The organism is Curtobacterium luteum, from assembly GCF_014646995.1.
Taxonomy (GTDB): Bacteria; Actinomycetota; Actinomycetes; order Actinomycetales; family Microbacteriaceae; genus Curtobacterium; species Curtobacterium luteum.
In genome coordinates, this window is sequence record NZ_BMOI01000008.1 from 1 (window position 1) to 57,671 (window position 57,671).

Sequence of the window (57,671 nt, forward strand, 5' to 3'; positions counted from 1 at the left end):
ACCAACCCCCGCACCGTGTGCGCAACCTCGCACCATGCGCACGCGCCGCCGAGCCACGCGCACGCGCGCCGCGGCCTACGGGTGCAGCAGCGCCGCGATCGCGACGAGCACCGGCACGGACCCGACGGTCGTGAGGAGCACGACGTCCCGCGCCACCGGCACGGCCGCCCCGTACCGCTGCGCGTAGTTGAACACGTTCTGCGCGGCCGGCAGCGCCCCGAGCGTCGTCAGCACGAACACGTCCTGGTCGCCGAGCCCGAACACCGACCGGGCGAGGACGAACGCCACCGTCGGCATCACCACGAGCTTGATCGCCGAGGCGACGAGGACGTCCGTCCGGATCGACGGGTCCCGCAGCGGCGTCGCACCGTGCAGGCTCATGCCGAAGGACAGCAGGATGACCGGCACCGCGGCAGCTCCCACGAGCGAGAACGGCTCGAGCACGGGAGCGGGCAGCTCGACGTGCAGCGCCGAGCACGCCAGGCCGACGAGCGACGCGATGATGATCGGGTTCCGGAACGGCCCGGCGATCCGACGCGCGAGGCTCCCCGCGCCCGCGGTGGCCGTGTCGAGGACGGTCAGGGCGATCGGTGCGAGCACGATGAGCTGGAGCAGGATCACCGGCACGACCGCGGTGGCCTGTCCGAGTACGTACACCGCCACGGGCAGGCCGATGTTGTTCGCGTTCACGTAGCTCGACGCCAGTGCGCCCACCGTGGTCGTCGCCACCGGACGGCGGAGCACCAGCCGGAAGACGAGCGCCGCCCCCAGCGCCACGACGAGCGCGCTGACGAGCGACACCCAGAGCATCGGGGACAGCAGCGCGGCGATGTCGGCCGTCGCGATCGTGTGGAACAGCAGGCACGGCATGAGCACGAAGAACGCCAGGCGCCCCATCACGAACTGCGCGTGCTGCCCGAGCAGCCCGGTGCGCCCGACGACGTACCCGGCGCCGATGATCGCGCCGATGATCGCGAACCCGGTCAACACGCCACCCATCCCGACCATCCTGGCACCCCGGCTTCATGTGACGTCGTTCAGCCCGGAAATGCGTCCGCGCCGGATACCGTTGCACGCACCATGACCTCGCAGACGCTCACCCGCTCGACCGACTCCAGCCAGCCCCTCGTGCCGCTCCTCGAGGAACGGTGGAGCCCGCGCTCCTACGACGAGACCGCCACGATCGACGACGCACCGTTCGATGCCCTGCTCGAGGCTGCTCGCTGGGCACCGTCCGCGATGAACCACCAGCCCCGCCGCTTCATCGCGGGACGCCGCGGCACCGAGACCTTCCGGAAGATCAACGAGAACCTCCTCGGCTTCAACGCCGCGTGGGCCTTCCGTGCGAGCGCCCTCGTGGTCGGGGTGCTCGAGACCGTGACCGAGGACGGCGACGAGCGTCCGTTCGCGCAGTACGACCTCGGCCAGTCCCTCGCGGCGCTGACGGTCCAGGCGCACGCCGAGGGACTGCACGTCCACCAGATGGCGGGCATCGACGCGGCCGGTCTCCGCGCGGCGTTCGACCTGCCGGAGCGCTTCCTCCCGTACACGGTGTCGGCGATCGGTACGGTGACCGACCCGTCGCAGCTCGACGACAAGGCTGCGGAGCGCGAGGTCGCCCCGCGCACGCGGCTGCCGCTCGACGAGGTCGTGCTCGTCAAGGAGTGAGCCCCGCGTCCACCGTGCGCGGCCGCACCCCGGGTCCAGGGGTGCGGCCGCGTGGCATGTACGGACACGGGTACACGGACATCACGGACGCCCGCGACCGGGTGCCGGCGTCGCACCGGCCCTGAGCCGACACCCGTCGCACCCGGCGTCTCGTCGGCGCGGCTCTGGCAGGATCGTGCACATGACCACGCCCCGCCTCGTCGCCTTCGACCTGGACGACACCCTCGCCCCGTCGAAGTCGCCGCTCGACCCCCGCATGCTCGAGACCTTCGCGTCCCTGCTCGAGGTCGTGCCGGTCGCCGTGATCTCCGGCGGCAACTTCCACCAGTTCGAGCAGCAGCTCGTGACCCCGCTCCGTGACCGCGAGGGCCTCACGCTCGACGACCTCCACCTCCTGCCGACCTGCGGGACGCGCTACTACCGGTGGCAGGACGACGACTGGGCGCTGCAGTACGCCGAGGACCTCACCGACGAGCAGAAGATCCGCGCCCTCGCCGCGATCGAGGAGCAGGCGAAGCAGGCGGGCTACTGGGAGGAGCGGACCTGGGGCGACATCCTCGAGGACCGCGGCTCGCAGATCACGTTCTCGGCGCTCGGCCAGGCCGCCCCGGTCGACGTCAAGAAGCAGTGGGACCCGACCGGCGAGAAGAAGGACCACCTCCGTCGTCTGGTCCAGGAGCAGCTCCCCGACCTCGAGGTCCGCTCCGGCGGCTCGACGAGCATCGACATCACCCGGAAGGGGATCGACAAGGCGTACGGCATGCGCCGGCTCGCCGAGATCACGGGCATCGCGCTCGACGACATGCTGTTCGTCGGCGACCGGCTCGACCCCGAGGGCAACGACTACCCGGTGAAGGCGCTCGGCGTCCCCTGCCACGCGGTCGAGGGTTGGGAGGACACCGACGCGTTCCTGACGGAGCTCGTCCCGACGCTGCGCTGACGCGCACCGAGACGGACGGGAGGCGCGGTGCCGGCTGGTGCCGCGCCTCCCGTCCGTCGTCGGGTCGCGCCCAGTACACGAGCCCGCGACTCGGCGTGAGGCCCGTCGTCAGGGGATGCTGCGGACCGCCTCGACGAAGGCGCGGATCTTCGCCTCGTCCTTCACCCCGCGCTCGGACTCGACGCCGCTCGACACGTCGACACCGTCCGGATCGAGCGCCCCGACCGCGGCGACCACGTTCGCGGGCGTGAGTCCGCCCGCGAGGATCCAGGCCTCGTCGACCCCGCCCGCGATCGTCGAGGGGTCCACCAGCCGACCGCTCCCCGGCACCGCGGCGTCGAGCAGCAGCAGGTCGTGGTCGTACGCGGCGCGCTGCTCGGGGGTCTCGCGGAGGTAGTCCTCGGCGCTGACGGCCCGGATGGTGAAGAACCCGGCGTCGCGCGCCCGGGCGAAGTCGGAGGCCGCTTCGCCGCCGTGGAGCTGCAGCGTGGTGAGTCCGACCGCGGAGGCGATGCCGACGATCTCGTCGATCTGCTGGTCACGGAAGACCCCGACGGCGTCGACGCCCTCGGGCACGCGCTCGACCAGCTCCTTGGCGAGGTCAGCCGTCACCGTGCGGGGGCTGCCCGCCGCGAAGACGAACCCGACCGCGTCGGCACCGGCGTCCACGGCGGCGTCCACCGTCTCGGGGGTGGAGAGGCCGCAGATCTTGATCCAGCGCTGATCGGTCATGCCGTCCATCCTGCCAGGGAGCACCGGCCCGTTCCGCCGGGTCGGTGCAGCACGGCGCGGGCGGCGGCCGTCGGTACGGCGCCGGTGGGGGCCGCCCCGATCAGTGCGACGCGCCGACCACGTACGACGCGGCGCACGCTGCGATGACGGCGACCGTCGTGCACGACGCGATGAGGACGTTCCGCCGACGCCAGCGCTTCGTCGCCGAGAACGTGCCTCGCTTGGCGTGCCGGTGCGCCGCGCGGTGCAGCTTGTGCGCGTGCTTGTGGCGCTCGCGGTCCGGGCCGAGCGGCAACGGGCCGGTGATCTGCGTCGAGCCGCCGCGCAGGGCGTTCGCCACGGCCACCGCGGTCGGGCGGCGGGCGGGATCGCGGTGGGTCATCCGCTCGAGCAGGTCCCGCCACTCCGACGCGACGCCGTCCGGGACCTCGGGGTCACGACGCAGTCGCGCGAGCGCCGCCTCGATGAGGGTGCCGGAGTACTCCTGCTTGCCGGTCAGCGCCTCGAGCAGGACGAGTCCGAGCGAGTAGACGTCGGTCGCGAAGCCGATCGGCTCGCCGGCGACCTGCTCGGGGCTGAGGTACGCCGCCGTACCGATGATCGTGCCGTCGTTGGTCAGTCGGGAGCCGTCGACGAAGTGCGCGACGCCGAAGTCGGTGAGCTTGACCGTGCGTGCGAAGCCGGACGAGCCCTCGTCGCTGATGAGGATGTTCGCCGGCTTGACGTCACGGTGGACGATGCCCCGGGAGTGCACGTACGCGAGCGCGTCGGCGAGCTGGGCGCCGAGGTCGGCCACCTCGTAGTTGTGCAGCGGCCCCTCGGCGAGTCGGCGCAACAGGGTCGTGTCGGCGATGAGCTCCATCACGATGAACCGGTGCGGGCCGTCCTCGAACTCGTGGGTCCCGGCGTCGTAGAGCGGGATGAGCCCGGGGTGCGAGAGCATGCTCAGCAGCCGGATCTCGCGCTCCTGCCGGACGCGGTCGGCGGTCGTCATGTTGTCGGGCGTCGCGAACAGCTTGACCGCCACGAGCCGGTACGTGTGCTCGTCCCGGGCCTCGTACACGGTGCCCATGCCGCCGGTGCCGATGAGCCGGACCAGCCGGTACCGTCCGGCGAGGACGGTCTCCGCCCGGGGGCTGTCCAGCAGGGTCATGTGCACGTCGTTCTGTCGGGAGCCGGGGACGCGGCAGTTGCCGACATCGTGACTCACCGAGTACGGTACGCGCCCGCGAGACGGACCGCGGCCCCGTTACGACATCGTGACACCCCGTACTTCCCTGTGATCACGCCGATGCGCCGGGTGTAGGCAGTGCTGCAACGGATGAGCGTTCACGCGCAAGGAGGACACGATGGCGCTGTCGAAGGGCGACGAGGTGCACTGGAACACCTCGCAGGGCAAGACGACCGGCAAGCTGGTCGAGAAGAAGACCAAGGACTTCACGTTCGACGGTCAGGACTTCAAGCCGGAGGACGACGACCCCTACTGGATCGTCGAGTCGGAGAAGTCGGGCAGCAAGGCCGCCCACAAGGAGTCGTCGCTCACCAAGGCGTGACGGCTCAGTCGCCGGCCGGGGTGGCGCGGCGGCGTCCACGCCCACCCTGCCCGGCGCCCTCGACCCGCCCGGCACGCTCGACCCGCCCGGCACGCTCGACCCGCCCGTCGCCGTCGGGCTGCGCCGCGCGACCGGCCCGCTCGGCCCGGACCCGTCGGACCCGTCGGACCACGAACGTCACGACGACGACGGCGATCGCGACGTAGAGCACGCGGTCGATCCACTCGGTGTACTGCTCGACCCGCTCGTACTGCGTCCCGAACGCGGCGCCGAGCAGCACCAGCGCGCCGTTCCAGATCCCGCTCGCGATGATCGTGAAGACCGAGAACGTGCCGAGGTGCATCCGGTCCGCTCCGGCGGGCAGTGAGATGAGGCTACGCACGATCGGCACGAACCGGCCGAAGAACACCGCACTCCTGCCGTGCCGGTGGAACCAGTCGGCCGCCTTCCGGAAGTCGTCCTCGTCGACCAGCGACAGCTTGCCGAGCAGGTGGACGGTCCGCTCGAACCCGATCACCGCGCCGAGCCAGTAGAGCACGAGCGCGCCGAGGTAGGAGCCCAACGTCGCGGCGACGAGCACGAGGACGAGGTTCATCTGCCCCGCGCCGGCGAGGAACCCGGCGAGCGGCAGGATCACCTCCGACGGGATCGGCGGGAACACCGTCTCGACGAAGAGCATCAGTGCGACGCCCCACTCCCCGAGCGCGTCGATGAGCTGCAGGACGAGCCCGGAGAGCCCGCCCATCTCGGGGTCGGCGGCCGCCACGGGGCGGGTCAGGGCAGTCGTCATGCCCTGATCATCCCTGAGCGCCCTGTCAGAGTCCGGCGCGCGACCTGGATGTCAACCGAGTCCCATGTGGGACGTCCGGACGTGCGTGAGCGACCGGGGCGAGGGCGCCGCGGGCGACGGCGTCACGGCCGACGGTGGACGGTGTCACCGCGACGGGGTGCCGAAGCCGGGGCGACACGAGGTCCTGGAGCGCCGCGGCGAAGACCTCGGCGGCGGGCAGGACCTCGCCACCGACGACGACGACCTCCGGGTCGAGCGTCGTCACGAGCTGCACGACCCCGGGCACCACGTCCTCCGCGAACGCGCGTACGACCGCGACCGCCTCGGCGTCCCCGCGCCCGGCCGCCGCGAAGACCGACTCGAGGTCCGTGTCGGCGGCGATCCGTGCCTCCAGTCGGGCCGGAGCGGTCGGCCACCCCGTCGATGCCAGGCCGCCCATCTCGCCCGCCGCACCGCGGGCACCCCGCGCGAGCGAGCCGTCGACGAGGTAGGACGCACCGATCTGCCGCCCCATCACGAGGTAGAGCGCGTCGTCGACGCCGCGGAAGCGACCCCACATGGCCTCGGCCGTCGCGGCGAGCTTGGCGTCGTTGTCGAAGAAGGTGGCGGCACCCGGGAAGAGGTCCTGGATGCGCCCGGGCACCCGCGACTCCACCCACTGCGGCACGGCGACGGTGTAGTCGATCGCCCCGGACCGGTCGACGACCGCGGGCACGCCGAACGTCGCCGCGAGGACCCGGTCGGGATCGACACCGTCGGTCAGTCGCTGCACGACGTCCTGCACGCTCGCCCACGCCTGGTCCGCGGAGGTGAGGTCCGCGTAGTGCTCCTCGACCCGAGCCGTCGTGGCACCGCGGAGGTCGGCCCGGAGCCCGACGATGCCGTGCAGCCCGAGGTCGACGCCGAGGACGGCACCGGCCGAGGCGTCCGCCGCGAACCGCTTGGCGCGCCGCCCGGCCTTGTTCGGGGTCGCGATGGCCTCGGCCTCGGCGACCCAGCCCTCGTCGACGAGGTCCGCGAGCGCCGCCTCCACCGTCGGACGTGACAACCCGACCGCACGGCTCAGCTCCGTCACGGTGCGGGAGGCGTCCTCGCGGAAGAGCTCGTCGAGGATGGCGCGCGAGTTGATGAGCCGGAGCACGCCGGGCGTCGTTCCCACCACGGTGCTCGGGAGCGTTGACACGGTCTCTTCCACGGCCATAGCCTCCATGTTACGAAAGACCGTTGAGGAATGGTGGACTCCGACATGCTCATCCCCCGACCGCGCCGTTCCGAAGCGGGACCCGGCGCCTTCGAGTTCACCCCGGCGACGCGCATCGCGGCCGACGCCGGGACGGAGTCGGTGCGACTGTACCTCCAGCAGACCCTCCGGGGCTCCACCGGTCTGCCGGTGCGCGACACCGAGCGTCACCCCGGGCCGGACGTCGTCTCTCTCCGCGTCGCCTCCCCGGCCGAGGTCGCGGGCCTGCCGACCGGCCCCGTGACCGCCCCGGACGACCGGAGCGAAGCCTTCCGCCTCACCGTGACACCCGACCGGGTCGAGGTGCTCGGCGGCTCGGCGGCGGGCGTGTTCTACGGCGTGCAGGCCCTGCTGCAGTCGCTGCCCGCCGACGTGTACCGACGCGGACGGGTCGGGACCGCACCCTGGACCGTCCCCGCCGTCGTGGTCGAGGACGCCCCGGCCTTCGCGTGGCGCGGCGTGATGCTCGACGTCTGCCGACACTTCCGCACGAAGCACGAGGTCATGCGCGTGGTCGACCAGCTCGCGGCGCACCGGATCAACCGGCTGCACTTCCACCTCACCGAGGACCAGGGGTGGCGCATCGAGATCCTGCGCTACCCGCGCCTGACCGAGGTCGGCTCGTGGCGCCGCGAGTCTCAGGTCGGTGCCCACGTGCCGGACGCCGACGGTGTGCTCCGCCCCGCGGAGTTCGACGGACGACCACACGGCGGCTACTACACGCAGGACGACATCCGCGAGATCGTCGCCTACGCGGCCGACCGGTTCGTCACGGTCGTCCCGGAGATCGAGACGCCCGGGCACGTCCGAGCTGCCCTCGCCGCGTACCCGGAGCTCGGCGTGCACCCCGACCGCCCCGTGGAGGTCTGGACGGAGTGGGGCATCGCGGACGACGTCCTCAACGCGGAGGAGTCCACCATCGCGTTCTTCCAGGACGTCCTCGACGAGGTCGTCGCGCTCTTCCCGAGCCCGTACATCGGCATCGGCGGCGACGAGTGCCCGAAGGTGCAGTGGGAGCAGGACCCCCGGACCCAGGAGCGCATCCGGGAGCTCGGCCTCGCGGACGAGGAACAGCTCCAGGCGTGGATCATCGGCCGGCTCGCGGCACACGTCGAGTCGCACGGTCGGCGGGCCTTCGGGTGGGACGAGATCCTCGAGGGCGGCACGCTCTCGCAGTCGGCGACGGTGCTGTCCTGGCGTGGCCTGACCGGAGCGCGGACGGCGGCCAAGCGCGGTCACGACGTCATCTCCTCCCCCGACGACCAGGCCTACCTCGACTACCGGCAGAGCGACCTGCCCACCGAGCCGATCCCGGTGTCGATCGTGCTGGGCGTCGACGACGTGTTCGCGTTCGACCCCGTGCCGTCGGGGCTGACCGACGCCGAGCGCGCGCACGTCATCGGCGGCCAGGGCAACATGTGGACCGAGCACGTCGACACCGCGCGGAAGCTCGACTACCAGCTCTTCCCCCGGGTCGCGGCGCTGGCCGAGGCACTCTGGTCAGCGGACACGACCGGGCCGCGCGACGTGGCAGAGTTCCGCGGACGCCTGGCCGAGCACACGGCGCGACTCGAGGCGATGGGGATCGAGTACCGGCACGAGGCGGGTCCGTTCCCGTGGGAGCAGCGGCCGGGCGTGCCGGGGCGGCCGCACTCGCGCGAAGAGCGCGCGGCCTACATCGACGCGGTGACTTCGAACATCGTGGAGTGAGCGCGGGCGGCCTGCCGCGCAGGGCCTCGCCGGTCGCACGACCCGCCGACCGGTTCACCGCCCGGGCGACACGTCCTGCGACCGACACGCTCGCGCGTCGCGCGCGCACCGCACCCGACGACGGACGGGAGGCACGGTGCCAGCCGGCACCGTGCCTCCCGTCCGTCAGGTGGGGACGCGACGCGGGGTCGTCACGTCCGGACGACTATGCCGCGACCGGCGCGCGCTGCCCGACCGTCTCGGCCGCGACCGTTGCCTCGCTGGCGGCCGCCGCCTCGTCCACGGGACGACGCCGCACCCACTTCTTCAGCCCGACGAGCACGAGCGCCGAGACGATCGTGCCGGCGAGCAGCGCGACGACGAACATCCCGATGTTCCCGATGGCGAAGAAGACGAAGATCCCACCGTGCGGGGCTCGCGAGGTCACACCGGCGGCCATCGAGATCGCACCCGTGACCGCGGCGCCGACCATCGACGCCGGGATGACCCGCAGCGGGTCAGCGGCGGCGAACGGGATCGCTCCCTCCGAGATGAACGACGCACCGAGGAGCCACGCGGCCTTGCCGTTCTCGCGCTCCGGCTTCGTGAAGCCCTTGCGGTAGAGCACGGTCGAGGCGAGCGCCAGGGCCAGCGGCGGGACCATGCCCGCGGCCATCACGGCGGCCATGATCTCGAACGGGACGACGTTGGTGGCCGAACCCGCACCGAGGCCTGCGACGGCGAACGCGTACGCCACCTTGTTCACCGGGCCACCGAGGTCGAACGCCATCATCAGGCCGAGGATGATGCCGAGGAGGATCGCCGAGGCACCGGACAGCGAGTTCAGCCACGCGGTGAGCTGCGTCATGACCCAGGCGATCGGACCACCGAGCACGAGGAGCATGAGGCCGGACGCGATGATCGACGCGAACAGCGGGATGATCACGACGGGCATGAGGCCGCGCAGCCAGCGCCAGGTCGGGATGCGCCCGATCCAGTAGGCCGCACCGCCGGCGATGAGGCCGCCGACGAGACCACCGAGGAAGCCGGCGTTCATGAAGACGGCGATCGACCCGGCGACGAAGCCCGGCGCGATGCCCGGACGGTCGGCGATGGCGTACGCGATGTACCCGGCGAGTGCTGCGACGAGGAAGCCGAGCGAGACGCCACCGATCTGGAACGCGGCCGCTCCGAGGTAGTACCCGAGGCCCTCCGGCGGGAGGTTGAGCAGCGTGTAGTTCGTGAGCGTGTAGACGGCGTTGTTCTGGCCCGAGTCGCCGTGCGGCAGCGCGATCGCGTAGCCCGACAGCAGGAACCCGAGCGCGATGAGGAGACCGCCGCCCGCGACGAACGGGATCATGTAGCTGACGCCGGTGAGGAGCCAGCGCTTGAGGGCCTGCCCGAAGTGCTCGTCCGACTTCGTGGACTCGGAGGTGGTCACGCCGCCCTGGACGCGTGCGGCGTTCGGGTCGTCCGCGGCGCGGAGTGCCTCGGCGATCATCTTGTCGGGCTCGTCGACGCCGCGCTTGACCGGTCCGGAGACGAGCGGCTTGCCCGCGAAGCGCCCGCGATCGCGGACGTCGACGTCCACCGCGAACACGACGGCGTCGGCCCGGGCGATGAGCGCCGGGTCGAGCGGTTCGACCTGCGAGGAGCCCTGGGTCTCGACGTGCATCTCGGCGCCGGCCCGCTGGGCCGCGGCGACGAGGGCGTCCGCGGCCATGTAGGTGTGCGCGATCCCGGTCGGGCAGGCGGTGACACCCACGATGACCTTGCGAGCACCCGCTGTGGCGGACTTCGTGGTCGCGTCACCGGACGCGGCCTGCGTCGACGGGGCTGCGGCCGGCCTGGAGGCATTGCTCGCGGAGCCGACGCCGGCTGCGGCGACCTCGCCGCCCACTTCGCGCTGCACGAGGTCGACGACGTCCTCGGGCGTTGCCGCGGCACGGAGCGCCGCGGTGAAGTCCTCGCGGATGAGCGCCCGGGCGAGCGTCGACAGCACCGTCAGGTGGTCCTTGTCGGCGCCCTCGGGCACGGCGATCATGAAGACGACGTCGGCGTCGCCGTCCGGGGCGCCGAACGGCACCTTCCGGGCGAGGCGGGAGAACGCGAGGGTCGGGCTCGACACCGAGGCCGACCGGGCGTGCGGGATCGCGATGCCGCCGGGGACGCCGGTGCCGACACTGGCCTCGCGCTTGATGGCGTCCTCGGCGAGGGCGGCTCCGTCGGCCGCGCGGCCGGTGGCGGCGACGCGGTCGGCGAGGACGCGGATGACGTCGCTCGACGTGGCGCCGAGGTCCTCGTCGAGGCCGACGAGCTCAGCGCTGATGAGGCGCTGCGTCGTGTCTGCGGACATGGGTTGCTCCTTTGCAGTGGCGCCGGGGGCGCGGGCCGTGCTGGTTCTCTGGTGAGTGGGGGTGGTGTTCGGGTCGGGGTTCGTGCGTGGGGGTCAGACCGGTTCCGGCGTCGGTTCCGGTGCCGTTCCCGGGGTCGCGGCGGACATCGTCGCGGGCCGGAGGATGCGGACCTCGACGGCCGAGGGGTCGGTGTGGTCGAGGGCGGGGACGTCACTGCCCGGGAGGGCTGCGGCTGCCGCTCCGGTCGCGACGGCCTGGGCGAGACGCTCCTCCGGGCGAGCTCCGGCAACCTCGGCGAGCAGGTAACCGGCGAGGGAGGAGTCTCCCGCGCCGACGGTCGAGCGGGCGACGATGCGCGGGGCTGCGGCCGCGAAGGACCCCTCCGGGCCGACGAGGACGGCGCCGGCGCTGCCGAGGGTGAGCAGGACCGAGTCCACACCCCGCGACCGGAGTCGATCGGCTGCCGCGGCGGCTGCATCGAGGTCGCGCTCGTACTCGTCGGGATCGCCGCCGACGACCTCGGCGAGTTCCTCGGCGTTCGGCTTCACGAGGTCGATCCGCTCGCCGGACTGCAGGAGCGCGGTGAACGGGACGCCCGACGAGTCGACCGCGATCCGGACGTCGTCGCCGTGTCGTGCGCGGACGGCCCGGACGAGCACGGCGAGGGCGTCGTCGGGCAGGCCGGGCGGCAACGAGCCGGCGAGGACGACCCAGCGGGCACCGGGTCCGGTCGGGGTCGGTCCGGCCGAGTCGGCCACGAGGGCGGCGAACTCGTCGAGCCGGCCGGCGAGCGAGGGGCCGGGCTCGTTGAGCTTCGTCGTGGTGCCGGTCGGTTCGGTGACCGTGACGTTGGAGCGCAGCGGCGCACCGATGGCCATGGCGGCGGTCGGGATGCCACGTGTGGCGAGGCCGAGCAGGACGGGGTCGAGCTCGTCCCCGGGCAGCACGGCGATCGTGTCACCACCGCTCGCGACGACGACGCGGGAGACGTTGACGCCCTTGCCGCCCGGCTCGGCGGTGCTCCGGGTCGCTCGCTGGACGGCGCCGCGCTGCAGCTCGCCCGCGAGCTCGATGGTGCGGTCCAGGCTCGGGTTCGGCGTGACCGTGACGATGCGCGTGCTCGGGCGCCCGCTGGTGCTGGTGTTCCGGTCGGTGCTCATGCGACGACCACCTCGACGTCGGCTTCGGCGAGCGCTCCGGCGAGGTCCGCCGGAGGCTCCTGGTCGGTGACGACGGTGTCCACCTCGTCGAGTCGGGCGAAGCGCATGAGCGCCTCGACCCCGTGCTTCGCGGCGTCCGCCAGCACGACGCTCCGCCGCGCTGCGAGGACGTACGCCGCCTTCACCGCGGCCTCGTACTCGTCCGGCGTGCTCAGGCCGAAGCCGGCGGACAGTCCGTTGGTCCCCACGAAGGCGATGTCGGGGCGGAGGGCACCGATCTGCTCGACCGTGGCCGTTCCGACCGCGGCACTCGTCACGCCGCGGACACGTCCACCGAGCAGGTGGAGCTCCACGTGCTCGCTGTGCTGCAGCGCGGACGCGATGGGCACGGAGTTCGTGATGACCGTCAGCGTGGTGCCGGCGGTCGCGGGCTCCCAGCGGGCGAGCTCGGCGGCGACGGCTGCGCAGGTGGTGCCGGCGTCGAGGGCGATCGAGCCGGTGAAGGTCGGCGGGACGAGGCGCATGGCCGCCCGGGCGATCGCGCTCTTGGCGGTCCCGTGCTGGCCCTCCCGCTCGGCGACGCTCAGCTCGACGACGCTCGACCGGCCGACGGGGACCGCTCCCCCGTGCACGCGGCGCAGGACGCCGGCGGACTCGAGGGCGTCCAGGTCACGTCGCACGGTCTCGGTGGTGACGTCGAAGTGCTCGGCCAGCTCGGCGACGGACACCCGGCCTGCCGACTGCAGCGAGGCGGCGATGGCGTCGTGCCGCTCGGTTGCGTACATGCCCGAACTCCTTCGTTCCCGTGGGTTTCGAGCACTGTACGCCGCAAAGCCACACGTTCGCAACCGTTTCGTGCCGAAACCAACACGGAAGCAGGAGCCGGACTCGCCGCTTCGGGTCACGACGCCCTGCTCAAGGGTGTCGAGCGGTCACGAGGTGTCGCTCGCGTGGACGCAGAGCGACGATTCGTGACCGGCCGGACGGCGGGTGCGGGGAGCCGCGACCACCGGCAGCAGCAGGCGCGGCGGTGCCGTCCCCGCGGCCGCGCCGGTCGCACGACGTGCCGTCCGACGATCGCGCTGGTCGCACGACATGCCGTCCCGCCATCGCGCTGGTCGCACGACGTGCCGTCCCGCCATCGCGTTGGTCGCACGACATGCCGTCCCGCGCGGCCCAGGCCGACACGTCCTGCGAACGACCAGGGTCGTCGCCGGTGGCCGCGCACGTCGCCCGAGGCCGGTCTCCGCCGAGCTCCGCACGTGCGAACGCCTCGCAGAGCTCCACACACGCGAACGCCCAGCCCTGCGACCAGCAGGACGGGGCGTTCGACCGCGCAGCCGCTACCCCTTCACGGCCCCCGCGGTCATCCCGCTGACGAGCCGCCGCTGCACGATGAGGAAGAACACGACGACCGGGATCGAGAACAGCACCGACGCAGCCATGAGCCCGCCGAAGTCCGTCCCCTTGTTCGTCGAGAACCCGGCGAGCCACACCGGCAGCGTGTACATCCCCTGGTCCTTGAGCATCACGTACGCGGTCAGGTAGTCGTTCCACGCCGCGATGAAGGCGAACACGCTCGTCGCGATGACCCCCGGCATCACGAGCGGGAACAGCACGCTCCACAGGATCCGGAGCGTCCCCGCTCCGTCGACCTTCGCCGCCTCCTCGATCTCGACCGGCACCGCGACGAAGAACCCGCGCATGACCCAGATCGAGAAGGGCAGGACGCTCGCCACGTACGCGAGGATCAGCCCGAGGTAGCTGTTCAGCAGCCCGAGCGACTGGAACGACAGGAAGAGCGGGATCAGCAGCGCACCCGAGGGGATCATCTGCACGAACAGGATCGCGACGAGGATCGCCCGACGCCCGCGGAAGCGGAACCGCGACAGGGCAGCCGACGCGAGGAACCCGACGACGATCGACAGCAGCACCGCGGCCACGACGACGATCGCCGAGTTCCGCAGGTACACCAGGAACCCGTCCTGCGTCAGCGCCCGCGTGAAGTTCTCGAGCGTCGGGCGCAGCGGCAGCCAGATCGGCGTCAGTGTGGTCACCTCGTCCGCGGGCTTGAACGCGGTGTTCACCATCCAGTAGATCGGGAACACCCACACCAGGCAGAACACCACGGCGATGGTGTTCGCCACCACGCGCGGCTTGCGGCGGCGCGGACGGCCGGCAGTGGTCGGACCGGTGGACCGAGGCGCACCGGGTAGCCCTGCCACGTCGGGATGTGCGGCGGGGCTGGTCGCACCGGTCGCCGCGGTCGGCGCGCCCGTCCCGGGGGTCGATGTCGTCGTCACAGGTCGTCCTCCCCACTGCGGACGAGCCGCCGGATGTAGTAGCTCGTGAGCACACCGAGGATCAGCGTCGAGATGACGGCGATCGCGGCGCCCTGCCCGTACGCGTTCGACACGAAGGACTTCACGAAGGTCCAGATGCCGAGCGTGAGGGTCGTGTCCTCCGGTCCACCCTTCGTGAGGAGCCAGATCTGGTTGAAGACGTTGAAGTCCCAGATCACCGAGAGGATTGTCACGAGCAGCAGCGTCGGCACGAGGGCCGGCAGCGTGATCGCCCGGTACATCGCCCACGCCGATGCCCCGTCGAGCGCGCCGGCCTCGTAGTACTCCGGCGCGATCTGCGACTGCGCGGCGTAGAGCGTCAGGGCGACGAACGGCACCGCCTGCCAGATCACGAGCGAGAGCACGATGGCGAGCGACTGCCCTGGTGTCGAGGCCCAGTTGTCCTGCGTGTGGTCCCCGAACACCCCCAACTGCGTGATCATCCAGTTGAGCACGCCGTAGAACGGCTGGAAGAGCCACTGCCACACCAGGCTCGACGCCACGTTCGGCATCGCCCAGGCCAGCACGAGCACGACGCTGACGACGGTCCGCATGACGACACCGAGCCGCGTGAGCAGCTGCGACACCGCCATGCCGATGCCGATGGTGCCGACGACCATCGCCCCGGTGACGAGCACGGTCCGGAGGATGACCGGCCAGAAGCTCGCGTCGGTGAGGACGTTCGTGTAGTTCGCGAGCCCTGCGAAGCCCGCCTGTCCCGTGAAGATCGCACGGAGCCCGTAGTCCTGGAAGGAGATCACGAGCAGCCGCACGAGCGGGTACACGACCAGGGCGAGCAGCAGGATCGCCGCCGGCGCCAGCAGGAAGAGTGGCGCTCGCGACGCCGTCAGCGATCGCCGACCGCCACCGGTGCCACCCGCCGAACCGGCACCCGACGGGCCGGCCCCGACCGGACGGCCACGATCCCGGTCCCGACCCCGTCCCCGACCCCGACCCCGACCGTCACGCCGGGTGTCCGGCCCGGCCGCAGCCGGACCGGACACCCGCTCTGCAGTGGACGTCATCGACTACTGCTGCGCGTTCAGCGCCGACGTGAGGTGCTCAGAGAAGCCCTCGGCGGCGTCCTGTGGGGACTTCCGGCCGGTCGCGACGTCCGCGAACATCGTCTGGAAGCTCGAGTCGCCCTCGATCGTCGCCCATCCCGGGGTCGCCGGGGTCGGGCGGCTCGTCGAGGCCGCCTCGAAGTACGGCTTGTGGAGCTCGTCCACGTCGCCGGCCACCGCGTCGAGCAGCTGCGTCGAGTTGGGCTCCCACCCGTCGACGCCGAACACCTGGTCCTGCTGGAACTCCTTCGAGGTGAGGATCTTCGTGTAGTACAGCGCGAGTTCCTGGTTCTGCGACTTCGACGGGATGCCGAGGTCCGAGCCGCCGAGGAACACCGGTTGGGTCTTCCCCTCCGTCGCCGACGGCATGGGGAACGTGCCGATCTGGTCCTTCAGCTCGGGCTTGGCCGTGGTGATCGACCCGATCTCCCACGCCGACCCGAGGATCGCCGACGCGTTGCCCTGCGCGAAGACGTCGGACTCGGCGGGCTTGTCGGTGTTGATGTCCTGCGTCGACTTCGCCGAGTACGAGTTCTGGAAGTCCTTCCACGCGGTGAGGCCCTTGACGGCGTCGGCGGAGTCGATCGCTCCGGTCCACTTGCCGCCCTTCTCGGTGGCGATCTGCCCACCGGCGTCCCACACCCACTGCAGGCCGCCGTACCAGTACTGCCCGGGCATGTAGAAGGCCGAGAAGTCGGCCTGCGGGTTCTTCGCCTTCACCTTGTCCAGGTCGGCGGTGAGCTGGTCGTACGACGTCGGCACGTCGGTGACGCCGGCGTCCGCCCAGGTCTTCTTGTTGTAGATGACCGCGCGGTTGCCGGCGAAGAGCGGAGCGCCGTAGAGCTTGCCGTCGACCGTCGCCGGGCCCTCGAGCCCGGACAGCCAGGTCTGCCCGCCCTGCAGCTCCTTCTTGTACGGCGACAGGTCCATGAGGCCGCCGGTCGCCGCGTACACGGGGACCTGCGTGTTGCCGAGGTCGACGACGTCCGGCGCGTCCTGCTGCGCGAGCGCGGTCGTGAGCTTCGTCGTGATGCCGTCCCACTGCTGCAGCTGGAGCTTCACCTTGGCCCCGATGGCCTTCGTGAACTGCTGCGCAGCGACGTCGAGGATCTTCGGGCTGAGGTCGCCGTTCATGATCCAGACGGTGATGGTCTTGCCCTTGCCGTCGGGTGTGCCGATGGACTTCGTGCCTCCGTCGGAAGCGGCGTTGCTCCCGGCGGAGCACCCGGTGAGGGCGAGCGCGCCTGCGAGGGCGAGCGCACCGAGTGCGGCGAAACGCGTGCGTGTCACGTTGACTCCCTTGGTCCGACCTTTATGAAAGGACGTTGCGTAATGGCTAGTGAAGACCCATCACGCGGGGATGTCAACCACGAATCGCGACCCTGTGGACAGCCGCGATCCGCATGTTTCCGGGGGATCACGGATGTCGAACAGATGCGGCCGCGTCCTTGACGAACTGGTCATGACCAGGCATCATCCGCATCCGCACGGCGAGACGGACGGGAGGCCCGTGGCGGAGTCGCCACGGGCCTCCCGTCCGTCTCGGACGACGCGGGTCGACGGCTTCGTCACCGGACGAGCACGCCCGTCGACCAGGCTCAGTCGTCGAAGGGGACGTGCTCGCTCGTGCCCACGCCGGCCCGCTGCCGGTACGCCAGGTGCCCACCGAGGTAGCCGCCGACCCCGACGACCGTCAGCCCGGCGAACCCGAGCAGCTTCCCCGCGCCGTGGTTCCCGTGCTTCCGCTGCACCCACGACAGCCCGTACAGCGTGATCCCGACCCAGTTCACCGCCTGGTGGACCCACCCCGTCCGGAGCTGCTCGCGATCGAGCTCGGCCCAGTCGACGTACCCGGCCGTCGTCGCCCCGCCCGCGGACACCAGGCCGACACCCACGAGGGTCTTCGCGGCTTTCGCGTTCCCCCTCCCACCGATCAGGTCGAGGACGGCCGCGGAGATCCACGCGCCGAGCGGCACCTGCACCATCAGGGGGTGCAGCGGGTGTCCGAACGGCACGCCGTGCAGGAGCTGGCGGACCGCCTTCGGCCGCGCGAGCGCGCGGACGACGGAACGGTCGATGTCGACGGCCTTGTCGAGCACGTCGGCGTGCTCGACGGCGTCGGTGAGGCGACGGATGGCGCGGATCTCAGGCATGCCCCGGAATCTAGGCCTGGCGAGACCGGGACGTTCACAGCGCGCCAGCGCTGTCCCGGTCTCGCCGAGCGGGCCTGGAGGCGCGGTGCCGGCCCCACGGACCGGCACCGCGCCTCCAGGCGGTCACCCCGCGCGCCTGCGCCCGGACGCCCCCTCGCGCGTCGAGCTACTCCTCGACGATCTCGGCGTCGTCGATGATCTCCGCGAGCTCGAACGGCTCGACCGTCAGCTCGTCACCCGACTCCGCGACGTCCACGCGGACGGTGTCGCCGTCACGGACGTCGCCCGCGAGGATCGCGCGCGCCAGCCGGTCGTCGATCTGCCGCTGCATGAGCCGCCGCAGCGGTCGCGCACCGTACACCGGGTCGTACCCACGCTCGGCGAGCCAGGTCCGCGCGGAGGGCGTCACGGCCAGCTCGAGTCGGCGGTCCGACAGTCGCCGGGCCAGCCGGTCGACGTACAGCGACACGATCTGGCCGAGGTCCTCCGAGGTCAGCGCCTGGAACACCACGATGTCGTCGAGTCGGTTCACGAACTCGGGCAGGAACGCCTGCGTCACCATCTCGCGGACGCCCTCCTCGCGCTGTTCGGCGGTGAGGGAGGTGTCGGTGAGGAACTGCGACCCGAGGTTCGAGGTGAGGATCAGGATCGTGTTCCGGAAGTCCACGGTCCGACCCTGGCCGTCCGTCAGTCGCCCGTCGTCGAGCACCTGGAGCAGCACGTCGAACACCTCCGGGTGCGCCTTCTCGACCTCGTCGAGCAGCACGACCGAGTAGGGCCGCCGTCGCACCGCCTCGGTGAGCTGCCCACCGGCCTCGTACCCGACGTACCCGGGCGGGGCACCGATCAGGCGCGCGACCGTGTGCTTCTCGCCGTACTCGCTCATGTCGATGCGGACGAGGGCCTTCTCGTCGTCGAACAGGAACTCCGCGAGCGCCTTGGCGAGCTCGGTCTTGCCGACGCCGGTGGGGCCGAGGAACAGGAACGACCCCGTCGGGCGGTCCGGGTCGGAGATGCCCGCGCGGGTGCGACGGACGGCTTCGGACACGGTCTTCACGGCGGAACGCTGCCCGATGATCCGACGGCCGAGTTCGCTCTCGAGGTGCAGGAGCTTCTCGGTCTCGCCCTGCAGCAGCCGTCCCACCGGGATGCCCGTCCACTGCGCGATCACGGCGGCGATGTCCTCGTCGGTGACGCTGTCGTTCACCATCCGCTCGGCGCTCTCGGTCTGCTCGGCTGCGGCCAGCTCAGCCTCGATGCGGGGCTTCTCGCCGTACTCGAGGCGGCTCACGGTCTCGTAGTCGGCCTCCCGCTGCGCACGCTGGGACCGCATGTTGAGGTCGTCGAGCTGCTGCTTGAGCTCGCCGATCCGGTTGAGCGAGGCGCGCTCAGCCTGCCACCACTGCTCGAGTTCGGCGAGCAGGGTCTCCCGGCTCGCGAGCTCTGCGCGCAGGGTCTCGAGCCGCGCCTTCGAGGCGTCGTCCTTCTCCTGCTTGAGCGCGAACTCCTCGACGCGCAGCCGGTCGACGGTGCGCTTCAGCTCGTCGATCTCGACCGGGGAGGAATCGATCTCCATGCGGAGTCGCGACGCCGCTTCGTCGATGAGGTCGATCGCCTTGTCGGGCAGCTGGCGCCCGGAGATGTACCGGTTCGACAGGCTCGCCGCGGCGACGAGCGCGGAGTCGTTGATGGTCACCTTGTGGTGCGCCTCGTACCGCTCCTTGAGGCCGCGGAGGATCGCCACCGCGTCCTCGACGCTCGGCTCCCCCACGTAGACCTGCTGGAAGCGCCGTTCGAGAGCCGCATCCTTCTCGATGTACTCGCGGTACTCGTCGAGCGTGGTCGCCCCGATCAGCCGGAGCTCGCCGCGGGCCAGCATCGGCTTGAGCATGTTCGACGCCGCGACCGACCCCTCGCCGCCGCCGGCGCCCATGAGCGTGTGCAGCTCGTCGATGAAGGTGATGACCTGCCCGTCGGAGTCGTTGATCTCCTTGAGCACGGCCTTGAGCCGCTCCTCGAACTCGCCGCGGTACTTCGCGCCGGCGATGAGGGCGGAGATGTCGAGCGACACGAGTCGCTTGTCCTTGAGCGAGTCGGCGACGTCACCGGCGACGATGCGCTGTGCGAGCCCCTCGACCACGGCGGTCTTGCCGACGCCGGGCTCGCCGATGAGCACGGGGTTGTTCTTGGTCCGGCGCGTCAGCACCTGGGACACGCGCCGGATCTCGGCGTCCCGCCCGATCACCGGGTCGAGCTTGCCGCTCCGGGCGATCGCAGTGAGGTCGACGCCGTACTGCTCGAGGGCGGTCTTCTGTCGCTCTTGCGAGTCAGGAGCGCCCTGGAGGTTCGCCATGCGTTCCGTCCTTTCGTTGCGGTGGTCGTGTACTTGAGTCTACTGCACTCAACTTCTGTCCGGTCGGGATTCTTCCCGGTCCGGGTTCCTGATGCCGACCGCGCTCACCACGGACCCGGCGAGCAGCAGGAGCCCCATGACCACGACCGCGCGGTGGAACCCGACCGTACTCATCGCGCCCCCGAGCACGACACCAGCAAGCGCCACCACCACGAGGCTCGCGATCCTCGCGACCGCGTTGTTGACGGCGGAACCGATGCCCGCCTCGCGCTCCGGCACCGATCCCAGTACCGCGCTCGTCAGCGGCGTCACCATGAGCGAGATCCCCAGGCCGATGAGCACCAGGCCGGGCAGCACGGTCCACCAGTACGCCGCCGGGTCGTCCCCGACGAACAGCATGAGGAACGACCCGCCGGCCGCGACCGCGGGCCCCGCAGCCATGAACCACCGCGGCCCGTACCGCCCGGCGAAGGAACCGACCGTCGTCGAGAGCAGGAGGAGCAGGACCGTCGGCGGGAGGGTCGCGACCCCGGCGACCCATGCCGGGAAGGCCCAGACCTCCTGCAGGAACAGCGTGACGACGAAGCCGACCATCCCGATCGCCCCGTAGATCGAGAGCGTGGCGAGGTTTCCGACGGCGAAGTTCCGCGCTCGGAACAGCCGCAGGTCCACGAGCGGCTGTTCGACCCGGCGCTCCCACGGCACGAACGCCGCGAGCGCCAGCCCTCCCACCACGAGCGCTGCGACCACGACCGGCGACGACCAGCCGAGCCGCTCCTGCTCGATCAGCCCGAGGACGACCCCACCGATGCCGACGACCGCGAGCACGGCTCCGACGACGTCGACCCGCGGCCTCCCGAGAGGCCGGAGGTCCCCGGAGATCCGCGCGACGAGCGGGATCGTGACGGCGATCGGCACCGCGGTGAGGACGAAGATCCACCGCCAGCCGATCCCGTCGACGATCAGCCCACCGATCACCGGCCCGACGATCACGGCCGCGCTCGACCACGCCGTCCACGAACCGATCGCCCTGCCCTGCGCGGCACCGCGGAACGCCGCGATGATGAGCGCGAGGGCGCTCGGCGTGACCAGCGCACCGCCGACGCCCTGGAGCGCTCGGGACACGATGAGGACCTCGCCCGTGGGTGCCGCAGCGCAGACGATCGAGGCGACACCGAACACGATCAGCCCGAGCGTGATGATCCGCACCCGGCCGAACAGGTCGGACAGCGAACCGGCGACGAGGATGAGCGAGCCGAGCGTCACCAAGTACGCGTCGACGACCCACTGCTGCACGACGAGCCCGCCGCCGAGTTCGTGCCGGATCGCCGGGAGCGCCACGTTCACGACGCTGGCGTCCAGCCCGACGACGAACGAGGCCAGGATCGCCACGACGAGGACGAGTCGGCGATCGTCGCGGAGCGGGGCCTCGGGCGTCGGCATGCGTTCATCCTCCCCGTTCCCCGCTCGGTGCGCGCACGACGAGGCCCCCGCGACCGATGTGGTCGCGGGGGCTGCCGACAGGACGGGGCTGGGTGTCCTAGCGGTTGGAGTCGGTGTTCGGCTGGACCGACGGACCCGGGTTGAGGACCGGACCGGCGGGCTGCGCGGCGGTGTTCTGCGCAGTGGTGTTCGGCACGGTGGCGTCGGTCGCGGCCGTGTTCTGCACGCCCTGATCGCCGGACTTCTTGTCGCCTTCGCCCATCTCCTTCTTGAAGATGTTGATCGACTGCCCGAGGCCCTTCGCCAGCGCCGGGAGCTTGGTCGCCCCGAACAGCAGGATGACGATCCCGAGGATGATCAGCAGATGGATGCCGGTGAGGCCTGCGAACATCATGACTCCTTCGATGGTGAACTGGTCGCCGTGCTCGGGTCTTCTTCGACACACGCGGCGGAAGCTCGTGGTGCAGACATCGTAACTCGGTCGGTCGGGTAATCCCAGGCGAGGAGCCCAACGGACACCGTTCGCCCAGGATCGCCGGCCGGTGTCAGTAGGCCCCGCGGGACCGCAGCACCGAAGGGATCGTCCGCGCGAGGATGACGAGATCGTGCAGGAACGACCAGTTCTCGACGTAGTGGAGGTCGAGCCGCACCCCCTCGGCCCAGTCGAGGTCCGACCGACCGCTGACCTGCCAGAGTCCGGTGATGCCCGGCGTCACGAGGAGGCGTCGGTCCGCGAAGTCCTCGTACACGGCAACCTCCTTCGGGAGCGCCGGACGCGGACCCACCAGGCTCATCGAGCCGACGAGCACGTTCCAGAGCTGGGGGAGCTCGTCGAGTGAACTCCGACGCAGGAAGGCACCGACGCGGGTGACCCGCGGATCGTGCTGCATCTTGAAGAGCGGCCCGGCGCCCTCGTTCGCGGCTTCGAGTGCCGCCACGCGGGCTTCGGCGTCGACGCACATGGTCCGGAACTTGAGGATCGAGAAGTCGCGTCCGCCGCGGCCGACCCGCGTCTGACGGAAGAACACCGGTCCGCCGTCATCGAGCCGGATCACGAGCGCGATCACCGCGAAGAGCGGCGCGAGCAGGAGGAGCCCGAGCCCGGCCCCCACGACGTCGAGCAGTCGCTTCCCGGTCCGGCGCCGGTAGTCCGGGATCTCGACGTGCATGAGCGGGAGACCGTCCACGGGGCGCTCGTGCACCCGACCCGTGGCGATGTCGGCGAGGGGCGAGGACACCACGAGCTCCACCCCGCGCTCCTCGAGCTGCCAGCCGAGGCGTCGCAGCCGCTCGTGCCCGCCCCGGACGGCGCCGGCGACGACCACCGCCGAGACGCCCGTGGCCGAGGCTCGGTCGAGCACGTCGTCGATCCCGCCGAGGACCGCGACCCGTGCGCTTCCCAGTTCGACGGTCTCCCCGACGCTGAGACAGTCGGTCACGACCCCGGTGACCCGGTACCCGGCGACGGGTGTGGTCGCGATGCGGCGCCCGACGTAGCGCACGTCCTCGGCGTCACCGACGAGCAGGACGTCCTGCAGTCGTTCGCCACGGCCACGACGACGTGCGAGCACGGTCCGCACCGCTTTCCGTTCGACAGCGAGCAGCGCCATCCCGAGCGGGAAGGCGATCGCGACGTACCCGCGTGCGATGTCGAGCTGCACCGCGTACGCGACGATGGCGACGATCGCGCCGGCAACGAGACTCGCGGTCACGAGCCGGCGGTACTCCTCGTTCCCGACCCCGGCGATCCGGGCGTTGCGCGTCCCGAACGACGACAGCAGGGTCATCCAGACGACGACGATCGCGGGCGCGACGACGAACTCGACCCAGCCGGCAGTGACGGAACCGTCCGGCACCTCCACCGGGAAGCGGACGAGGTGCGCCGTCACGAAGGCGACGAGCAGCACGGCGAGGTCGAGCGCGGCCACGACCAGGGCGAACCCGGGCCGGGCACCGGCTGGCGCTCCGACGAAGACAGGACGGGACACCGCCGCGACGGCCGTGGTCGAGGCACGTGCGGGACGGACGACGAGTGACATCGCGGGACCTCCGGTCGGGTGCCGGCACGACTGGGCATCGACCGGGCTCCGCACCGTCAACGCGCGACGGAGCAGTGCCCTACAAAAATATCACTTTCGTGTGCGGTATATCAAGCACTCAGGGCGTCCGCCAGCGACCACAACACCGGCGCCTCGAGCAGCGCACCGGCCGCGGACGCGTCGACCCCGCGGACCCGGAACACCGCGCGTTCCCCGGGGAGCAGCGTCACGAAGCCCCGGTCCACGACACCGTCGGGCGACACCCGGTCGGGCTGGAGGAGCAGGTCGCGCACCACGGTCGCGGCCTCGACCACCACGCGGACGGTCGCGCCGTCCACCTCGGTCGTGGCGGTGAACCGGGCCGGCTCCCACCGCATGTCCTGGTCCGGAGCGGGCGTCCAGACCGCACGGCGGTCGTCCATGTCGGCCACGATGAGTTCGTTCCGCGGGTCGTCCACCACGCCGACGGACTCGGGCAGGGCGACCACGGCGACCCCGGCCGACAGGTGCACGGGGAGCGTCACCTCGGCCAGCACGGCGCCCGCGAGCGTCACACGTCGGACGCGCACCACGCCGTCGTTCCCGGACCGGGTCGACCGGACCGCGACCTCGACGGGCGACGAACCGAACGCACCGGGCGACACCCCGAGCGAGACGCCCCCGGACCCGAGCGACAGCGTGTCCGCGAGTTCGCCCAGCTCGGCCGCCTCGCCGACGGGAGCCGACGACGCCGGGTGATCCGCGCCTCCAGGCCGGTCCGCTGCGACGGGCGCGGCCGCTGCGACGGGCGCAGCCGCTGCGACGGGCGCAGCCGCTGCGACGGGCGCGGCCGCTGCGTCGGGCGCAGCCGTGGCGGCGCGCGCCGCGGGCGCAGTGACCGACGAGACGGGGCGGATCGTCAGCAGCACGTCGTCGTAGAGTCGCCGCAGTTCGTGCGCGAGCGGCTTCAACCGGCCCGCCGAGTCCACCGCGGACCACGACGACACCGCCCACAGGTCGTTCAACTGCCACAGCACGACGCCGGTGTTGCGCGGCCAGTGCGTCCGCCAGTGCTCGACGCCGGTCGCGATCGCGCGTGTCTGCTGCAGCTGCGTCAGGTAGTGCCACTGGTCGAACGACGACGGCGCGACGGCGCCGAAGCGCGGCGCGATCCCGCGCGCCAGCTTCGCCATCCCATCGTCCGCCTTCTGGTGGTGGACCACGCCCGGTGAGTCCACCTGCATCGGGGAGTCCGACACGGCGTCCCGCAGCGTCCGCCACGCGGGCGGCGCCTGCCACCCGAACTCGGAGACGAACCGGGGCACGGAGGCCCGGTAGGCGGTGTCGGGGAGACGGTTCCAGGCGTCCCACGAGTGGTGCGTCTCGTGGTCGACGTCGTTCGCGGGCAGCGCCTCGTCGCCCGACCACGGCGACGCCACCGTGTAGAAGCGCGACGGGTCGACCGCGTCGACGATCGTCGGCAGGAGGTCGAGGTAGTAGTCGAGGCCCCAGCCACGGTCGCCGAGCGCCTCGGCCCAGCCGTCGGCGTCGTGCAGCCAGATGTTCTCGTTGTTGCCGTTCCACACCACGAGCGACGGGTGCCGCGAGAGCCGGGCGACGTTGTCCCGCGCCTCGGCGACGACCTCGCTCCGGATCGGCTCGGTCTCGGGGTAGGCCGAGCACGCGAACGCGAAGTCCTGCCACACGAGCAGCCCGAGCTCGTCGCACAGTTCGTAGAAGTCGCGCGATTCGTACACGCCACCGCCCCAGACGCGCACGAGGTTCACACGCAGCGCGGCCGTCGTCCGCAGACGGTCCTCGTACCGCTCGCGCGTCACGCGAGAGACGATGACGTCGTCGGGGATCCAGTTCACGCCGCGGACGTCGATGAGCGTGCCGTTGACGTGGACCCCGAACGGCTTCCCGATCGTGTCCTGGGCGGTGTCGATCCGCGTCGACCGGAACCCCGTCCGGAAGGTGTCGCGGTCGAGGACCTCGCCGTCGACGGTCTGCAGTTCCACGGCGACGTCGTAGAGGGGCTGCTCGCCGTAGCCGCGCGGCCACCAGCGCTGCGCGTCCGGCACCCGGACGGTGACGACCGTGTCCTCGTCGCGGGGCGTGAGCTGCGCCCGCGACCGCTGCCGGGTGGTGGTCCCGTCCGGTCCGGGACCGCTCACCGTCACGACGAGCACGAGGTCGTCGTCCTCCCCGTCGTGGTCGAGGTCGGCGGTGCTCACCCCGCTCGTCGAGGGTCCTGACCGCTCGACGGTGACGTGCGTGTCGAGCACGCCCTCGCCCGCCTCGACGTCCACCAGCGGGCGCACCTCGCGCAGTCGCGCGGTGGACCAGCGCTCGACGGCGACCGGTCGCCAGGGGCCGCTCGTGACCGCCGTGAGCCCCCAGTCCCACCCGAAGTTCGAGGCCGTCTTCCGGATGTACGGGAACGGCTCGTCGTACGGTCCGGGCATGCTGCCCGCGCGCGCTGCGACCCGACCCGCCTCGCGGTAGGGCGACTCGAAGAGGATCTCGAGGTCCCGCTCGGTGCGCGCGTTCGACCCGCCCGTCGCGTCCCGCAGGTCGAACCGGTAGCGCCGGTGCATGTTCCGGGTCGTGCCGATCGTGACGCCGTCGAGCGTCAGCGTGCTGACCGTGTCGAGGCCGTCGCACACGAGGTCGATCCGCTCGTGCCCGCGCGGGTCGACGTCGAGCGTTCGGCGGTACGCCCAGTCGGAGCGTCCGACCCACTTGCCGTCCGCCTCGTTGCGGTCGAACGTCGGGTCGGCCAGCAGCCCCTCGCGCTCGAGGTCGGTGTGCACCTGGCCCGGCACCGTCGCCGGGATCGTGCGCCCGGCCACCCCGTCGGGGGCTCCGGTACCGCCGGCCAGTGCCACGGTCCAGCCGTCGCGGAGTTCCTCGCGGTCGAGGGTCATGCGGGTCCTTCTCTGGGCGGACGGGGATGGTGGTCCGCCTGGTCGGGACGCCGGCCGTCGGTCCGCCGGTCGGCCGGTGACGGCCTGGAGGCGCGACACCAGTTGGCCGGGCGTCGTCACGTCGCGCGCGCGAGCGCCTGGGCGATCGCGCGAGGGGGTGTCCGGCGATGCTAGTACGCGGAGCTTGCACGGCGCCCCGTGGCAGGCTGTGCACCGTGATCACAGTTGCTCTCGCCGCGGCCCTGCGCGACGCCGGCCTGCGCTGGCACCCCGAGACCGGGGACCGCTTCGTCATCGACAAGCCGGGGGTCGACGACGACGTCTACACGGTGTCCGAGATGACCGTCGAACGGCACGACTACCCGAGCGGCACCGTCCTGGGCTTCAACGGCACGACCGAGTGGGCGCTCGACTCGGTCGAAGCACGTGAGTCGCTCTGGCTGCCCCGCGAGGACCAGCTCCGCGCACTGCTCGGGAACGCGTTCGAGTCGCTCGTGCGGTCCGGCGACGACCTCACCGTGTCCGCGACGATCGACGGCGTCAGGCAGACGTTCGACGCCCCGGACGCAGCGGACGCGTACGGAGCCGCGTTGCTCGCGTACATCCGTTCTGCGCTGGACTGAACGCCCTCGAACCGGGTGACGCGCCCGGCTGGGAGTTGTCGGAATGCACGCTGGGCAGCCTTTGGTTGCATGGCGACATGACCGTTCCGAACATCACCCTGAACGACGGCAAGACCATCCCGCAGCTCGGCTTCGGCGTCTTCCAGATCGACCCCGCCGACACGAAGGACGCCACGCTCGCGGCGCTCGAGGTCGGCTACCGCCACATCGACACCGCTGAGATGTACGGCAACGAGAAGGAGGTGGGCGAGGCGATCGCGGAGTCCGGCATCGACCGCTCGGAGATCTTCGTCACGTCCAAGCTCAACAACGGCTTCCACGACCCCGAGGCAGCGCTCGAGAACGGCAAGAAGTCGGCCGACCTGCTCGGCGGCTACACGGACCTCTTCCTCATCCACTGGCCGCTCCCGACCGTCTCGGACTTCGTCCCGACGTGGAAGGCGATGGAGGAGCTGTACCGCGCCGGCACCGCCCGCTCGATCGGTGTGAGCAACTTCCAGGCCCACCACCTCAACCGTCTCGCCGCCGAGACGACCATCACCCCGGCCGTGAACCAGATCGAGGTGCACCCGTACCTGACGCAGGAGGAGCTCCGCACGTACGACCGCGAGCACGGCATCGCCACCGAGGCCTGGTCCCCCATCGCGCAGGGCCTCGTGCTCGACGACGAGACCATCACGCGCATCGCCGGCAACACCGGCAAGACGCCCGCGCAGGTCGTGCTCCGCTGGCACATCCAGCGCGGCGACATCGTCTTCCCGAAGTCGGTCACCCGTTCGCGCGTCGAGGAGAACTTCGCGATCTTCGACTTCGAGCTCTCCGACGAGGACATGACCGCGATCACGTCGCTCGACAAGGGCCACCGCACCGGTCCGGACCCGGACACGTTCGACTACGTCCCCGCCTGATCCCGGCGATGACGAAGGCCCCCGCAACCGCGGGGGCCTTCGTCATGTGCGGTCAGTTGCCCTGCTTCTGGATGACGTTCTGCGCACCGCGGTCGTCGACCTTCGACGGCGCGGTGCCGGAGTAGAGGACGTCGTTCGCGTTGCCCGAGATCGTGACCTTCTTGGCGGTCCCGAGGGTGATACGGGTGATGGCGCTCTCGACGATCAGCTCGTCGACGTCACCGAGGTGGACGATCGAGTCGTTGCCCGACACGGTCACCTTCCCGCAGGAGCCGTCGAGGGTGACCTCGGCGCCGGACTGGTCGATGATGGCGGCGCCGTCGATGCACTTGCCCTCGGCCTTCTCGTCGGGGACGCGCACGTCGGCGTCCGCCATCGCCTTGCTCTTGGTGGCCGAGGCGGAAGCGGAGGCCGTCGCGCTGGGGGCGGACTGTCCGCCGTCCGTGGCGGTGCAGCCAGCCAGGACGGCGACGAGTGCTGCCGCGGCGAGGGCGGGGGCGAGGATCCGGGTGGTGCGCATGGCGGTGCCTTTCGTTCGGGGTGGGGCGTGCCGGGAGTCGTGGGGAGGGCCCGGCCCGGAGCGAGCCGGGCCCTCGTGTGCAGCAGGCTGCTGCGGAGTGGGTGTTACTGGGCGTTGCGGTCGACCGTGAAGGAGGACGACACGGTCGAGGTCTTGCCCGACTTGAGCGTCTGCTTCACCTCGAGGCCGGCGTAGGTGCCGCCGCGCGCCAGGTCGAAGTCCGCCGTAGCGCTCCAGGTGCCGTCAGCGCCGACCGTGGCGGTGGCGACCGTGGTCCGCGAGGAACCGACGCGGATCTGCGCGCCCGGGGTCGCCGTGCCGACGAAGGTCGGTCGCAGCACCGTGACGTTGGCGTTCTGCGCCGGAGCCGACAGGGTCAGCTCGCGGAACGCCTCGTTCGACACGGTGAACTTCACACGGACCGTACCGGTGACCGTGCCGCGCACGGTCTGGTCGACGTAGAGGTTGTACTCACCCGGCGCGAGCGGTGAGGCAGCGCTCGTCGTCGCGACCCACTGGCCGTTGCGGACGGTACCGGTCGCCACGACGCGGCTCGAGCCACGCACGGTGATCGTCGCGCCCTCGTGGCCGGTGCCACGGAACTCCGGCGTCAGGGTGTCCAGGACCTGGTCGGCACTCGGGCTCGTCACGGTGTGCTGCGTCACGACCGGTGCCGTCTCACCGATGGTGAAGGCGTGCTGGATGGTTCGCTTGAGACCGCCCTTGCTCGTCTGGTCGAAGTACAGGTTGTACGAGCCCTTGTCGAGCTGCACGGTCGAGTTGCCCGCCCATGCGCCCTGCGCGTTCACCGTCGCGGTCGCGACCTGGCGGACCGAACCGCGGACGACGATCTTGCTGTCGGCCTGGCCCGTGCCGGCGAACCGGACGGTGCCCGGCTCGACGGTGCCGTTCTGCGCCGGGGTGGTCACGACCACCGGTGCGGCCGGCATGCCGTAGTCGAGCGTGAAGGTCTTCGCGTTGCCCGCGTCGCCCTGCACGATCGCGCTGAACGTGTTGACGCCCGAGGTGGCCTTCGTCGGGTCGATGGTGATCTGGTACGTATCATCGGCGCCCGCGACCGCGCGGCCGATCTCCGTGCCGACCGAGTTGCGCAGGATCACGGTCGAGCCCGCCGGGGCCGAACCGTGCGCGACGGCCGGCTTGGTCACGTCCTGCGCGTCGAACCGACCAGCGGCAGTGAAGTCCACGGTCGCCTCACCCGGGTTCACCGTCACCGAAGCGGAGGTGGTGTTCGCACCCTTCGACATCTGCTTCGCCTCGAGCGTGTGCTCGCCGGCGGTCAGCGTCGCGGTACCCGACCACGTGCCGTTGCTGCGGACCTTGGTCGAGATGACCGGGGTGCGGCCGGAGTTGTCGAAGACCTGCACGTCGGAGCCGGCCTCACCGGAACCGGTGATCGCGGTGGACCCGGCGGGCACCTCCTCCTGGTCCTCGGGGCCGGTGATCGCCACGGCCTTGCCGTAGTCGAGGCTGACGTCCTTCGAGCCGCCGTCCTTGCCGTCGATCGTCTGCGTGACGGTGAGGGCGAGGGCGCCGCCCTTGTTCGGGGCGTCCACGTCGAACGAGTAGGTGCCGTCGGCCGCCGCGGTCGTGGTGCCGAGCGTCGTCGTGCCGCTCTTCAGCGTGATCGTGGCGTCCGGCTCGGCGGTGCCCGACACGGTCGCCTTCTTCGCGATGTCCGTGTCGAACGAGCCGGACGCTTCGAGCTGCATGTACGCAGCCCCGAGGTTGTCGGGCAACCCGATCCAACTCGAGTCGGGCGCATCTGCGGTCGCGAACGTCTTGATGTCGCGGTTCCAATTGAAGGTGCGACCGGTCAGGTACGGCTTGCCGGTAGAACCTGTCTCGGTGAATCTCAGCGCCCCACTTTGCTCCTGCTTCAGCGAGGTTCCCGGCGTGGGCTTTCCAGTGTCGTCGGCGCACGTCAGGAAGTACGAGAAGTAGTCGTAGTTCCGGGATCCCGAGACTAGACAGAGCTCCCGGTTCTTGGTCAGGTCAAGCGGTGCCAGTAGCTGGAATCGCCCGTCGCCGGTCGGACGCACGGTCAGGTGGATGCCGTATCGCTGCGCGATCGCAGCGGTTGAGTAGGTCGCGACATCCTGAACCTGCACGTTCTCGTTGGCGTTGAAGGCTTCCGCTGTGAGCGTGTTGAAGGTCGAAGGACCCTGCTGGGAGATGAGCTGCACGGTCCGAAGCGATCCGGCTGGTGCGGGAGCCGCGGAAGCGGAAGCCGCTCCGAAGGACAGGCCGGACGCGATCGTCGCGACGGCGAGAGCGGAAGCCCCCAGGCCCTTCGCGATGCGCTTGGTCTTCTTGGACATGGTTGGTGATCCCTTTCGAGGGGGGTCGGGCCGCGTGCTCTCGCTCGGACGATCGGGCCGTCGGCGGCTCGCGGTGGGATGTTCGCGGGAGACCCCGCTGCCGTACCAGAATATCAAACCGAACACTGAAATACAACATCCGCGATCCGCAACCACTTGAGCCGACTCATGGCAAGTTCCGAGGCGCTCACCTTGACGTCCAGGTGCAGGTGAGTAGGGTTGAGTCCATCGGACGCAAGTCCAACGACTTCAGCACCACGAGTACCAACAGAAGGAGCACCAACACATGGGACGTGCAGTAGGCATCGACCTCGGAACCACCAACTCGGTCGTCAGCGTGCTCGAGGGCGGTGAGCCCACGGTCATCGCCAACGCCGAGGGCATGCGCACCACGCCGTCGATCGTCGCCTTCACGAAGGACGGCGAGGTGCTGGTCGGCGAGACCGCCAAGCGCCAGGCCGTCACGAACGTCGACCGCACCATCGCCTCCGTCAAGCGCCACATCGGCACCGACTGGAAGGTCGACATCGACGGCAAGCAGTACACGCCGCAGGAGATCTCGGCGCGTACCCTCGGCAAGCTCAAGCGCGACGCCGAGCAGTACCTCGGTGAAGACGTCACCGACGCGGTCATCACCGTCCCGGCCTACTTCAACGACGCCGAGCGCCAGGCCACGAAGGACGCCGGTGAGATCGCCGGCCTCAACGTCCTCCGCATCATCAACGAGCCGACCGCCGCCGCGCTGGCGTACGGCCTCGACAAGGGCAAGGAAGACGCGCTCATCCTGGTCTTCGACCTCGGTGGTGGCACCTTCGACGTCTCGCTGCTCGAGGTGGGCAAGGACGACGACTTCTCCACGATCCAGGTCCGCGCGACGGCCGGTGACAACCGCCTCGGCGGCGACGACTGGGACCAGCGCATCGTCGACTACCTCGTCAAGAAGTTCAAGGACGAGCACGGCGTCGACCTCTCGACCGACAAGATCGCCAAGCGGCGCCTCAAGGAAGCAGCCGAGCAGGCGAAGAAGGAGCTCTCGTCGCAGATGTCGGCGAGCATCCAGCTCCCGTACCTGACGCTCACGGCCGACGGTCCGCTCAACCTCGACGAGACCATCTCGCGCGCCCAGTTCGAGCAGATGACCTCCGACCTGCTCGACCGCACGAAGAAGCCCTTCAACGACGTCATCAAGGAAGCCGGTGTCTCGGTGGGCGACATCGCGCACGTGGTGCTCGTCGGCGGCTCGACCCGCATGCCCGCCGTGGCCGAGGTCGTCAAGAGCCTCACGGGTGGCAAGCAGCCGAACCAGGGCGTCAACCCCGACGAGGTCGTGGCCGTCGGTGCCGCGCTGCAGGCCGGCGTCCTGAAGGGCGAGCGCAAGGACGTCCTCCTCATCGACGTCACGCCGCTGTCGCTCGGCATCGAGACCAAGGGCGGCCTGATGACGAAGCTCATCGACCGCAACACCGCGATCCCGACCAAGCGCAGCGAGACCTTCACGACGGCCGACGACAACCAGCCGTCGGTCGCGATCCAGGTCTTCCAGGGCGAGCGCGAGTTCACCCGCGACAACAAGCCGCTCGGCACCTTCGAGCTGACCGGCATCGCCCCGGCCCCCCGTGGCGTCCCGCAGGTCGAGGTCACCTTCGACATCGACGCCAACGGCATCGTGCACGTGTCCGCGAAGGACAAGGGCACCGGCAAGGAGCAGTCGATGGTCATCTCCGGCGGCTCGTCGCTGCCGAAGGAGGACATCGAGCGCATGGTCCGCGAAGCCGAGGAGCACGCGGCCGAGGACAAGGCCCGCCGTGAGGCCAACGAGCGTCGCAACCAGGCCGAGCAGCTCGTCTACTCGATCGAGAAGCTCATCAAGGAGAACGACGACAAGCTCCCCGCGGACGTCAAGTCCGAGGTGCAGGCCGACGTCGACGCCCTGAAGTCGGCACTCGCGGGCGAGGACGACGACGCCGTCAAGACCGCCTTCGACAAGCTCAACGAGTCGCAGGGCAAGCTCGGCCAGGCGATCTACTCGGAGAGCGCAGCCTCGCAGCAGGACGCCTCCGCCACAGGCGGTGCAGGGGCCGGCGCCGAAGGCGCCACCGCTGACGACGAGGACATCGTCGACGCCGAGGTCGTGGACGACGAGGACGACAAGGACAAGAAGTAGATGACGGACCCCAAGGACAACGTGCCGAACGAGGACGAACCCCAGGTCGAGGGCGACGCCACCAACGCGCAGGAGCCCGAGGACCTCATCGAGGCGGAGGGACCGGACGTGGAACTCCCCACGGACGGCCCCGCCGCCGGCGGCCCCCAGAGCGATCTGAGCCCCGAGGACGAAGCGCTGCTGGCTGACGCTGCCAGGGGCATCGCCGAGGACAAGCTCAGCAGCGAGGACCGCGACCTGGTGGCCGAGATGCGCGCCGACATGCTCCGCGCGCAGGCCGAGCTGGTGAACTTCCGGAAGCGCGTCGAACGCGACCGCGAGGCCAACCGTGAGGTCGCCATCGCCGAGGTCGTGCGGGCACTCCTGCCCGCGCTCGACGACCTCACCCGCGCCGAGGCCCACGGTGACCTCGCCGAGGGGCCGATGCAGGTCATCGGTCAGAAGATCCGCGGCGGCTTCGAGAAGTTCAAGCTCGTGCAGATCGGCGAGAAGGGTGAGGCCTTCGACCCGAACATCCACGAGGCGATCGTGCAGCTCCCCACGCCGGGGGCGACCGCGCAGACCGTGGCGGACGTCGTCGAGCCGGGCTACAAGCTCGGCGAGCGCGTCCTCCGTGCGGCCAAGGTCGCGGTCGCGGTCCCGGCCTGACCGCGGGAAGGAGGTAGGGATTCATGGCCAGTCAGGACTGGTTCGACAAGGACTTCTACAAGGTCCTCGGTGTCGACAAGACGGCGAGCGACGCTGAGCTGAAGAAGACCTACCGGAAGCTCGCGCGGCAGTACCACCCGGACTCCAACCCGGGTGACGCCGCCGCCGAGGCCCGCTTCAAGGAGATCAGCGAGGCGTACTCGGTGCTGTCCGACAAGGAGCAGCGCCAGGAGTACGACCAGGTCCGTGCCATGGGCTCGGGCGCCCGCTTCACCGCGGGCGGCCCGGGCGCCCAGGGCGTCTTCGGCGGCATGTTCGGCGGCGGGGGCGGTCAGCGCGTCCGCTTCGGGCAGCCCGGCAACGGGCGCGGCGGCGCGAGCGGCTTCGAGGACATCCTCGGCGGCATGTTCGGCGGTGGCGGCGGCTTCGGCCAGTCCAACGGCGGCTACCGCGGGTTCGGCGGCCCCACGAAGGGTGCTAACGTCACCGCCTCCACGACGCTCGACTTCGCGACCGCGATCGCCGGCGACACCGTCAAGCTCGCACAGGGCAACGGTCGCACGGTCAACGTGCGCATCCCGGCCGGGGTCGCGGACGGGCAGAAGATCCGCCTCCGCGGACGCGGGCAGCCCTCCCCCGACGGCGGCGAGGCCGGCGACCTCGTGGTCACGGTCTCGGTCCGCAAGCACCCGGTGTTCGAGCGTGACGGGCTCAACCTCCGCGTCGACGTCCCCGTGACGTTCGCCGAGGCGGCGCTCGGTGCGACGATCCAGGTGCCGACGCTCGGCGGCGAGCCCGTCAAGCTGCGGGTCGCCCTCGGCACCCCGTCGGGCCGTGTCCTCCGTGTCAAGGGCCGCGGGGTCACGACGAAGAAGGGCACCGGCGACCTGCTCGCCACCGTGCAGGTCGCGGTGCCATCGCACCTCACGGACAAGCAGCGCGAGGCCGTCGAGGCCCTCGCGGCCGCCCTGCCCGACGAGGACCCCCGCGAGGACCTCCTCGCCAAGGCGCGCGGCTAGCGTCATGAACGACCGGTCTGGAGGCTCGGTGCGGCTCCGACACGGAGCCCCACCGAGCCTCTTCCCACCGGCACGGCCGACACGCCGCTGGCGCGTCGCGTCGGAACCGGCGGCGTGGGCCCAGGCTGTTGTGCACCACGCGCTGAACGGAAGGGGCGGTCGATGACCGACATGGACGAGAACTCGCCCGTCTTCGCCATCGCCATGGCAGCCGAGCTGGCCGAGATGCACCCGCAGACGCTGCGGCAGTACGACCGGCTCGGTCTCGTCGTGCCCGGCCGGACCCGCGGCGGCTCGCGGCGCTACTCGATGCGCGACATCGCCCAGCTGCGGGAGATCGCGCGCCTCGGGTCCGAGGGCGTCTCGCTCGAGGGCGTCCGGCGGGTGCTCGAACTCGAGAACGAGAACCGGGCGCTGCGCTCGCGGGTGTCCGAGCTCGAGACGGCCCTGGCCGACCAGCTCATCAACCGTCCGGGCGCACGCGTGTTCGCCGCCTCGGCCACCGGTGCGGCCGTCCCGCTGCGCGCCGGGGTGCGGCCGCAGCGGAACACGCAGATCGTCCTGTGGCGCCCGCCGCACTAGGCGTCACTGGGTAGGGTGGCGCCGTGCCACCGGACCTCGCCGACCTGTTCCGCCGTCGCGACGACGACGCGCCGGACCTGATCACGATCGACGGCACCGACCGCTTCATCCTCGACGAGGCACCGCACGTCCACGGCGACGCACTCCGGCAGCCCGGGGAGGTCGCGGTCGTCGACGACCGCAACGGCGTGCTGACGCTCGGCGTGATCACCGTGCACGGCGCATCCGACGTCCGGGTCGTCCAGGACTCCCTCGTCGGTGTGCGTGCGCTCGAGGCCAACGCCGGCGCGTTCGGGCGCCGGGGCTTCCACCACCCGGACTCGCTCGAACGGGCATTCACCGACGCGCGGCTCGTCCTGCTCCGCCTGTCGAAGTCGAACGACCGACTCGACGAGGTCGCCCGCGCGGTCGCCCGCTACGCCGCCCCCGACGTGGTGCTGCTCTGCGGTGGCGTGTCGAAGCACATGAACCTCGGGCAGAACGACGTGCTCCGCCGGTACTTCGGCGAGGTGACCGCGTCCCGAGGCCGCGGGAAGTCCCGACTGCTCGTCGCGCAGGACCCCTTGCGCGCCTCGGCCGTCCGGGCGGACACGTCGAACCCGTGGCCGCGTTCGGTGCACAACGACGAGCTCGGGATGACCCTCGTCGCGCACGGCGGCGTGTTCGCCGGGACGTCGCTCGACCTCGGGACGCGCGTGCTCCTCCAGGTCATGGACGACGCGGTCCCGACCGCACGTACCGCCGTCGACCTCGGCTGCGGGAACGGTGTCATCGCGGTGTCGCTGGCGCGCCGCCGGCCGTCGATCAAGGTCGTCGCCACCGACGTCTCCCAGATCGCCGTCGCATCGACCCGTGCGACCGCCGAGGCGAACGGCGTCGCGGACCGCGTGCAGGCCGTGCGGACGGACGCCGGCGACGAGCTCCAGGACCGCTCGGCCCAGTTGGTCCTGTGCAACCCGCCCTTCCACGCGGACACCACGGTGACCACCGACGCGGCGGAGGCGATGTTCCGGAACGCGGCCACGATCCTCCAGGGCGGTGGTGAACTGTGGTGCGTCTGGAACTCGCACCTGCGGTACCGGCCGGTGCTCGAGCGAGTGGTCGGGACGACGCGTCAGGTCGTCCGGACCGACAAGTTCACGGTGACCGCGTCGCGCGTCTCCTGACGCGGCTCAGCGCGCGTCCTCGACCGCTGCGCCGATCTGCCGCCACAGCGAGCGCGCCCACGGCTCGGTGAGGTGCCCGTGATCGCGGTACAGCAACGTGTTCCCGGACACCACGCCGCAGCGGGTCGGTGAGCAGAACCAGTCGGTGAGGTCGACGTAGCGGTGGCCGGCGGCCTCGGTCACCCGCCGCTCCGACGCGACCCGTGCCGCGTCCACGCCGACGTGCCGGTCGACGCCGCAGGCGTCGGTGTCGTCGAGGTTCGCGGAGAGGCACCGCGGGACCGACTCCGCGAACTCCGGGGTGTCGGCGAGGACGCTCACCCGCGAGCGCTCGGGCAGCACGGCCAGCGTCCGCCGGAGGCCGTCCCGCGAGAGGGTGGTGCGGGCCGCACGGTCCGACTCGTCGGGAGCGGCCGCGAGCGGCAGGTGCGCCGAACCCGCGACGAGCACGACGTCGGGGGCCTCGGCCGCGAGTCGCTGCAGCACTCCGGCGCGCCACGTGTCGCACTCCCGATAGGGGCGCCCGGAGGTGAGGACCTCGACGTCGACCATCGTGCACGCGTTCTTCGTGTACCCGAGCACCCGGACCCCGCCGTGCCGGTCGGCCCAGGCCTCGAGTGCGGGCATCCAGTGCGCGGCGTGCGAGTCCCCCACGAGCGCGACCGTCAGGGTGCCGTCGGGATCGCCGAGCACGCAGGAGTTGATCGTCGTGTCGGAGGCCGACTCCACGTGGCAGCCTCGTCGTCGGTAGTCCGACGTCGAGTCGGTTGCGCGGTCGAGCTGCGGGTCGAGACCGACGGGGACGAAGGGGGTGAAGGTCGGCGGCTCGGTGGGCGTCACGTCCGCGGTCGTGCGGTCGGACGTCAGGGTGCGCGGGGCCGCGGCCATGCCGGCTCCGAGGACGACGGCGACCGCGACCGCGCTCGCCGAGAGCCCGAGGAGCACAGTCCGGACGTCCGGTAGTCGCGCGCCCCTGAGCGGCTGTTCGACGTACCGCGTCGTCAGGTGGGCGAGGCCGACGGCGGCGGCGAGCGCGGTGAGGCGCACCCAGAGCGGGAGGGGTGTGGCGAGTCCGACGGCAGCCTGCGGCAGGACGAGCAGCGGCCAGTGCCAGAGGTACAGCGCGTACGAGATCCCGCCGAGGTACTGCAGCGGTCGGATGCCGAGCAGGGCGACCGGACCGAACGGGTGTCCAGCGGCTCCGCTCCACACGAGCACCACCGCCGCGGCGACCGGGAGGAGGACCGCCGTCCCGGGGTAGGCGGTGGTCTCGCTGTACGTGGTCGCCGCGAGCAGGATGCCCGCGAGGCCGGCCCACCCGAGCACCACGGCGGTGTGTCCACGCACGAGCGCACCCCGGTGCACCGCGATCGCCGCCAGGCCCCCGGCGGCGAGCTCCCAGGCGCGGGACGGCAGGGAGAAGAAGGCCCACGGCTGGGACCGGTCGGTCAGCCCCACGGCGAGGGCCAGGGACAGCGCGACGAGCACGACGACAGCGCCGACGAGCAGCATCGTCCGTCGACGGGCCGACGACCGGCGTCCGAGTCGCCAGGCGAGCAGGAGGAACAGCGGCCACAGCAGGTAGAACTGCTCCTCGACCCCGAGCGACCAGTAGTGCTGGAACGGCGACGGAGCGGTCCCGGCGAGGTAGTCGGTGCCCTCCGACGCGAAGTAGAGGTTCGGCACCGACAGGAGCGACGCGACCGCCGCCTCGACGAGTTCGCCGCGAGCCAACGGCGGGACGAGCAGGAGCCCGACCCCCGCCGTGACGAGGGCGACGAGGAGTGCCGAGGGCAGGATGCGCCGGACCCGTCGTGCCCAGAACCCCGCGAGGTCGACCCGGCCCCGCCGCTCGAGCTCGCGCACCACGTGACCGGTGATGAGGAACCCGGAGATGACGAAGAAGACATCGACCCCGACGAACCCGCCACCGAACGCAAGCCGTGCGTGCTCGAGGAGCACGAGCAGGACGGCGCCGCCACGGAGGCCGTGCACGTCGTTCCGGAACGCGGGGGAAGAGCTGGTCATGTCGTCTCCGATCGGGGCTGCTCCACAAATACTATCATGTGATATATTTACATCGGCAACACACAGCTCCCGACGACAGGAACTCGACATGGACACCGCGAACCTCGTGAAGGTCTTCCGCAAGGGATGGCTGCTCATCGTGATCGGGCTGCTGCTCGGCGGGGGCGCCGGGCTCGCTGCAGCCGAGGTCGCGACGCCGGAGTACACCGCTGCGGTCAAGCTCTTCGTCGCGGTCCGCACGCCGGACGCCGCGTCCGCGACCGACGTGTCACAGGGCAACGCCGCGGCCCAGCAGAAGGTCCGCTCCTACGCGGACGTGGTCCTGACCGAGAGCATCCTGCAGCCGGTGATCGACGAGCTGCACCTCGACACGACCCCGACGGCGCTCGCACGCCGCGTGGAGCCGACGATCAACACGAACACCGTCGTGATGACGATCGCCGTCACCGACGCGTCGGCCGAGCGTTCGGCGCGGATCGCCGACGCGATCGGCACGAGCTTCATCCGTGTCATCGAGGGCCTCGAGAAGCCGAGCGCCGACGCGACGAGCCTGGTGCGCGCCTCGACGATCCAGAGCGCCGTGGTCCCGTCCGCGCCGTCCTCGCCGAACAAGCCGCTGCACCTCGCGGTCGGACTCGCGCTCGGCACGCTGCTCGGGTTCGGCGCCGCGCTGCTCCGCAGCGTGGTCGACACCCGGGTGCACGGCCCGCGCGACGTCGCGGCGACGACGGAATCACCGATCCTCGCCACCCTCGGCTTCGACGGTGAGGCGAAGCGTCGACCGCTGATCGTCTCGGCGGACCCGCGCAACCCCCTCGCGGAGGCGTACCGCGCGCTCCGCACGAACCTGCAGTTCGTCGACCTCGGGGCCGGCAACGGCAGCTTCGTGGTGACCTCCGCGATGCCCAACGAAGGCAAGACGACCTCGACCGCGAACCTCGCCATCGCCCTCGCCGAGACCGGCGCGCGCGTGGTGCTCATCGACGCCGACCTGCGCCGGCCGCGGGTCGCTGAAGTGATGGGGATCGAGAACGCCGCGGGTCTCACGGACCTCCTCATCGGACGAGCCGAGGTCCACGACGTCGTGCAGCCATGGGGTCGCACCAAGCTCGACGTGCTCCCGGCGGGGCTCGTCCCGCCGAACCCGAGCGAGCTGCTGGGATCCGCCGCGATGCAGGCGTTGCTGGAGCTCCTGACCGAGCAGTACGACCACGTGCTCCTGGACGCCCCGCCGCTCCTGCCGGTGACCGACGCCGCCGTGCTCGCGACCATGACCTCCGGCGCCGTCGTGGTCACCTCGGCCCGGAGCAGCCGCACGCCGCAGCTCCGTGCCGCGCTCGACCGGCTCGACCGGGTCGGTGCGTCCGTCCTCGGCGTCGTCGTCAGCATGGTCGCGTTCCGCGGCCGCGCGGGCTACGGCGGCGCGTACGGGTCCGCGTACGGCGCGTACTACGGCGGTACCGCGGCCATCGACATCACCGCTGCCGCCCCACGGCGCGGACGGCGGCTGCGCGACGCCGAGACAGCAGCGTTCCCGGTCGCGCCGGCGGTCCCGAACCGGTCGCACGGCGACGGTTCCGCGTGAGGGACGGCCTGCCCCGGACGGACGCACCGAGCGGGGCAGACCTCGTCCTCAGAGGAGCGCGGTGAAGGTCGAGTTCCGTTCGAGCCCCGTCGCTGCCGTCCACGCGGCTCGCTGCTCGATGCGCTCGGACCGCTGCCAGTGCAGGCGTGTGGTCGGAGCGAGCCGGATCGTGTTCTCGTCACTGCTCAGTCCGACGGGCACGCCGGCGTTGGCGTAGAGGTAGGCGTCCGAGGCACCGGTGAACTCGTTGCCCCGCATCGTGATCTGCGCCTGTACCGCGTCCGCGTAGAAGAGCACGTGCGACCCCTTGCCCGATCGGTCGAGGCGGACGCCGGCACTCCAGCTCGCCCCCGCTCGTGACGCCGTCGTCCCGCGCACACTGCACGTGGCCACCGCGCTCGGATCGGGGAGCCCCGACGACCAGTACTCGAACGTCTGCATGTTCCGGTCCGACACGTTGCCGGTGAACTCGACGTTCGACCAGGACGGTCCCGCCGTCACAGCCGGACCCTGGATCGTCATCGCCGTGTCCCAGCAGTCGACGATGGTGTTGCCGCTGATCAGGACGTCCGTGGCACCGCTCCAGACCTGCACGCCGTTGCCCATCCTGGAGACGCCGTCCGAGGCGAGCCCGCCCCCGGCCTCGCCGACGATGCAGCTCGCGAGCGTGAAGCCCTGTGTGCGGACCGCCGAGCTCGCGGTCTGCACCGCGTTGCGTCCCGTTCCGAGGAACGCGAGGTCGCGGACGGTCGAACCGGAACGCCCCTCGAGGATCGGTTCCGCGACGGCCAGCCACACACGCCGGCCGCCGATGCTCGGGTTCTCCGCGCACCGCACCGTGACGATGGAGCCGAGCGAGGTGAACTGCCAGTCCTCGGTGAGCGCGGTGTTCGACGTCTTCCGGTCACCGTGCAGCGTGCTGCCGACCTTGAGGAACCCGATCTCCGTCGTCCAGCTGCTCACGTGACCGTGGTGGGTCCGGCCGATGTTCGCAGCGCTGAGGTCGACCTGCCAGAGCCCGTCGCCGACCTCGTGCCAGCACTGCTCGCCCTGGACGTACTTGTACGTGGTGATCACCGGGGCTTCGGGTTCGTCGCCCCAAGACTCGAACCGCAGCCCGCTCGTCGTTCCGGGCCGGACGATGCCGTGGAACCTCCGGCCACGACGGAAGCGCACCGTGCTGCCGGCTGCGACCGCGCCGGCCGCGATCGCCTGGTTCACGCGAGCGGCCGTCGCCCACGGGCGCGTCCGGCTGCCGTCGGCGGCATCGTCGCCACCCGTGGAGTCGACGAAGTACTCCGCGACCGCCGCGCGCGCCGGACTCGTCCAGACCGTCAGCGCTGCGGCGGCCAAGCCGGCGACGCCACCGGACAGCACCGTCCGTCGGCTCGGCCGTGATGCGCGTCGCGGTTCGTTGTGGTCGTCCATGTCGTTCCTCTCCGCGCCGCACTTGCGCAGCGCCGCGAGGACCCTACGGGCGTGACCGCGAGGGAGCCGAAGTGTCCGGATGTCACATGGACGGACGACCGCGCATCCGTCGCACGACCCGGCCACAGGCACGGAGGTCGCTCGCTCGGAGCCCGTAGAACGACCGTGGCGGGATGCCGTGTCGCTGCCACACCTGCAGGACGTTGAGCGAACTCGAGACGAACGAGCCGACCAGGGTGCCGATCGCTGCTCCGACGGCTCCGAGCACCGGGACGAGGAGCACGACGAGGGTCGTGTTGACCGACGCTGCGACGACGAGCGACCAGCTCCGCCGCCCGGGCGCACCCCGGGCACTGAGCGTGACCCCGGCGAGCGCGCCCTGGCCGCCGACCGCCGTGGCCAGGAGCAGGACGAGGCAGGCGGGCAGGGCGGCCGCGAACTCGGGTCCGAACACCACGGGAACCCACCACGAGACGGTGGCGGCGAGCACGGCGCTCACGAGGAGGGAGAGCGCCGACGAGATCCGCGACGCGGCGAGCATGCGTCGATCGTCGGCCTCCGCTGCGTCCGCCGCGAACGACACGTCGCGGACGGCGTTGCTGATGACGAGCGGGAGGTCGGCGACGTTGACGGCGACCACGTAGAGCCCGAGCTCGGCCGGACCGGACAGCGGCGTGATGAGCGCCTGGTCGAGCCGTGTGAGGAGCACGCCGGCCACCGACCCGAACCACACCCGTGCCCCGAAGGAGACCACCTCGCGCGTGCGTGCGTCCGTCGCCCCGTCGGGCCGCTCGACCGGACGCACACGGAGCAGCCCGAGGTACGCGACGGCGCCGACCACGGGTGCGAGCGCGAGGACGACGACCGCGCTCGGCACGTCGAGCGCGCCGATGACTGCCAAGGCCAGGAGCGCACCCAGCCGGACTCCCGCCGTGATGGCGCGTTCGACGGTGACGAGACGCCAGCGGTGACGTCCGCTCGCGACGGCCTGGAGCAGCGTCGTCAGGAGCGTCGGGACGAGCGCGACCGCGGCGGTCCCGACCAGCGGGACCAGGGTGTCGTCCCCGCCGCCGAAGAACGGCGCGCAGGCCACCAGTGCGCCCGTGACGGCGGCACCGGCGAGGACGAGGACACCTGCTGCGCGCCGCACGAACGCGCTCGTGAGCCACGGCTGCCGGGCGATCGTGCGGGTGACGGAAGCCGGGACCCCGAAGGTCGCGAGGGCCACGGCGAGGAACAGTGGAGCCGTGGCCGACGCAACCGCTCCCCGACCGTCCACCCCGAGGGCGAGGGCGAGGATCGGCGCCGTGGCGATCGAGGCGAGCGGCGGGAACGCGTTGCCGACGAGGGCTGCGAGGATGTTCCCCACACGGTTCTGGTGCCCGCCGGTCACCGCCGGACCCCGACGGTGGAGCGCGGGGCGGTCCCGGTCGGCAGGGCCGTGACCGGGTGGTCCTCGGGGCGTTCGGCACCGGCACCGGCCCCGGCCCCGGCCCTGGCCCTGGCCCCGGGGACGATCGCCAACAGCAGGAAGAGGAGCAGCCCGATCGGGGTGTTGGTGCTGAGCGAGTTGAAGCCGATGAGCGTGAGCAAGGTCAGGGCCGCCGCGAGACGCGCTCCGGGGACGGGCACTGGCCCCGCTCGTCGGGCGACGACGAGACCGATGAGTGCCGCGAAGAACAGCACGGCCGCGACCAGTCCGAAGTCGATGGAGAACATCAGGAACGGGTTCTCGAAGGTGTTCCCGATGAGGGCGTTGCGGGTGACCTGCTCGCTCGCCCCGAAGCCACGGCCGATGACGGCGGTCTCCCGCCACTGCTCGACTGCCAGCCCGATCGTCTTGAACCGCGCCGACGAGGAGCCGCCGTCGTCCTCGAGGCGATCGTTGACGATCGATCCTGCGGCGCTCCCGAGGAAGATCGCCAGACCGATCGCCGCAGCACCGAGCGCGGCGACCTTGCCGACCGCGCCGACACGCGACCGGAAGATCAGCACGACCACCGCGAGCACCGCCGCGAGGAGGGCGAAGCGCGAACCGGTCAGCGCCACCGCCACGACCAGCAGGACGGGGAGTGCGATCCTGGCCCAGGCCGCGCCGAGCGTGGCCGTCAGCGGGACGGCGGCCGACATCCACAAGGCAGCGACGAGCGGGTGGTCGAAGGTGCCGAGCATCCGGTCGAAGTCCGTCGTCCACCACCGGAGCCCTTCCAGCGTGCTCAGCCACGGCTGCGGCACGAAGCCCGACCAGACCCCGAGGACGAGGAGGGCCTCGCCGACGGCGACGAGGACGAGCGCCCGGGCGACGGCGCCCGGGAGTCCGGGTCGGTCCGTCGACCGTGCCCGGACGACCAGGAACAGCATCGTCGGGGCGATGAGCTGCAGCACGAGCGTCCCGAGGTCGCCCGCGCGCCCGGTGAACCAGGACGTCGCGATCGCGACCACGAAGAACACCAGGAGGACCGGCATGACGACGGTGTGGCGGACGAGCACCCGTCCGACCTGCCGAGGATCACGGGCGAGGGTCACGACGAGCAGCGCGATGCTGATCGTCGTCGCCGGGTGCCAGCTCGTCCCGAGGAGGGTCCGGACGACCTCGAAGGGCAGGAGCGCGGCGGAGACGACCACCGCGGCGATGCCCCACTGCGGCCGACGGACGGTCACGAGGGCGATCAGGAGCGACAGGGCGATCTGGACGAGGAACAGCACGGGGAGCCTCCTGGACGGGTCACTCCATTAGAACATGACATGTGTTATTTCATCAAGGGACCCACGCCCCGCGGAGAACGGTCTCGGCGTCCGTCGGCGACCACAGCGCGTCGCGGACCCGGTCGTTGCGGCCCGCCCGGACGTTCTGGTCGAGGAGGGCCGGCGAACGCCGCAGCCCACGGACCGGCCAGAACACGACTCCCTCGAGCGCGGTCACCGGCAGCACGGGCACCGCTGCTCGCAGCGACCGGTGGTGCAGCCAGGTGTCCGACGACCCCGGGGCGACCGACCGGAACCCGTCCCCGGCGTCACGCAGCGCATCCAGGAACGCCGGCGGGTACAGGACCCCCTTGACCCCGACCGCGTAGTTCCGCGGTGTGACCTCGTCCGTCGTGGCCCGTCCCCACCGGTCGTAGGGCAGGATCCGATCACCACCGACCGTGATCCGGTTGACACGGTGGGCGAGCACGACGTCCGGCCGACGCACGTGCTCGGCCGCGAGCGTCTCGAGCCACCTCCGCGGGTACAGGACGTCGTCGTCAGCAGTGACCATGGCGACGCGGTGGTGCGAGACCGAGCACGCGTAGGGGAAGTACTTCTTGTGCGGACCGAGATCGTCGCACGCCCGGAGCTCGACCCCACGGGCGGCCATGCGGCGCAGTGCCCCGGGAGGATCGGCGAGCAGGGCGTCGTCGTCGATCCACACGACGAGCCGCGACGGTCGCACCGTCCCGGCTCCGATGGACGCCAGCGTCAGGTGGACCGAGCGTGCGCGCGCTCCGTACGTCGTCAGGGAGACGACGGGACCGCCGGGCGCCGTCAGGGGACGTCGTCCGCACCGAGCCCGGACCGCCGCCGAGGTCATGTGCAGGTAGGACGCGAGGAGCCGCAGCGGATCACGAGGGAGGGGTCGCATGGGCAGGAGCGTAGACAGGTCGCGCGTCGCACTCCACCGGCCAGGATGCCATATGCACGAAGGGAGATCGCGGTCGGCCACCGGTATGGTCGTCGTGTGCGATGGAGTCGAGTGGGCTGGCCCGCGGTCGGGTACGTCTCCTTCGAGGACGTCGAGGGCTACGCCGAGCACCTCGCCCGGCTGCTGACCGACGCACCGCCGACCGTGGCCGCCCTCGCGTCGGTCACGTGGAACGAGGCCCGCGTCGAGCAGTGGGACGCCGCTCCCCCGACGGACGACGGCAGCAGTACCGTGCGCGCGACGGTGGTCGTGCGGAACGATGAAGTGCTCGACACCCCGGACGGCCTCTGGAAGCGGTGGAACCACGCCCGCGTGACGCTCCGGTTCGAGCGAGCCGTGCTCGAACCGCTCGACACGCAGGTCCTCGACCTCCTCGCCGGAGACGTCCACGTCTCGCGCGGGGAGCTCGCGCACGTCGACGCCGACGTCTGGGAGCTCCGGCTCCTGCTCTCGCCCACGGGTGAACTGGCGGTGCACTTCCGCGACGTCCAGGTCGCCGTCCGGTCGGTGCACGAGGACGAGTGGGCGCAGCTCGGACAGCGCCCGCAGCACGGTTGGCGCGGCCCGGTGCCGGACGGCTGGTTGGAGTGGGCGACCCCCGCGGTGCGGGCTGCCGGACACGGCGACGTCGGCGGGCTGTCGCTCGCGCTCGACGGCATCGGGAGCGACCCGGTGGGCATCGACGACGTCGACCCGCGCTGGGGCTTCGCGCCGCTGCACGCGTCGGCGTGGTTCGACCGGCGCGGCACCACGGAGGCCCTGCTCGAACGGGGTGCGGACGTGACGGTGCTCGACGCCGAGGGGCGCAGTGCCCTGGACCTGGCGCGCGAGCGTGGCTCGCGGAAGGCGGAGGAGGTCCTGCTCGCCTGGTTCGACGACCAGACCGCGGGCCTCCGCTTCACCGCGGACGACCCCACCTCCGACGAGTCGGCCGACTGAACCAGCCTGGAGGCGCGACCCGCGTCGGGACGCAGGTCGCGCCTCCAGGCTGGTCGCGTCTCAGACGGTGAGCGCGTTCGCCTGCGCGACCCGCCCGTACCAGCGCGCCGAGTCCTTCGGCGTCCGCTCGAACGTCTCCGGGTCCCACGCGACGAGCCCGAAGGTCGGGCGGAAGCCCGACGCCCACTCGTAGTTGTCGAGGAGGGACCAGTGCTGGTAGCCGAGGACCTCGATGCCGTCCTCGATGCAGCGGTGGATGCCCTCGAGGGCGCCCTGCGTGTAGGCCACCCGGCGGGTGTCGTCGGCGGTGGCGATGCCGTTCTCGGTGATCATCAGCGGCACGTGGCCGGAGAGCTCCCACGCCGAACGGAGTCCGTCCGCGGCCGCCTCGGGGTAGAACTCCCAGCCGGTCAGGGTCGTCTCGACGTCGTCCGCGACCGGAAGCGGACCGTTCGGCCCGATGAACGTGCGGGTGTAGGCCTGCACGCCGAGGAAGTCGTCCCCCGCGGCCTGTTCGAGGTACCAGTCGTCGCGCGGGTACCCGTACTCACGGAGCTTCGCGTCGGCACCGGGCTCGCCGTTCGACCGGAAGGCCTGCGTCGCGATCGTCCAGCCGGACTGCAGTCCGTCGACCTGTGCGAGCACCTCGCGGGACCGCTTGTGCGAGGCGAGCAGCTGGTCGGCCACGTGCAGGTCGGGGTTCGGCAGGCCGTACGCCACGAGGTTCGATGCGTCCTCACCCCCGGCGAGCATCGCGGCGATGTTCGGCTCGTTGATCGTGCAGACGTAGCGGACGCCGTCCTGCACCACGGGGAGCGCGGCCTCCGTGTAGCGGGCGAACAGGTCGGCCGCGTCGGGTGCTCGCCAGAAGCCGTCGCGCTCGAACCACCGCGGCACGGTGAAGTGCATGAGCGTGACGATCGGCTCGATGCCGGCCTCGTGGCAGGCGTCGACCATGCGGCGGTAGTGGTCGATCTCGGCGCCGGACACCCAGCCGCGCTCGGGCTCGATGCGCGCCCACTCGATGCTGAACCGGTAGGAGTTCAGGCCGAGGTCGGCGGCGATGCGGATGTCCTCGCGGTAGCGGTGGTAGCTGTCCGCGGCGTCGCCGGAGGGTTCGACGATGGTGGTGTCGGGCTCGTGCTCGTGCACCCACCAGTTGCTGTTGACGTTGTTGCCCTCGATCTGGTGGGCGGCGGTGGCGGCGCCCCAGAGGAAGCCGTCGGGGAACTGCAGCGTGGTGATGATGGGGCCTTTCAGTGGGCGGACAGGAAGCGGTCGAAGGTGTCGAGCGTCGCCGCCAGGTTCTCGACCTGCGGACCGTGGTAGCTCGTCGGGATGACCTCGTACGCGGCCCCGGTGTCCTCGGCCATCTGCCGCTGCCACGGGATCGGCCAGGCGCCGTCCCACTCGCCGTGCGTCACGAGCACCGGGAGGCCGGTCGCGCGGAGTTCGGCGGACGAGTCGGTGTGGTCCTCGAGGATGTGCCCGCCGGCGATGACACTCGCGGGGTCGTGCGCGTCGAAGCGGTCGCGGACGAAGCGCGGGTCGTCGGGGAGCTCCTCGTCGGGGCGGTAGGCCCAGAGCGGGTTCGTCGAGTCGAAGAGCTGGCGGAGGTTCCCGCCGGTGTCGTGCAGGATCGTCAGCTCGGCGACCTTGCGGTAGGGCCAGCCGTACGGTCCGGAGCAGAACTGCACGACGTCGCGGAAGGACTCCGGGGACGCGATGGCGGCCTCGCGGACGATCACGCCGCCGAGCGAGTGGCCGATGAGGTGCACGGGCGCACCGTCGTCGAGCAGGGCTGCGACCCGGACGACGTCGGCCGCTTCCTCGTCCAGCGTGTAGCCCTGCGGCCCGGACGCCCGCGCCGAGTCGGCCTGGCCGCGGCGGGTGATCGCCACTGCGGTCCAGCCGGCCCGGCCCAGGAGCGGCATGAAGGTCCGCCAGTCCTCCTTCGACCCGGTGTACCCGGGGACGATCAGGACGGTGCCCTTCGACTCGCCCGCAGGGACGACGCGGTACGCGGTGAGACGCCCGACGGGCAGGTCGATGCCGACGACGTCGACGCCCTCGGGGGTGGGCAGGTGGCCGAAGGCGGGGACGGTCGGGAAGTCGTGGAGCGTGGTCATGCCAGCAGTGCCCTTCGGGGGTTGGGCACCGCGTCGAGCAGCGCCACCGTGTACGGGTCCTGCGGGTCCTGCAGCACCTCGGCCGTGCGGCCCCGTTCCACCACGGCGCCGTCGTGCAGCACCATGATGTCGTCCGTGATGAGCCGGGCACTCAGCAGGTCGTGCGTGATGTAGAGGAGCGAGACGCCCCACTGCTCCCGGAGGTCTTCGAGCAGGGCGAGCACCCCGGCGCGGAGCGTGACGTCGAGCATCGAGACCGGCTCGTCGGCGATGATCACCTGCGGGTCGCTCGCGAGTGCCCGGGCGATGACCACGCGCTGCCGCTGCCCACCGGAGAGCTGGTGCGGGAGCTTCTGCGCGAACTGCTCCACGGGGGTGAGCCCGACCGTCTCGAGGAGTTCGAGCATCCGGCGCCGGGCGTCCCGGCCGCGGAGACCCGTGTAGTTCGCGATCGGACGGGACAGGATGTACTCGACGGTGTGCAGCGGGTTGAGCGCCGCGTACGGGTCCTGGAACACCATCTGCACCTCGGAGCGGAGGTCCTTCAGGCCACGCCTGCCGAGCTCCGCCACGTCGACGTCGCCGAACCGGACCGTGCCGGTGGTCGGCTTCTCGACGCCGGTGAGCATCTTCGCGATCGTGGACTTGCCGGAGCCGGACTGCCCGACGAGGGCGAGTGACTGCCCGGGCTCGAGCGTGAACGAGACGTCGCGGACCGCCTGGACGGGCTGCTCGCCGCGACGCGGCGCCGGGTAGGTCTTCACGAGGTGGTCGACGACGATCGGGTTCCGGGCAGCGGACCGCTCCCGCGACCCCACCGTGCTGAACGACGACGTGGTCTCCTGCCGGGTCGCGGTGCGCTGCGACCGGTCCGGGAACCCGGGCAGCGACACGACCTCTGCACGCGGGTCGGCGTAGTGCGACAGCAGCATCTTCGTGTAGTCGTCCTGCGGGTCGCGCAGGGTCTCCATCGAGCCGCCGTCCTCGACGATGCGCCCTTCGTGCATCACGAGCACGCGCTCGGTGGCCTCGAGGACGATGCCGAGGTCGTGGCTGATGAGGATCGCCGTGAAGCCCTCGGACTGCTGGAGCTCGATGATCGTGTCCATCACCGCGTGCTGCACGAGGACGTCGAGCGCCGTGGTCGGCTCGTCGAACACCATGAGCCGCGGTTCGAGCGACAGGGCGAGGGCGATCGACACGCGCTGCCGCATGCCGCCGGAGAGCTCCCCAGGGTAGCGGGCGAGCATCGTGTCGGGGAGCTTCACCTTCTCGATGAGCTCCCGCATCCGGGCGTCCCAGCGCTCGCGCGGCACGTGGCCGTGAGCCCGGAAGACGTCGATGAAGTGGTTGCGGATCGTCCGCACCGGGTTGAGTGCGTTCATGCCCGACTGCAGCACCATCGCGAACCCGCCCTGGCGCTGCTGGCGGAGCGCTTCGTCGTCGAGGTCACGGATGTCCTCGCCCGCGAAGACGATGCTGCCGCCGTTCGTCCGCGCCGGCGGCTTCTGCAGCCGGGTGAGCGCGTAGCCGAGGGTCGACTTGCCGGAGCCGGACTCCCCCACGAGGCCGACGAACTCGCCCTTCCGGAGTTGGAAGGACACGTGGTCGACGGCCTGGACGGCCTCCTGGCCGGCCGATTCGTACACGACCGACAGGTCGCGGACGTCCAGCAGGACGTCCTGCGTCACGCTCGTGGCGCGGTGCGGGTCGGACGGGAGGCGCGTGGCGGCGCCGTCCCGTGCCTCCTGTCCGTCCGATGCGTGCGTGGGTGCGCCGCTCATGCGGTGGCCTCCTTGCGCTTGCGACGCGCGCCCTCGCGCAGTCGCGGGTTGGACACGGCGTCGACGCCGAAGTTGATCAGGGTCAGGCTCATCGCCAGGAGGGCGATGCAGAGACCGGGGGCGAAGAGCAGGATCCACTGGCCCGTGAGGAGCGCGTTCGAGTTCTGCGCCCAGTAGAGGATCGTGCCCCAGCTGACGATCGACGAGTCCCCGAGTCCGAGGAACTCGAGGCCGGCCTCGGCGAGGATCGCACTCGTCGCCGCGCCGAAGAACGAGCCGACGATGAGGCTCGTCATGTTCGGCAGGATCTCGCGGAAGACGATCCGGGTGGCGCCGTCGCCGGAGAACTGCGCGGCCGTCACGAAGTCACGGCTGCGGAGCGACTGCGTCTGGCTCCGGAGGACGCGTGCGCCCCAGGCCCAGCCCGTCACGACGATCACGGCGATGATCACCGCGATGCCGCCGTTCTGCAGGTACGCGGCGATGACGATCATGAGCGGCAGGCCGGGGATGACGAGGAACAGGTTCACGATGAACCCGATGACCTCGGCGACCCAGCCACGGATGTAGCCCCAGCTCAGACCGATCGCGACGGCGACGAGCGTGGACAGGAAGCCCGCGACCGCTCCGACGAGCACGGAGACCCGGGCGCCGTAGATCAGTTGGGAGAGGACGTCCTCGCCGGCGGCGGTGGTGCCCATCCAGTGCGCCCAGGTGGCGTCGGCGCTGCGGGCGAAGCCGTTCTGGCTGGCGCCGTAGGGGGCGAGGAGCGGGGCGGCGATCGCCACGACGACGAAGACGCCGAGGATGACGATGCCGACGCGGGCCTTGGTGTTGCTCCACACGACGCCGAACTGGCGGGCGGCGGCTCGGAGTCTGCTCGGGGCGGTGGGTTCTTCTTCTTGCGTGCGAACTGCGATCGTGGTCATCGGCGCGTCCTCGGGTGGTGGTTGTGGGCGGAGCACGCCGCCCATCGCGACGTTGTGGTCATCGGCGCGTCCTCGGGTCCAGGACGCCGTACAGGACGTCCACGATGAAGTTGGCGATGAGCACCGACACGGTGATCATCAGGAAGAGGGCCTGCATGAGCGGGTAGTCCTGCCCGATCACGGCGTTGAACAGCAGGTAGCCGATGCCCGGGTAGCCGAACACCTGCTCCACGAGCACGGACCCACCGACGACCCCGCCGAGCGCGAGGCCGAAGCCGGTGAGGTTCGGCAGGATCGCGTTCCGCGCGGCGTACCGGACGGCGACCGTGCGGCCGCGGAGCCCGTTGGCCTCGGCGAACGTGACGTAGTCGTCGCCGAGGGTGTTGATCATCGCGTTGCGCATGCCGATGATCCAGCCGCCGAGGCTCGTCACGAGGATCGTGATCGCCGGCAGCATCGCGTGCTGCAGCGCGTCGCCGATGAACGCTCCGCTGAACCCGGGCGTCGTCGTCGCCGAGTAGGCGCCGGTGGTCGGGAACCAGTGCAGGACGTAGCCGAGGAAGAACAGCAGCAGCAGCGCCGTCCAGAAGTACGGGAACGTCGACATGAAGCTGCCGGACAGGGTCGGGAGCGAGTCGAGCCACGTGCCGCGCTTCCACGCTGCGCCGACGCCGATGAGAGTGCCGAGCACGAACGCGATGATCGTGACGAGGCCGACGAGGACGAGCGTGTACGGCAGGGCCTGGGCCACGAGGTCGCCGACGGGCTGCGGGTAGAACGTGTAGCTCGTGCCGAAGTCGAGCGTGACGACCTGGTGCAGGTAGCTGACGTACTGGTCCCAGAGGTTGCCGCTCGGGACACCGAGCTGGGCCTCGATCGCCTTCTTGGTGGCGTCGGTGACGGGCCCGTTCTGGCTGAGCTTGGCGAGCGCGGCGTCGGTAGGGCTGCCCGGCATGAGGCGCGGGAGCACGAAGTTCAGCGTGACCGCGGCCCAGAGGGTCAGGACGAACAGGACGAGTTTCTGGAGGAGGTACTTCACTTGTCTGCCTCCTGCTGCTTCTGCGCTTCCAGGATCTCCTTGCCGGCCGCGCTGTCGCGGAGCCGCAGCTTCGAGAAGATCAGCAGCGGTGCCGAGTCGTAGTTCTGCGGTGCCATGTAGGGATCCTCCGCGCTCGGCCAGCCGACGAACTTGTTCGTGTTGAACAGGCCCCAGAGACCGCCGTAGTACATGCCGATCACGGGGACGTCGTCGTACACGATGTTCTGCAGCTGGTGCAGGATCTCCCGCTGCTTCGCCTCGTCGGTCGTCGCCTTGTACTCGTCGAGCAGCGCCTGGGTGTCGGCGTTCTTGTAGCGCTCGTAGTTGTTCACCGTCGACTTGCCGACGGGCTGGTAGAAGTCGCTCGAGAGCAGCGAGTTGAAGGCCTGGTAGACGTCACCGTTGCCCATGCCGCCCATGGCCATGTCGAACTTGCCGTTGTTGAGGTTGGCCTGGTAGCCGGCTGGCTGCGGTGCCTGGAGGGAGACCTTGATGCCGATCGCGGTCAGGTTCCGCTGGACCTGCTGTGCCGCACGGAGCCAGTCGGAGTAGCCGTTCGCGGTCATGATCGTGATGGTCAGCTGCTTGCCGTCCTTGACGAGCTTGCCGCCCTGCTGGGTGTACCCGGACTTCGCGAACTCCTGCAGGGACCGCTTCGTGTCCTGCGTGATCATGCCCTCGTCCGGGATCGACGGGTCGAGGTACTGCTCCTGGTTGGGCAGGATGAGGCCCGTCTGGCCCGCGGCCGTCAGGTTGCCCTCGGTCGCGGTCTCGGCGATCTCCTTCCGGTCGAGCGCGTACGAGATGCCCTTGCGGACGTTGACGTCGTTGTACGGCGCCTTCGTGAGGTTCGGGACGAGTCCGATCACCCCGCCGGCCGGGAACCACCACGTGTTGGTCTTCGAGGCCGCACCCCAGGTGCCCTCGACGTCCGAGATGAACGAGTACGCCCAGTCGTAGCCGCGGGTGACGGTGTCGAGCTGCGTGTTCGTGGCCGGGAGGATGAGGTGCTTGATCGCGATCTTGTCGGCCTGCCAGTACCGCGGGTTCTTGTCCATCGAGTACTGCTGGTCGGTGTAGTTCCCGAGCACGAACGGGCCGGTGCCGACGGGGTTCGGGTCACGCCACGTGGTCGGGTCCTCCACCTTCCCCCAGTGCTGCTCGCCGAGGATGTAGGTCGCGCCGATGATGTTGAGGCTCGGCACGTCGTCGCTCTTGAGGTGGAAGACGACGTGGTCACCGTCCTGCTCGATGCGGTCGATGTGCTGCCAGGCGCCCTTGATGTCCATCGCGGGGAACTTCTTGAGCAGGTCGAACGTGAAGACGACGTCCTTCGCACTGAACGGGTCGCCGTTCGACCACTCGACGCCCTGCCGGATCGTCATGTCGATCGTGCGGGCGTCCGGCTGGGTCCAGCTGCTCGCGAGCCACGGGGTGCCCTTGCCGTCGAGCGGGTTGACCTCGATGAGCGGCTCGTACATCCACTTGCTCGCGGTGCGCGAGTTCGAGATGTACGGGTTGAAGTTGCGGTCGAACAGCGGGTTGCCGTGGTCGGCGTTGATGAGCATCGTGTCCTTGCCGATGCTCGGGTCCGGCTGGGAGCGGACCTGGATGCTGCACCCGCTCGCGGCGAGGGCCACGACGGCGACTCCGGCCAAGGCGGCGAGGAGGCGGCCGCGTCGGCGGGGACGGGCGGTGCCGGCGGCGCGGGTGCGGCGGGCTGTACGCGCGGCGGGCGTGGGGGTGCCCGCTGGTTCGCGCATGCGCTGTGGGGGAAGCGTCATTGCTCGGTCGACCTCCGTGTCGATGGGTACCAGGCCAATGTATGCGCTTACATCGCGGGGCGCAAGCGATCGGGTTGTTTGGCGGGGCGCGACACGGTGCGGGGTCGTCGGAGCGTCGGTGCGGGGCTCGCACGGTGCGAGGCGGTCGGTGCGGGGCTGGCACGGTGCGAGGGCGTCGCCCCGCGGGGCTCGCACGGTGCGAGGGCGTCGCCGCGCGATTCGCACGGTGCGAGGATTCGCGCAGCGTGCGAGGGCTCGCGCCCCGCACCGTGCGTGGAACCTCGCACGCTGGGGTGCGCGGGGCGCAGGGCTCACACGGTGCGAGGGCGTCGCCGCGCGATTCGTACGGTGCGAGGATCCGCGCAGCGTGCGAGGACCCGAGCCCCGCACCGTGTGTGGAACCTCGCACGCTCGGGCGCGCGGGGTGCGGGGCTCACACGGTGCGAGGGCGTCGCCGCGTTGGGCGCACGGTGCGAGGTTTCGCGCAGCGTGCGAGGACTCGTGCCCCGCACCGTGTGTGGAACCTCGCACGCTGGAGCGCGCGGGGTGCCGGGCGCGGAGCTCGCACGGCGCCGCCGCGGGGGCCCAGGGGCCCGAGCGCGGTCAGGCGTCGAGGGTGGGCGGGCAGCTCTCGCGGAGCAGCACCTCGACAGGGAGCCGCACCGCACGCGGCGGACCGTCCGGGTGCGCCAACCGCTCGACGATCGCCCGGACCGCCGCCCGCCCGAGCTCCCCCATCGGCTGGTGGACGGTCGTCAGCCTCGGAGACGAGAACCGGCCCGCGTCGATGCCGTCGAACCCGGTGACCACGACGTCCTCGGGCACCCGGATCCCTGTCGCGGCCGCGGCGTCGAGCACGCCGAGCGCGGACTGGTCGTTCGAGCAGACGACGGCGCGTGGCACCTCGCCCGCGAACAGTGCCGTCGCGAGTTCCCGCGCTCGGGCTCGACCGAAGTCGCCGTGCACGACCGACACGTCGGCCGGGTCCACCCCGTGTTCCACGAGGGCGTCCCGGAAGCCCGCGGCACGCTCCATGTCGTCCGGGGAGTCGATCGGCCCTGCGACGTACGCGATCGAACGGATGCCGAGCCGCCCCACCACGTGGGAGACGACCGTCCGCATGCCCGCGGCGTTGTCGACACTCACGGAGTCGAAGCCGTGCGAGCGTCGGTCGTCGGCGAGCACCACCACGGGGATGCGTCGGGCGACGTGCTCGAGCAGCTCGTCCGGCACCGTCTGCGCGAGCACGGCGAGGCCGTCCACGCGTCCGGCGACGTCGTTCACGATGACGTCCCGCGACGGCCCGCGCCCGGCCGCGACCATGAGGGCCAGTCCGCGCTGCCAGGCCTCGAGCTCGGCGCCGCGCAGGACCTCGTCGAAGTAGAGGTTCGAGGAGAACGGCTGGGTGACGTGCCGTCGGTCGTCGACCACCCGGACCCCGCCGTCCGTGACGAGGTCGGGGCGCTCGTCCGGGACGACGTCGAACCCGGGCAGGAGGAGTCCGACGACGCCGGTGCGCTTGCCGGCGAGGGCGCGGGCGTTCCCGGACGGCACGTAGCCGAGCGTCCGGATCGCCGCCTGCACGCGGTCACGGGTCCCCTCGCGGACGGCGTCCGGCGTCCGGAGCACCCGCGAGACGGTGGCGATCGAGACGCCGGCCGCGGAGGCGACGTCGTAGACCGTGGGAGGCGCGGTGCGCTGTCCAGCCAAGCCGTGCCTCCCGTCCGCCGTCGCGCTGGTGCTGCCGCGCCCGGCGCGGCCGGACCATCCTAGGCACGCCGCCGCGACCGCCCTGTCCACAGGGCGTCTCGGACTCTTGCGCTCTGCGGATGATCGGCGCGACAATTGGGCGACCTCAGTACGTCCCGTGAGGAAGCGCATCAGCAGGCAGGGGCCTGCTCCACCACCGATGCCCACGCACACAGGAGCCAACGATGTCGAAGAACACGCGCGGTCAGAGCCGCGACCTGATCACGGAGTCGATCGCGATCGACGAGGTCAAGAGCGGACTGCTCGACCACAGTCAGGGCAACCAGAACGCCTGGATCTTCGGCGAACCCGACGGGTCGGAGGAACCGACCGTCTGACGGCGCCACCGCCGGCGCGGCGCCGCAGCGCACGGCCGGCCCGACGCCGCAGCGCACGGTCGGCCCGACGCCTCAGCGCGCGGTCGGCCCGACGATCGCCATGCCCGCACCGCGCAGCCGACGACGCTCCTGCGCGATGAACGCCAGCAGCCGATCGTTGGTCCCCGCGACGTGCGCTGCGAGCAGGTCGGCAGCACGGTCGGCCTCGCCCGCGCGGACCGCGTCGAGGATCGCGCTGTGCTCCTCCCACGCGGCGTCGCGGGCCTCGGGCGTCCGGACCTCGATCCACCGGGTGCGCTCGAGGCGGGTGAGCGCGTCGGCGACGGCGTCGGTGATGAAGCGGTTGCCGCCGAGCGCCGCGAGGTCGAGGTGGAACGTCGAGCCCATCCGGATGCCCGACCGCTGGTCCGGTGCGGCGCGGAGGTCGTCGAGGTGCGACCGGACCTCGTCGAGCTGCTCGGCTGAGGCTCGGGCGACGGCGAGCCTCGCGGCCGCGGGCTCGAGCACGCCCCGGAGCTCGGCGAGCGACGCGATCTCGTCGAGGTCGATGGGCGTGACCGTCCACGAGCGGCCCTCGTGCAGGATGAGCCCTTCGCGTTCGAGCCGCGACAGCGCCGCGCGCACCGGGGTCCGCGAGGCGTGGAACCGCGCCTCGAGCCCGCGCTCCGAGATGCGCTCCCCCGGAGCGATGTCGAGGGTCAGGATCGCCGCCCGGAGGTTGTCGTAGAGCTGCGCGGTCTGCGAGACCGGCGCGTCGTCCGTCGTCATCGCCTGCGTCGTTCCAGCCACGGTCGGAGAGCCTAGCAGGCATGGTATACCGTTTTGGTATACCAATCGCTGCTCCGATGGGAACCCCGTGACGACGACCACCGCTCCACGCCCGACAGCGAACCGCCGCGCGTGGACGATGCTCGCGCTCGGGGTCGCCGCGCAGGCGGCCGGCACGCTCGTGGTCTCCGCGCCGGCGCTCCTCATCCCGTCCCTGCACGCGCACGGCATGCCGCTGCCGGCCGCCGGCCTGCTCGCGGCGGCGCCGACGTTCGGCATGGTGCTCACGCTCATCGCCTGGGGAGCGATCACGGACCGGTTCGGCGAACGAGCCGTGATCGCAGGCGGACTCGTGCTCACCACCCTCGCGGTCGCCGCCGCGTGGGCCGCCGCCGGTGACACCGTGCTGCTCGGGCTGGCGTTCCTCGCGGCCGGGATGACGAGCGCCTCGACGAACGCGGCGAGCGGCCGGGTCGTCGTCGGCTGGTTCCCGAAGGAGCGCCGAGGCCTCGCGATGGGCATCCGGCAGATGTCCCAACCGCTCGGGGTCACGCTGGCCGCGGTCACGGTCCCGCAGCTCGCGGAGACGGCCGGCGTCCGGGCCTCGCTCGTGCTGCCGGTCGTGCTCTGCGCCGTGCTGGCCCTGCTGTGCGCGGTCGGCATCGCGAACCCGCCGCGGCCCTCCCGGGAGACCGCGGCGGCGGAGCAGGTGGCCAACCCGTACCGCTCGGGCGGGTTCCTCTGGCGGATCCACGCGGTGTCGGTGCTGCTCGTGGTGCCCCAGTTCACGCTGTCGACCTACGGCCTGGTGTGGCTCGTCGGGCTCGGCTGGCCCACCGGTGCGGCGGGTCTCCTCGTCGGCGGGGCGCAGTTCGTCGGGGCGATCGGCCGCATCCTCGTCGGGGCGTGGAGCGACCGGGTCGCATCCCGCGTCGGCCCCCTGCGGATCGTCGCCCTGAGCGCCGCCGTGGTGATGGGCGTGCTGGCGCTCGTGGACGCCACACACCTCGCGGCCGGTGCGGTGTTCCTCGTGGTCGCGACGAGCGTGACGGTCGCGGACAACGGGCTCGCCTACACGTCGGTGG

47 protein-coding genes (1 of these 47 running past the window's edge) are annotated in these 57,671 nt (G+C 71.2%); 15 read left to right on the forward strand and 32 right to left on the reverse strand.

Annotated features, from left to right (window positions below; genetic code table 11):
• Positions 1 to 75 precede the first annotated feature (75 nt).
• Positions 76 to 999, reverse strand: a complete 924-nt coding sequence (locus IEY20_RS10050; RefSeq protein ID WP_188889110.1) for an AEC family transporter — start codon at positions 997 to 999, stop codon at positions 76 to 78.
• An 81-nt stretch (positions 1,000 to 1,080) separates the two neighbouring features.
• On the opposite strand from IEY20_RS10050, the gene IEY20_RS10055 reads away from it, so the two are divergent.
• Together IEY20_RS10055 and IEY20_RS10060 are read left to right on the forward strand one after the other, a co-directional pair.
• Positions 1,081 to 1,668 carry a nitroreductase family protein gene (locus IEY20_RS10055; protein ID WP_175328789.1) on the forward strand — a complete coding sequence of 196 codons (588 nt, stop codon included), beginning with the start codon at positions 1,081 to 1,083 and terminating at the stop codon, positions 1,666 to 1,668.
• A 181-nt stretch (positions 1,669 to 1,849) separates the two neighbouring features.
• Positions 1,850 to 2,608, forward strand: coding sequence for an HAD-IIB family hydrolase (locus IEY20_RS10060; protein WP_175328790.1), 759 nt, complete (start codon positions 1,850 to 1,852; stop codon positions 2,606 to 2,608).
• Between the two features lie 108 nt (positions 2,609 to 2,716).
• On the opposite strand, the gene IEY20_RS10065 is transcribed toward IEY20_RS10060, so the two are convergent.
• Positions 2,717 to 3,340: a phosphoribosylanthranilate isomerase gene (locus IEY20_RS10065; RefSeq protein WP_175328791.1), complete on the reverse strand. Its 624-nt coding sequence runs from the start codon at positions 3,338 to 3,340 to the stop codon at positions 2,717 to 2,719.
• A 100-nt stretch (positions 3,341 to 3,440) separates the two neighbouring features.
• Positions 3,441 to 4,550: a serine/threonine-protein kinase gene (locus IEY20_RS10070; RefSeq protein ID WP_188889111.1), complete on the reverse strand. Its 1,110-nt coding sequence runs from the start codon at positions 4,548 to 4,550 to the stop codon at positions 3,441 to 3,443.
• A 139-nt stretch (positions 4,551 to 4,689) separates the two neighbouring features.
• Between IEY20_RS10070 and IEY20_RS10075 the strand changes: the two genes are divergently transcribed.
• On the forward strand, positions 4,690 to 4,893 hold the full coding sequence (locus IEY20_RS10075) for a hypervirulence associated TUDOR domain-containing protein (RefSeq protein WP_175328793.1): 204 nt from the start codon (positions 4,690 to 4,692) through the stop codon (positions 4,891 to 4,893).
• A 4-nt stretch (positions 4,894 to 4,897) separates the two neighbouring features.
• Here the strand turns inward: IEY20_RS10075 and IEY20_RS10080 are convergent, their stop codons facing one another.
• Together IEY20_RS10080 and IEY20_RS10085 are read right to left on the reverse strand one after the other, a co-directional pair.
• Positions 4,898 to 5,683, reverse strand: coding sequence for a DedA family protein (locus tag IEY20_RS10080; RefSeq protein WP_175328794.1), 786 nt, complete (start codon positions 5,681 to 5,683; stop codon positions 4,898 to 4,900).
• A gap of 25 nt (positions 5,684 to 5,708) precedes the next feature.
• On the reverse strand, positions 5,709 to 6,884 hold the full coding sequence (locus IEY20_RS10085) for an ROK family transcriptional regulator (RefSeq protein ID WP_175328795.1): 1,176 nt from the start codon (positions 6,882 to 6,884) through the stop codon (positions 5,709 to 5,711).
• A 30-nt stretch (positions 6,885 to 6,914) separates the two neighbouring features.
• Between IEY20_RS10085 and IEY20_RS10090 the strand changes: the two genes are divergently transcribed.
• Positions 6,915 to 8,633: a beta-N-acetylhexosaminidase gene (locus IEY20_RS10090; protein ID WP_175328796.1), complete on the forward strand. Its 1,719-nt coding sequence runs from the start codon at positions 6,915 to 6,917 to the stop codon at positions 8,631 to 8,633.
• A 205-nt stretch (positions 8,634 to 8,838) separates the two neighbouring features.
• Here IEY20_RS10090 and IEY20_RS10095 read toward each other — a convergent pair whose 3' ends face one another.
• From IEY20_RS10095 to IEY20_RS10150, 12 genes are all read right to left on the reverse strand, one after another.
• Positions 8,839 to 10,968, reverse strand: coding sequence for a PTS fructose transporter subunit IIABC (locus IEY20_RS10095; RefSeq protein ID WP_175328797.1), 2,130 nt, complete (start codon positions 10,966 to 10,968; stop codon positions 8,839 to 8,841).
• Between the two features lie 93 nt (positions 10,969 to 11,061).
• Positions 11,062 to 12,129 (reverse strand): 1-phosphofructokinase family hexose kinase, encoded by a 1,068-nt coding sequence (locus IEY20_RS10100; protein WP_175328798.1) that lies wholly within the window; start codon positions 12,127 to 12,129, stop codon positions 11,062 to 11,064.
• Positions 12,126 to 12,914, reverse strand: a complete 789-nt coding sequence (locus IEY20_RS10105) for a DeoR/GlpR family DNA-binding transcription regulator (protein WP_175328799.1) — start codon at positions 12,912 to 12,914, stop codon at positions 12,126 to 12,128. The genes IEY20_RS10100 and IEY20_RS10105 overlap by 4 nt, the downstream gene beginning before the upstream one ends.
• A 558-nt stretch (positions 12,915 to 13,472) precedes the next feature.
• Positions 13,473 to 14,276: a carbohydrate ABC transporter permease gene (locus IEY20_RS10110; RefSeq protein WP_229727986.1), complete on the reverse strand. Its 804-nt coding sequence runs from the start codon at positions 14,274 to 14,276 to the stop codon at positions 13,473 to 13,475.
• A gap of 152 nt (positions 14,277 to 14,428) precedes the next feature.
• Positions 14,429 to 15,496: a carbohydrate ABC transporter permease gene (locus IEY20_RS10115; protein WP_204620629.1), complete on the reverse strand. Its 1,068-nt coding sequence runs from the start codon at positions 15,494 to 15,496 to the stop codon at positions 14,429 to 14,431.
• Between the two features lie 3 nt (positions 15,497 to 15,499).
• Complete coding sequence (locus tag IEY20_RS10120) at positions 15,500 to 16,825, reverse strand: sugar ABC transporter substrate-binding protein (RefSeq protein ID WP_175328800.1); 1,326 nt, start codon at positions 16,823 to 16,825, stop codon at positions 15,500 to 15,502.
• A 308-nt stretch (positions 16,826 to 17,133) separates the two neighbouring features.
• Entirely contained in the window at positions 17,134 to 17,688 is a 555-nt protein-coding gene (locus IEY20_RS10125) for a DUF2231 domain-containing protein (RefSeq protein ID WP_175328801.1), read from the reverse strand.
• A 166-nt stretch (positions 17,689 to 17,854) separates the two neighbouring features.
• Positions 17,855 to 20,041: an ATP-dependent Clp protease ATP-binding subunit gene (locus IEY20_RS10130; RefSeq protein ID WP_188889113.1), complete on the reverse strand. Its 2,187-nt coding sequence runs from the start codon at positions 20,039 to 20,041 to the stop codon at positions 17,855 to 17,857.
• 48 nt (positions 20,042 to 20,089) lie between these two features.
• Positions 20,090 to 21,484, reverse strand: a complete 1,395-nt coding sequence (locus IEY20_RS10135; protein ID WP_175328803.1) for an MFS transporter — start codon at positions 21,482 to 21,484, stop codon at positions 20,090 to 20,092.
• Positions 21,485 to 21,581: 97 nt separating this feature from the next.
• The gene (gene tatA / locus IEY20_RS10140) at positions 21,582 to 21,878 is read right to left on the reverse strand and encodes a twin-arginine translocase TatA/TatE family subunit (RefSeq protein WP_372379263.1); all 297 of its coding nucleotides are present in this window, start codon (positions 21,876 to 21,878) and stop codon (positions 21,582 to 21,584) included.
• A gap of 151 nt (positions 21,879 to 22,029) precedes the next feature.
• The gene (locus tag IEY20_RS10145; protein ID WP_175328804.1) at positions 22,030 to 23,523 is read right to left on the reverse strand and encodes a sugar transferase; all 1,494 of its coding nucleotides are present in this window, start codon (positions 23,521 to 23,523) and stop codon (positions 22,030 to 22,032) included.
• 110 nt (positions 23,524 to 23,633) lie between these two features.
• Entirely contained in the window at positions 23,634 to 26,432 is a 2,799-nt protein-coding gene (locus tag IEY20_RS10150) for a glycoside hydrolase family 2 protein (RefSeq protein ID WP_175328805.1), read from the reverse strand.
• Positions 26,433 to 26,647: 215 nt separating this feature from the next.
• On the opposite strand from IEY20_RS10150, the gene IEY20_RS10155 reads away from it, so the two are divergent.
• Positions 26,648 to 27,055 (forward strand): pilus assembly protein CpaE, encoded by a 408-nt coding sequence (locus IEY20_RS10155; RefSeq protein ID WP_175328806.1) that lies wholly within the window; start codon positions 26,648 to 26,650, stop codon positions 27,053 to 27,055.
• A gap of 77 nt (positions 27,056 to 27,132) precedes the next feature.
• Positions 27,133 to 27,963: an aldo/keto reductase gene (locus IEY20_RS10160; protein WP_175328807.1), complete on the forward strand. Its 831-nt coding sequence runs from the start codon at positions 27,133 to 27,135 to the stop codon at positions 27,961 to 27,963.
• 52 nt (positions 27,964 to 28,015) lie between these two features.
• On the opposite strand, the gene IEY20_RS10165 is transcribed toward IEY20_RS10160, so the two are convergent.
• Complete coding sequence (locus tag IEY20_RS10165; protein WP_022903975.1) at positions 28,016 to 28,483, reverse strand: DUF3060 domain-containing protein; 468 nt, start codon at positions 28,481 to 28,483, stop codon at positions 28,016 to 28,018.
• A gap of 104 nt (positions 28,484 to 28,587) precedes the next feature.
• Positions 28,588 to 30,825 carry an Ig-like domain-containing protein gene (locus IEY20_RS10170; RefSeq protein ID WP_175328808.1) on the reverse strand — a complete coding sequence of 746 codons (2,238 nt, stop codon included), beginning with the start codon at positions 30,823 to 30,825 and terminating at the stop codon, positions 28,588 to 28,590.
• Positions 30,826 to 31,111: 286 nt separating this feature from the next.
• Between IEY20_RS10170 and dnaK the strand changes: the two genes are divergently transcribed.
• The 5 genes from dnaK (at position 31,112) to IEY20_RS10195 (ending at position 36,404) form a co-directional block, all read left to right on the forward strand.
• Entirely contained in the window at positions 31,112 to 32,989 is a 1,878-nt protein-coding gene (gene dnaK / locus IEY20_RS10175; protein ID WP_175328809.1) for a molecular chaperone DnaK, read from the forward strand.
• Entirely contained in the window at positions 32,990 to 33,637 is a 648-nt protein-coding gene (locus tag IEY20_RS10180; protein WP_022903971.1) for a nucleotide exchange factor GrpE, read from the forward strand. It begins immediately after the preceding gene.
• Positions 33,638 to 33,660: 23 nt separating this feature from the next.
• Positions 33,661 to 34,656 (forward strand): DnaJ C-terminal domain-containing protein, encoded by a 996-nt coding sequence (locus tag IEY20_RS10185; RefSeq protein ID WP_175328810.1) that lies wholly within the window; start codon positions 33,661 to 33,663, stop codon positions 34,654 to 34,656.
• Between the two features lie 171 nt (positions 34,657 to 34,827).
• A complete protein-coding gene (locus tag IEY20_RS10190) occupies positions 34,828 to 35,238 on the forward strand; it encodes a heat shock protein transcriptional repressor HspR (RefSeq protein WP_175328903.1) in 411 nt (136 codons plus the stop codon).
• Between the two features lie 23 nt (positions 35,239 to 35,261).
• A complete protein-coding gene (locus IEY20_RS10195; RefSeq protein WP_175328811.1) occupies positions 35,262 to 36,404 on the forward strand; it encodes a class I SAM-dependent methyltransferase in 1,143 nt (380 codons plus the stop codon).
• A gap of 6 nt (positions 36,405 to 36,410) precedes the next feature.
• Here the strand turns inward: IEY20_RS10195 and IEY20_RS10200 are convergent, their stop codons facing one another.
• The gene (locus tag IEY20_RS10200; RefSeq protein WP_175328812.1) at positions 36,411 to 38,432 is read right to left on the reverse strand and encodes an acyltransferase family protein; all 2,022 of its coding nucleotides are present in this window, start codon (positions 38,430 to 38,432) and stop codon (positions 36,411 to 36,413) included.
• 88 nt (positions 38,433 to 38,520) lie between these two features.
• Here IEY20_RS10200 and IEY20_RS10205 point away from each other — a divergent pair, with 88 nt between their 5' ends.
• On the forward strand, positions 38,521 to 40,017 hold the full coding sequence (locus tag IEY20_RS10205; protein WP_188889116.1) for a tyrosine-protein kinase domain-containing protein: 1,497 nt from the start codon (positions 38,521 to 38,523) through the stop codon (positions 40,015 to 40,017).
• 48 nt (positions 40,018 to 40,065) lie between these two features.
• On the opposite strand, the gene IEY20_RS10210 is transcribed toward IEY20_RS10205, so the two are convergent.
• From IEY20_RS10210 to IEY20_RS10225, 4 genes are all read right to left on the reverse strand, one after another.
• Positions 40,066 to 41,445 (reverse strand): hypothetical protein, encoded by a 1,380-nt coding sequence (locus tag IEY20_RS10210; RefSeq protein WP_175328813.1) that lies wholly within the window; start codon positions 41,443 to 41,445, stop codon positions 40,066 to 40,068.
• Positions 41,446 to 41,527: 82 nt separating this feature from the next.
• Entirely contained in the window at positions 41,528 to 42,838 is a 1,311-nt protein-coding gene (locus tag IEY20_RS10215; protein ID WP_022903963.1) for a lipopolysaccharide biosynthesis protein, read from the reverse strand.
• Positions 42,835 to 44,151, reverse strand: a complete 1,317-nt coding sequence (locus tag IEY20_RS10220; RefSeq protein WP_022903962.1) for a hypothetical protein — start codon at positions 44,149 to 44,151, stop codon at positions 42,835 to 42,837. Before IEY20_RS10220 ends, IEY20_RS10215 begins: the two co-directional genes overlap by 4 nt.
• 52 nt (positions 44,152 to 44,203) lie before the next feature.
• Complete coding sequence (locus IEY20_RS10225; RefSeq protein ID WP_175328815.1) at positions 44,204 to 45,067, reverse strand: hypothetical protein; 864 nt, start codon at positions 45,065 to 45,067, stop codon at positions 44,204 to 44,206.
• A gap of 96 nt (positions 45,068 to 45,163) precedes the next feature.
• Here IEY20_RS10225 and IEY20_RS10230 point away from each other — a divergent pair, with 96 nt between their 5' ends.
• Entirely contained in the window at positions 45,164 to 46,066 is a 903-nt protein-coding gene (locus IEY20_RS10230) for an ankyrin repeat domain-containing protein (RefSeq protein WP_148286185.1), read from the forward strand.
• Positions 46,067 to 46,126: 60 nt separating this feature from the next.
• Here IEY20_RS10230 and IEY20_RS10235 read toward each other — a convergent pair whose 3' ends face one another.
• The 7 genes from IEY20_RS10235 to IEY20_RS10265 form a co-directional block, all read right to left on the reverse strand.
• Positions 46,127 to 47,314: a glycoside hydrolase family 1 protein gene (locus IEY20_RS10235; protein ID WP_372379398.1), complete on the reverse strand. Its 1,188-nt coding sequence runs from the start codon at positions 47,312 to 47,314 to the stop codon at positions 46,127 to 46,129.
• Between the two features lie 8 nt (positions 47,315 to 47,322).
• Complete coding sequence (locus tag IEY20_RS10240; protein WP_175328816.1) at positions 47,323 to 48,195, reverse strand: alpha/beta fold hydrolase; 873 nt, start codon at positions 48,193 to 48,195, stop codon at positions 47,323 to 47,325.
• Positions 48,192 to 49,979, reverse strand: coding sequence for an ABC transporter ATP-binding protein (locus IEY20_RS10245; RefSeq protein WP_229727987.1), 1,788 nt, complete (start codon positions 49,977 to 49,979; stop codon positions 48,192 to 48,194). Before IEY20_RS10245 ends, IEY20_RS10240 begins: the two co-directional genes overlap by 4 nt.
• The gene (locus tag IEY20_RS10250; RefSeq protein WP_175328817.1) at positions 49,976 to 50,908 is read right to left on the reverse strand and encodes an ABC transporter permease; all 933 of its coding nucleotides are present in this window, start codon (positions 50,906 to 50,908) and stop codon (positions 49,976 to 49,978) included. Before IEY20_RS10250 ends, IEY20_RS10245 begins: the two co-directional genes overlap by 4 nt.
• A 58-nt stretch (positions 50,909 to 50,966) precedes the next feature.
• Positions 50,967 to 51,947: an ABC transporter permease gene (locus IEY20_RS10255; RefSeq protein WP_175328818.1), complete on the reverse strand. Its 981-nt coding sequence runs from the start codon at positions 51,945 to 51,947 to the stop codon at positions 50,967 to 50,969.
• On the reverse strand, positions 51,944 to 53,605 hold the full coding sequence (locus IEY20_RS10260) for an ABC transporter substrate-binding protein (RefSeq protein ID WP_229727988.1): 1,662 nt from the start codon (positions 53,603 to 53,605) through the stop codon (positions 51,944 to 51,946). Before IEY20_RS10260 ends, IEY20_RS10255 begins: the two co-directional genes overlap by 4 nt.
• 729 nt (positions 53,606 to 54,334) lie before the next feature.
• Positions 54,335 to 55,441, reverse strand: a complete 1,107-nt coding sequence (locus IEY20_RS10265; protein WP_042726940.1) for a LacI family DNA-binding transcriptional regulator — start codon at positions 55,439 to 55,441, stop codon at positions 54,335 to 54,337.
• A gap of 224 nt (positions 55,442 to 55,665) precedes the next feature.
• Here IEY20_RS10265 and IEY20_RS10270 point away from each other — a divergent pair, with 224 nt between their 5' ends.
• On the forward strand, positions 55,666 to 55,818 hold the full coding sequence (locus IEY20_RS10270) for a hypothetical protein (protein ID WP_022902162.1): 153 nt from the start codon (positions 55,666 to 55,668) through the stop codon (positions 55,816 to 55,818).
• A 72-nt stretch (positions 55,819 to 55,890) separates the two neighbouring features.
• Here the strand turns inward: IEY20_RS10270 and IEY20_RS10275 are convergent, their stop codons facing one another.
• The gene (locus IEY20_RS10275) at positions 55,891 to 56,607 is read right to left on the reverse strand and encodes a GntR family transcriptional regulator (protein ID WP_229727989.1); all 717 of its coding nucleotides are present in this window, start codon (positions 56,605 to 56,607) and stop codon (positions 55,891 to 55,893) included.
• Between the two features lie 67 nt (positions 56,608 to 56,674).
• Here IEY20_RS10275 and IEY20_RS10280 point away from each other — a divergent pair, with 67 nt between their 5' ends.
• Positions 56,675 to 57,671, forward strand: partial view of an MFS transporter gene (locus IEY20_RS10280; protein ID WP_022902160.1) — the 5' portion only. It continues 200 nt past the right edge of the window; only the first 997 of its 1,197 coding nucleotides appear in the window; it begins with the start codon at positions 56,675 to 56,677; its stop codon lies beyond the right edge, outside the window.

What these genes read in the sequence shown, in the direction of transcription:
- IEY20_RS10050 (WP_188889110.1), bottom strand. Translation starts at nt 999, where the DNA reads ATGGGTGGCGTGTTGACCGGGTTCGCGATCATCGGCGCGATCATCGGC.
- IEY20_RS10055 (WP_175328789.1), top strand. Translation starts at nt 1,081, where the DNA reads ATGACCTCGCAGACGCTCACCCGCTCGACCGACTCCAGCCAGCCCCTC.
- IEY20_RS10060 (WP_175328790.1), top strand. Translation starts at nt 1,850, where the DNA reads ATGACCACGCCCCGCCTCGTCGCCTTCGACCTGGACGACACCCTCGCC.
- IEY20_RS10065 (WP_175328791.1), bottom strand. Translation starts at nt 3,340, where the DNA reads ATGACCGATCAGCGCTGGATCAAGATCTGCGGCCTCTCCACCCCCGAG.
- IEY20_RS10075 (WP_175328793.1), top strand. Translation starts at nt 4,690, where the DNA reads ATGGCGCTGTCGAAGGGCGACGAGGTGCACTGGAACACCTCGCAGGGC.
- IEY20_RS10080 (WP_175328794.1), bottom strand. Translation starts at nt 5,683, where the DNA reads ATGACGACTGCCCTGACCCGCCCCGTGGCGGCCGCCGACCCCGAGATG.
- IEY20_RS10085 (WP_175328795.1), bottom strand. Translation starts at nt 6,884, where the DNA reads ATGGCCGTGGAAGAGACCGTGTCAACGCTCCCGAGCACCGTGGTGGGA.
- IEY20_RS10090 (WP_175328796.1), top strand. Translation starts at nt 6,915, where the DNA reads ATGGTGGACTCCGACATGCTCATCCCCCGACCGCGCCGTTCCGAAGCG.
- IEY20_RS10095 (WP_175328797.1), bottom strand. Translation starts at nt 10,968, where the DNA reads ATGTCCGCAGACACGACGCAGCGCCTCATCAGCGCTGAGCTCGTCGGC.
- IEY20_RS10100 (WP_175328798.1), bottom strand. Translation starts at nt 12,129, where the DNA reads ATGAGCACCGACCGGAACACCAGCACCAGCGGGCGCCCGAGCACGCGC.
- IEY20_RS10105 (WP_175328799.1), bottom strand. Translation starts at nt 12,914, where the DNA reads ATGTACGCAACCGAGCGGCACGACGCCATCGCCGCCTCGCTGCAGTCG.
- IEY20_RS10115 (WP_204620629.1), bottom strand. Translation starts at nt 15,496, where the DNA reads ATGACGTCCACTGCAGAGCGGGTGTCCGGTCCGGCTGCGGCCGGGCCG.
- IEY20_RS10125 (WP_175328801.1), bottom strand. Translation starts at nt 17,688, where the DNA reads ATGCCTGAGATCCGCGCCATCCGTCGCCTCACCGACGCCGTCGAGCAC.
- IEY20_RS10130 (WP_188889113.1), bottom strand. Translation starts at nt 20,041, where the DNA reads ATGGCGAACCTCCAGGGCGCTCCTGACTCGCAAGAGCGACAGAAGACC.
- IEY20_RS10135 (WP_175328803.1), bottom strand. Translation starts at nt 21,484, where the DNA reads ATGCCGACGCCCGAGGCCCCGCTCCGCGACGATCGCCGACTCGTCCTC.
- tatA (WP_372379263.1), bottom strand. Translation starts at nt 21,878, where the DNA reads ATGATGTTCGCAGGCCTCACCGGCATCCATCTGCTGATCATCCTCGGG.
- IEY20_RS10145 (WP_175328804.1), bottom strand. Translation starts at nt 23,523, where the DNA reads ATGTCACTCGTCGTCCGTCCCGCACGTGCCTCGACCACGGCCGTCGCG.
- IEY20_RS10150 (WP_175328805.1), bottom strand. Translation starts at nt 26,432, where the DNA reads ATGACCCTCGACCGCGAGGAACTCCGCGACGGCTGGACCGTGGCACTG.
- IEY20_RS10160 (WP_175328807.1), top strand. Translation starts at nt 27,133, where the DNA reads ATGACCGTTCCGAACATCACCCTGAACGACGGCAAGACCATCCCGCAG.
- IEY20_RS10165 (WP_022903975.1), bottom strand. Translation starts at nt 28,483, where the DNA reads ATGCGCACCACCCGGATCCTCGCCCCCGCCCTCGCCGCGGCAGCACTC.
- IEY20_RS10170 (WP_175328808.1), bottom strand. Translation starts at nt 30,825, where the DNA reads ATGTCCAAGAAGACCAAGCGCATCGCGAAGGGCCTGGGGGCTTCCGCT.
- dnaK (WP_175328809.1), top strand. Translation starts at nt 31,112, where the DNA reads ATGGGACGTGCAGTAGGCATCGACCTCGGAACCACCAACTCGGTCGTC.
- IEY20_RS10180 (WP_022903971.1), top strand. Translation starts at nt 32,990, where the DNA reads ATGACGGACCCCAAGGACAACGTGCCGAACGAGGACGAACCCCAGGTC.
- IEY20_RS10185 (WP_175328810.1), top strand. Translation starts at nt 33,661, where the DNA reads ATGGCCAGTCAGGACTGGTTCGACAAGGACTTCTACAAGGTCCTCGGT.
- IEY20_RS10190 (WP_175328903.1), top strand. Translation starts at nt 34,828, where the DNA reads ATGGACGAGAACTCGCCCGTCTTCGCCATCGCCATGGCAGCCGAGCTG.
- IEY20_RS10200 (WP_175328812.1), bottom strand. Translation starts at nt 38,432, where the DNA reads ATGACCAGCTCTTCCCCCGCGTTCCGGAACGACGTGCACGGCCTCCGT.
- IEY20_RS10205 (WP_188889116.1), top strand. Translation starts at nt 38,521, where the DNA reads ATGGACACCGCGAACCTCGTGAAGGTCTTCCGCAAGGGATGGCTGCTC.
- IEY20_RS10210 (WP_175328813.1), bottom strand. Translation starts at nt 41,445, where the DNA reads ATGGACGACCACAACGAACCGCGACGCGCATCACGGCCGAGCCGACGG.
- IEY20_RS10225 (WP_175328815.1), bottom strand. Translation starts at nt 45,067, where the DNA reads ATGCGACCCCTCCCTCGTGATCCGCTGCGGCTCCTCGCGTCCTACCTG.
- IEY20_RS10240 (WP_175328816.1), bottom strand. Translation starts at nt 48,195, where the DNA reads ATGACCACGCTCCACGACTTCCCGACCGTCCCCGCCTTCGGCCACCTG.
- IEY20_RS10245 (WP_229727987.1), bottom strand. Translation starts at nt 49,979, where the DNA reads ATGAGCGGCGCACCCACGCACGCATCGGACGGACAGGAGGCACGGGAC.
- IEY20_RS10250 (WP_175328817.1), bottom strand. Translation starts at nt 50,908, where the DNA reads ATGACCACGATCGCAGTTCGCACGCAAGAAGAAGAACCCACCGCCCCG.
- IEY20_RS10270 (WP_022902162.1), top strand. Translation starts at nt 55,666, where the DNA reads ATGTCGAAGAACACGCGCGGTCAGAGCCGCGACCTGATCACGGAGTCG.